Below are 42787 nucleotides of genomic sequence, written 5' to 3'. Positions count from 1 at the left end.
GGTATCGTTCTTCTCGGCTGAGGTGCTTGTACATTGGGCAATTTCGATTTGGCGGTTAAAGCGGCCATGATGCTCTCGCATCCTCAGCCACCTATAACCAGTTCATCTTTGTTGCACTTCGTCCTTGAATCCGCCAATCTATTACGAGCCGTGGCACCGCGATTTGCTCGACCCTGCATTTGTGCCGTTGGACAACGCGGGGGCGAAGTCGGAGTTGCTGGAGTTTTCTGTGTTCGAGCGTTTGCAAGCGCACGAGGCCACGCAAGATGCGCAGTTGTGGGGGGCGTTGTCCTGGCGGTTTGGCGAGAAAACGGGGATGAAGGGGGCCGAGTTGTTGGCCGCGATCGCCGACAAGCCCGGGCAGGACGTGTATTTTTGTAACCCACACATTCACAACGAGGCGATTTATCACAACATGTGGATGCAAGGCGAGACGGCGCATCCGCACTTTGTGGCGTTGACGCGGGCGGTGTTTCGTGCCGCGGGTTTGGATGAGGCCGAGATTGGGGCGTTGCACCCGTCCAGCAGCTATTCGTCGGCCAATTATTTTGTGGCGAGCCCGAAGTTTTGGGCTTTGTATGTGCCGTTTATTCGCCGTGTGTTGAAGGCGGCTGACGACAACCTATCGCCCACGTTGCGCAATGCGTTCCACTCCAGCGCGGCAGACCCTAAGGGTTTGCATGGCGGGGCCACGTATGTGCCGTTCATCGTGGAGCGTTTGTTTGGGTACTTCATGCGCACCGAAGGCAAAGCGCTGAAGGCCCACAAGGTGCCCTTGCTGGCCCGCGAAGTAGAACTGAATGTGCACCAAAAGTTGCTGCGCGACATGAAGGACGTGGCGCACAGCACCAAGTCGGCTTGGCTGGCCGCGTGTTGGGTGAATTACCGCAATTTGTATTTGAGCCAAATGAATTCCGAGGCGTGGTGCGCGCAGTATTTGCGCCTGATCACGCCGACCGATGTGCGTTTTGTCTAAGGGGGCTGACCATGATGGATTTGATTTGCATTGAGTCGTCTGAGTTGGTCAAGCACCGTTGGACGGTGGACGGCCCCGTGATGGTGATGCCTTACACCGACCCCGCTTCGGCGGTGCGTGCGGGTGAGTTCGCTTGCAAACGTGCAGGGGCGAAAGGGCTGGTGTTGGCGGTGCACGATGCCCAGCGCCAAGGTTTTGTGGCCACGGTGAATGCCGCGTGTGCGGTGACGCAAAGCCCGTGGGTGGGCTACATGGCGCAAGACGCGTTTGCAGGGCGCGACTGGATGGGGCAAGCGTTGCAAACGCTGCACCGCGAGTCGGGCGTGTTGTTGGGGTTTAACGATGGCAAGTGGCACGGCGCGTTGGCGTCGTTTGGCTTGGCCCAGCGTGAGTGGGTGACGGGGGTGAGTGGCGGCGGGGTGTTTCACACGGGCTACGCGCGTCATTACGCCGATGTGGAGCTGACTTTGCTGGCGCTGCAAGCGAGTGGCTATGTGTACAACCCAGACAGTGTGTTGATGGAAGTGGATTGGGGCAAAGAGGGCACGCCTGTGAACCGCGCAGACCGCGTGCTGTACCGCGAGCGGGTGGCGCAAGGCTTTGATGGCCGTGTGAGAGAGCCTTTGTTGTTGGGCATGTTTCAATGAACGCGCAAGAGTCGTTGGCGGTGCTGCAATCGGCACAAGAGGCCATGCATGAGGGGCGCTGGGCTGAGTCGGCGCATTTTTTTGGGTTGGCAGCGCAACGTCAAGCGGACAACGCGGGGGCTTGGCACAACTTAGGCTTGAGTTTGCTGGCGCTGGGCAACGCGCCACAGGCGCTGAAAGCGTTGCAGCGGGCGTATGGCTTGAACCCGCGTTTGTGGCAAAGCCGTTTGTTGCAAGGCCGAGCGCACAAGATGCTCGGGCAGGTGCAAGAGGCGGATGCCAGTTTTGCGGCGGTGATGCAGGCCTACCCGACCAACGGTACGGCTCGCCTTGCCCGTGCGGATTTGGCGATGAATGTGTTTGGCACGCCTTTGCAGGCGGTCGAATGGGTCAAGCCCTTGCTGGGCACACCCGAGCACGGCGACGATGCCGAGCTGACCACCTTGATGGCGAGTTTGTATGACCGCGATGAGTCGGCCCAAGAGCTGAACGACCGTGTGATGGACTTTTCTCGCCGCGTGTTGCGCTTGGCGCCGCTGCCGCGTGCGCGTGTGACGCCTCGAGCTGCCAAAACAAGGCCTCGGGTGGGTTTGATCTCGCCGTTGTTTTGCGCGTCGCCGGTTTACTTTTTGACCATTGCGGCTTGGCGCGAAGAGGCCAAAGCGCGCGATGTGGTGGTGTTTAACCGCGGCCACAAAGCCGATTGGGCCACCCAAGCGTTCAAAGACGTGGCCAGCGAGTGGCATGACGTGCAAGAGATGGACGCCACGCGACTCGCCCAAGCCCTGCAAGACGCCGATTTGGATGTGCTGTACGACTTGGGCGGCTGGATGGACCCCGTGGGCCTGAAAGCCCTGTCGATCAAGCCTGCGCGGCACATGTTCAAGTGGGTGGGCGGGCAGAGCATCACGACAGGTCTAGACAGCTTTGACGGCTGGATTGGGGACGAGGCACAGTCGCCCGCGCATTTACAAAGCTTGTACACCGAGCCTTTGCACAACATTCCGGGTGGCTACGCCATTTACACGCCGCCGGACTACATGCCAGCGCCGCAGAGCAAGCGTCGGCTTGAGCCCGTGGTGTTTGCCAACCCCGCCAAGCTGTCAAGGGCGTTCTTGCGGCATTTGCAAACCATCCAAGGCAAGAAGGTGTTGGTGCATCAGCAGTTCCAACACGCGCAAGCACGCGACCATGTGTTGTCTTATTTAGATGCGTCGGAGGTGGAGTTTGTGATGCCACGCAGCCACCACGAGGCGCTGGAGGTGGTGGGCCAACACGCCGAAATGCTCGACACCTTTCCCTACAGCAGCGGTTTGACCGCCCGCGAGGCCAAAGCCATGGGCGTGAAGGTGCGCGCCAAGGTGGGAACTTTGTTTTGTGAGCGGCATTGCGCAGACTTCGAAGGGACTTGACGGGCCCGATAGAATGAAAAAATGCCCAGCAAAAAATCAACCCCCAAAGTCCAATTGCCCGATCGTGACGATGGCAATTCGGTCGTTTTAGAGCGCCGCACCCAACGCACCAAGCCGCCTCAGATGTTTCAGGTGCTGATGCTCAACGACGATTTCACGCCGATGGAGTTTGTGGTGATGGTGCTGCAAGAGTTTTTCAGCAAAGACCGCGAAAGTGCGACCCAAATCATGTTGCAGATCCACTTGGACGGCAAAGGCGTGTGCGGCGTGTACAGCAAGGATGTCGCGGCAACCAAAGTAGAGCAAGTGCTAGATGCCGCCCGCAAGGCGGGTCACCCTTTGCAATGTGTGGCGGAACCTATCGAATAAACACGTTTATTTGCCCATTGAATAAATGGCATTCGTTTCCATATACAGTTGAATCTCAGTTGCAAGCACGAAGGAAAACACATGATCGCCCAGGAACTTGAAGTCAGCTTGCACATGGCCTTTGTCGAGGCCCGCCAGCAGCGGCACGAATTTATCACGGTAGAGCATTTGCTCTTGGCGTTGCTCGATAACCCGAGCGCTGCAGAGGTGCTGCGCGCCTGCTCTGCCAACATCGATGATTTGCGCAAGTCGCTCTCCAACTTCATCGCTGACAACACCCCTCAGGTGTCGGGCACCGAAGAGGTGGACACACAGCCGACCTTGGGTTTTCAGCGCGTGATTCAGCGCGCCATCATGCATGTGCAGTCCACCGGCAATGGTAAAAAAGAAGTGACCGGCGCGAATGTGCTGGTGGCTATCTTTGGCGAGAAAGACTCGCACGCCGTGTATTACCTCCACCAACAAGGCGTGACCCGCTTGGACGTGGTGAACTTCATTGCCCACGGCATCAAAAAGAGCGATCCACCTGAAGCCGTGAAGGGCGCAGAGCCTAGCCCTGCGGAGCAAGAAGAGGGTGGCGGATCTGAAAAGAACGAAAAAGCCTCGCCATTGGAGCAGTTCACCCAAAACCTGAACCAAATGGCCAAGGACGGCAAGATTGACCCGCTGATTGGCCGCGAGTACGAGGTGGAGCGCACGATCCAAATCTTGTGCCGTCGCCGCAAAAACAACCCGCTGTTGGTGGGTGAGGCCGGCGTGGGTAAAACGGCGATTGCCGAGGGCTTGGCTTGGCGCATCACGCAAAAAGATGTGCCCGAGATCTTGGCCGAGGCCGTGGTCTATTCGCTCGACATGGGCGCTTTGTTGGCCGGCACCAAATACCGTGGCGATTTTGAGCAACGCTTGAAAGGCGTCATCAAGTCGTTGCAAGGTAAACCCAACGCAATTTTGTTCATTGACGAAATTCACACGTTGATTGGTGCGGGCGCAGCGTCGGGCGGCACATTGGATGCGTCTAACTTGCTGAAGCCTGCGTTGTCTAGCGGTCAGCTCAAGTGCATTGGCGCCACCACCTTCACCGAATACCGTGGCATCTTTGAAAAAGACGCGGCGCTGAGCCGTCGTTTCCAAAAGGTGGATGTGGTCGAACCGACGGTTCAAGAGACCGTCGACATCCTCAAAGGCCTGAAGTCGCGCTTTGAAGAGCATCACAACGTGAAGTACGCCGTGGCGGCGCTGCAAGCTGCGGCTGAACTGAGCGCCAAGTACATCAACGACCGCCATTTGCCTGACAAGGCGATTGACGTGATCGACGAAGCGGGCGCTGCGCAGCGCATTTTGGTGCCGTCTAAGCGCAAGAAAACCATTGGCAAAACCGAGATTGAAGAGATCGTGGCCAAGATTGCCCGCATCCCGCCCGCCAACGTGTCCAACGACGACCGCAGCAAGCTGCAAACGTTGGAGCGCGATTTGAAGAGCGTGGTGTTCGGTCAAGACAAAGCGCTTGAAGTGCTGGCTTCTTCGGTGAAGATGGCCCGCTCGGGCTTGGGCAAGGGCGACAAGCCGATTGGTGCGTTCTTGTTCAGCGGCCCCACAGGCGTGGGCAAGACCGAAGCGGCCAAGCAATTGGCCTACATCATGGGCATTGACCTGATTCGCTTTGACATGTCGGAGTACATGGAGCGCCATGCCGTGAGCCGCCTGATTGGCGCGCCTCCCGGCTATGTGGGCTTTGACCAAGGTGGTTTGCTGACCGAGGCCGTGACCAAGAAGCCGCATTGCGTGCTGTTGCTCGACGAAATCGAAAAAGCGCACCCCGACATCTTCAACGTGCTCTTGCAGGTGATGGACCACGGCACGCTGACCGACAACAACGGACGCAAGGCAGATTTCCGCAACGTCATTTTGATCATGACGACCAATGCGGGCGCCGAGACCATGAACAAGGCCACCATTGGCTTCACCAACCCGCGCGCGGCGGGCGACGAAATGGGCGACATCAAACGCTTGTTCACGCCTGAGTTTCGCAACCGTTTGGATGCCATCGTGGGCTTCAAGGCCTTGGACGAAAACATCATCATGCGCGTGGTCGACAAGTTCTTGTTGCAACTCGAAGGTCAATTGGCTGAGAAGAAGGTTGAAGTCACCTTCAGCGACGCGCTGCGCAAGCACTTGGCTAAGAAGGGCTTCGATCCGCTCATGGGCGCGCGACCCATGCAACGCCTCATTCAAGACACGATCCGTCGTGCCTTGGCCGACGAGTTGCTGTTCGGCCGCTTGACCGACGGTGGTCGCCTGAGCGTGGACATTGACGACAAAGACGAAGTGCAGCTCGACATTCAACCTTTGCCAAAGAAGGAAAAAGCGTCGAAGGCAGAGCAAGCGGCGTCTGAGGAACCTGCGGCTAGTTAACCAATTAGCCTGGCGCAAAAACGCCGCCTGTGGCAACACAGGCGGCGTTTTTTTATGCGCGTTGTGTGCTCTTAGCGCTTACGCCCGCTCAAAATACTGCCCATCACCCCGCGCACAATTTCTCGGCCCACGGCGGAGCCGATGTTGCGCACGGCAGACTTCACCATCATTTGAGCCAAACCTTGGTGTTGGCCACCGCGTGGACCGGTGGAGCCAAACAGAGCGTCGCCTAAGCCAGACAGCACTTGATCGGTCATCGAAGGCGCAGGGGCTTGGCCTGCGGGCGTGTTCGCCGTAGACGCACCTTGGCTGAGCGCACCCGTACTTGCTGCATTGCCCGTTGTGCTGTTTGTGCTGTTGGCTGGCGCTGCACCTTTAAGGCGCTCGTAAGCCGATTCGCGGTCGATCACTTGCTCGTACACACCGGCCACCAGCGAGTTGGCGAGTAACGCTTGGCGCTGCTCTGGCGTGATGGGGCCGAGTTGGCTGCCGGGCAGCAGCACATAGACTTGCTCGGTTTCGCTTGGGCGACCTTTGGCGTCGAGCAGGCTGACCAAGGCTTCGCCCACGCCCAGCTCGGTGATGGCTTTTTCAATGTCGAGGCCTGCTTTGCCACGCATGGTTTGTGCGGTGGCTTTGACGGCTTTTTGGTCGCGCGGGGTGAAGGCGCGCAGGGCGTGCTGCACGCGGTTGCCCAGTTGGCCCAGCACGGTGTCGGGCACGTCGAGCGGGTTTTGGGTGACAAAGTACACGCCTACGCCTTTAGAGCGAATCAGGCGCACCAGCAACTCAATGCGCTCGATCAGCACTTTGGGCGCTTCGTTGAACAGCAAATGCGCTTCGTCAAAGAAGAAGACCATTTTGGGTTTTTCGGGATCGCCAATTTCGGGCAGTTGCTCGAACAGCTCTGACAGCATCCACAGCAAAAAGGTGCCGTACAGGCGTGGTGCGTTCATCAGTTTGTCTGCGGCCAGCAAGTTGATGACGCCCATGCCTTTGGCATCGGTTTGCATGAAGTCTTGGATGTTGAGCATGGGCTCGCCAAAAAAGGCATCGCCGCCTTGGGCTTCAATCTCTAACAAAGCGCGCTGAATGGCGCCAATGCTGGCCGCGCTGACGTTGCCGTATTGGGTGGTGAAGTCACGGGCGTGTTCGCCCACGTGCTGCAGCATGGCGCGCAGGTCTTTGAGGTCAAGCAGCAGCAAGCCTTGGTCGTCAGCGATTTTGAAGACCATGTTGAGCACGCCCGATTGCGTGTCGTTCAAGTTGAGCATGCGGCCCAAGAGCAGGGGGCCCATGTCGGAGATGGTGGCACGCACGGGGTGGCCCGATTTGCCAAATAGGTCCCACAATGTGGTGGGGCAGGCGAGTGGCGTGGGCATGGGCACGCCGCGCTCTTGCAATGACGCAGCCAATTTGGCCGGAATCGTGCCAGCTTGGCTGATGCCGCTCAAATCGCCTTTGACGTCGGCCATGAACACGGGCACGCCCATTTTGGAGAAGCCTTCTGCCAGCGTTTGCAGGGTGACGGTTTTGCCAGTTCCGGTGGCGCCAGTGATGAGTCCGTGGCGGTTGGCGAGGGCCGGGAGCATGTGGCATTCGGTAGTCTTATGCAGCGCAATCAGCATCGGTTCGGCCATCAAAAGTTCTCCATCACTTGAAAAGTAAAATAACCAGATAAGGTTAATTCAATTCAAGAGGATTTCTGATGGCTGGCCACAGTAAATGGGCAAATATTCAACATCGCAAGGGGCGGCAAGACGACAAACGCGGGCGTATCTGGACGCGTTTGATCCGCGAAATCATGGTGGCCGCCCGTCTAGGCGGTGCTGAGTTGGACATCAATCCGCGTCTGCGTTTGGCGGTTGAAAAGGCCAAAGCGGCCAACATGCCCGCCGACAACATCAAACGCAACATCGACAAAGCCACGGGCAACCTCGAAGGCGTGAGTTACGAAGAAATTCGTTACGAAGGCTACGGCATCGGCGGCGCAGCGATCATTGTCGACACCATGACCGACAACCGCGTGCGTACCGTGGCCGATGTGCGCTTTGCGTTCAGCAAGCACGGCGGCAACATGGGCACCGAAGGGTCGGTGGCGTTTCAGTTCAAGCATTGCGGCCAGATGATTTTTGCGCCGGGCAGCAACGAAGACCAAATCATGGAAATCGCGCTCGAAGCGGGTGCAGACGACGTGATCACTGATGAAGACGGCGCCATCGAGGTGCTGACGCCCCCCACCAGCTTTGAAGCGGTCAAAAACGCTTTGGAAGCTGCAGGCCTCAAGCCTGAAGTGGCCGAGGTGACTTACCGTGCAGACAACACCATCGAGCTCGAAGGTGATGACGCTGTGAAGATGCAAAAACTCCTGGATGCGCTGGAAGACCTTGACGATGTGCAAGAGGTCTATCACAACGCTGCACTATGAATGTCTTAGTTATTGGCGGCGGTGGCCGCGAACACGCGCTGGCGTGGAAAATTGCCCAATCCAACAAGGTGCAAAAAGTGTTTGTGGCCCCCGGCAACGGTGGCACAGCACGCGATAAGCGTTTGCTCAATGTGCCGATCACCGATGTCAAGGCCTTGCGCGAGTTTGCGCAAGCCGAAGGCATTGAGCTGACCGTGGTGGGCCCTGAAACGCCGTTGGCTGCCGGTGTGGTGGACGAGTTTCGCGCCCATGGCCTGCGTATTTTTGGCCCCACCAAGGCCGCTGCGCAGCTGGAAAGCTCGAAAGCGTTCAGCAAGGCGTTCATGAAGCGCCACAACATTCCAACAGCCGAATACGAGACCTTCACCGATGCGCAAGCTGCGCACGATTACGTCAACGCCAAGGGCGCACCCATCGTGGTGAAGGCCGATGGCTTGGCTGCAGGCAAGGGCGTGGTGGTGGCCATGACCGCCGCCGAAGCCCACGAAGCGATTGACTTCATGTTGCTCGATAACAAGCTGGGCGTGAGTCACAACGAAGGTGGCGCGCGCGTGGTGATTGAGGAGTTTTTGCAAGGCGAAGAGGCCAGCTTCATCGTCATGTGCGATGGCAAAACCGTGTTGCCTTTGGCGACCAGCCAAGACCACAAGCGTTTGCTCGATGCGGACGAAGGCCCCAACACCGGCGGCATGGGCGCGTATTCGCCTGCCCCCGTGGTGACGCCCGAGGTGCATGCCCGCGCGATGCGCGAAATTATCTTGCCCACCATCAAGGGCATGGAAAAAGACGGCATTCCGTTCACCGGCTTCTTGTACGCAGGTTTGATGATTGACCCACAAGGCCAAGTCAAGACCTTGGAGTTCAACTGCCGCATGGGCGACCCCGAAACGCAGCCCATCATGATGCGTTTGAAGACCGATTTGGTCGACGTGTTGTTGGCTGCAACCGCCAACAATGCTGAAGAGCGCTTTGACGACTTCGCGTTGGAGTGGGACCGTCGCACCGCCGTGGGCGTGGTGATGGCTGCACATGGCTACCCCATGAGCCCCCGCAAAGGGGATGTCATCGGTGGTTTGCCGCAAGACACTGACGACGCCGTGGTGTTCCACGCAGGCACGCAGATGGTGGATGGTTTGATCACCACGACCGGTGGCCGCGTGTTGTGCGTGACAGCCTTGGGCGGCACCATCAAACTGGCGCAGCAACTGGCTTACGAAACGGCCAAAGGCATTCACTTTGACGGTGTGCAGTACCGCACCGACATTGGCTACCGCGCCATGGCACGTTGATAGGCCTGTGGTGATGCCGATTCAGTTCAAAGGCAGCCGTTTGGCGCGGGCTTTTCTTCGTGTGATTGGCTGGCGCTATGTGTTCAACGGCTTACCAGCTGCGCAAGGCGTGATCGTGGGTTACCCGCACACGAGCAACTGGGATTTCGTGGTCATGATGCCGGTCAAGTGGGCCATTGGCTTGCAAGTCCAGTTCTTTGCCAAAGACAGTTTGTTTCGCATTCCGCTTTTTGGGCGCTGGCTGCGCTGGATTGGTGGCACACCCATTGACCGCTCATCGCCCAAAGGGGTGGTGGGTGAAATGGTAAATGTGCTGAAAGAGCACAAAAGAGACGGGCGTTATCTTTGGTTGGCGCTGTCGCCCGAGGGCACGCGCAAGCTCACACAAGGTTGGCGCAGCGGTTTTTATCAGTTGGCGCTCGGGGCGGATGTGCCCTTGTGTTTGCTGCGCATCGATTACGCCAAGAAAGAGGCGCATTTCGACCAGTACATGCACCTCACGGGGGATGTGGAAGCAGACTATGCGCGCATGGGCAAGGCCTACGAGGGCGTGCGCGGTTTTCATGCGACGCAGGCCGCGCCCATCCAGCCAGTACCCCCCCGATCCACCCCTTAAACACGCGAATTGCATGACCACTTCTGACTCCACCACCCACACCCGCGTTGTCACGGCGGCGCGCGATTACTTGATCGGTTTGCAAAGCCGCATCACGGGGGCCATTGCGGGCAAGGACGGCGGCACGTTCTTGGTTGACGCTTGGGAAAAAGGCCCGGGCGAGCAGTTGCAAGGCAATGGCATCACGCAAATCTTAGAAAACGGGGCGGTGTTTGAGCGGGCCGGTTGTGGCTTTTCGCATGTGCGCGGCCCCAAGTTACCACCTTCGGCCACGCAGCACCGTCCTGAGCTGGCGGGGGCGCCGTTTGAGGCCATGGGCGTGTCGCTGGTGTTTCACCCGCGTAACCCGTATGTGCCCACCGTGCACATGAATGTGCGCATGATTGCAGCCACGCCCGCCAATGGCCAAACTGTGGCTTGGTTTGGCGGTGGCATGGACTTGACGCCCTATTACGGATTTGCCGAAGACGCGGTGCATTTTCACCAAACCTGTCACGACGCGCTGGCGCCGTTTGGCGAAGGCCTGTACCCCCGCTTTAAAACATGGTGCGACGACTATTTCTGCAACAAGCACCGCAACGAGCAGCGTGGCATTGGCGGCATCTTCTTTGACGATTTCTCGGAGCTAGGCTTTGAACGCAGCTTTGACATGTTGCGCAGCGTCGGCGATGCGTTTGTGAATGCTTACATGCCCATCGTGGAACGACGCGAGCACACGCCATACGGTGAGCGCGAGCGTGAGCACCAGCTGTATCGCCGTGGCCGCTATGTCGAGTTCAACTTGGTGTGGGACCGTGGCACGCACTTTGGCTTGCAGTCGGGCGGACGCACCGAATCGATTTTGTTGTCCATGCCGCCGTTGGTGAGTTGGTCGTACCAGCATCAGCCCGAGCCGGGCTCGCCTGAGCACGCGCTGCTGCATGACTTCTTGGTGCCGCGCGATTGGTTGGCGTCTGATGCCTGACGTCGAGGTCCATCGCTTAGGGGTATTTGGCGGGGCGTTTGATCCGCCGCATGTGGCACATCTGGCTTTGGCGCAACATGCAATAGCGCAGTTTGCGCTGGATCGGCTGCTGATCATTCCGACCGGCGATGCGTGGCACAAAACCCGTCCACTCACCGCTGCTCCACACCGATTGGCCATGACCCGTTTGGCCTTTGCGGAGCTGCCGCAAGCGTGGGTGGACCCTCGCGAAATCGACCGTGATGGCCCCACCTACACCATCGACACCCTAGAGGCGTTGCGCCTCGAATACCCCAGCGCTAAGCTGTTTTTGTTCATCGGCGCCGATCAAGCGCGGGCCTTTCAAACTTGGCACCGATGGCAAGATATTTTGAGCATGGCCACCTTGGTGGTGGCGCAACGCCAAGTCGAGGGGGGCAATGAAAAGCACAAGGTCGACGCACAGTGGCACAATGCGGTATCCCCCGACGTACAAATCTTGGACATGCCGAGCTTGCCCATCAATGCCACCGAGATTCGGTCGCACTTGGCGCAAGGCTCGCAAACTCAAGCTGCACCTCTGCATGAGTGGTTGTCTGCCCCTGTGCAGCACTACATAGATCAACACAGACTTTACCGATTAGACCGATGACCGAAACCGCTGGCAAAAAAGATGTTCAAAAACTGCAACGCACCGTCGTGGATGCTTTGGAGGATGTGAAGGCGCAAGACTTGGCCGTGTTTGACACCGAGCAACTGTCTTCCCTGTTTGAACGTGTGATCATCGCGTCGGGTACGTCGAACCGTCAAACAAAAGCTTTGGCCGCCAGCGTGCGCGACAAGGTGCGCGAAGCTGGCTTTCCCAAGCCACGCATCGAAGGCGAAGACAACGGCGAATGGATCATTGTGGATTGCGGCGCTGTCGTGGCGCACATCATGCAGCCCACCATCCGTGGCTACTACAACCTCGAAGAAATTTGGGGCAGCAAGCCTGTGCGTTTGAAGTTCGGCGCGCCCAAGCCTGCCGCACCTGAACCCAAAGAGCCCGCCCCGAAGAAAGCAGCTGCCAAGAAAACTGCGGGTAAATCGACCAGCAAGTCGACAGACAAGGCTGCACCTAAAACCGCAAGTCGCGGTGCTGCAGCTAAAACTGCAACCAAGCCAGCCGCCAAGAGTGCCGCCCCCAAAGCGGCAGCCGCAAAAACAACAGCAGCGCGTAAACCTGCCGCAAAAACGGCTGACAAACCCGCAGCCAAGCTGCCCGTGAAAACGGTGGGCTTGAAAGGCGCCAAATCTGCGTCGAAAGCGGCAGCGCGTACGGCATCGACCTCGGCTGGTAAGCCTGCAGGCAAGCCCGCCGGCAACCGTGTGGCTGCGAAGAAGACCCCCGCCCGCAAAGCATGAAGCTGTGGGTGGTCGCCGTCGGCCAACGTGTGCCCGACTGGGCGCAGACCGCTTGGGACGATTACGCCAAGCGGTTTCCGTCTGAGCTCAAAGTTGAGCTCAAGGCCGTCAAAACAGAGCCGCGCAGCTCTAAAACACTAGAAACCATCTACGCCGCTGAGCGCGAGCGCATCGAGGCGGCCATTCCGCGTGGATGCCGCATCGTGGCCTTGGACGAGCGCGGTACCAACCTCACCACCGTTGCTTTGGCCGCGAAGCTCAAACATTGGCAGCTCGAGGCGGATGACGTGGCACTGGTGATTGGCGGGCCTGATGGTTTGGACCCCGCGTTCAAACAAGCGGCGCATGAGCGCATTCGTATTTCTGATTTGACCTTGCCACACGCCATGGTGCGCGTGTTGTTGGTGGAGCAGCTCTACCGTGCATGGTCCATCAACGCCAACCATCCTTACCACCGCGAATAATCTTCGCGCGTCGCTCTTTATGTCTGAATCTAAGTTTGTGTATCTCGCGTCGCAGAGCCCACGTCGCCGTCAATTGCTGGAGCAATTGGGGGTGCGCTACGAATTGCTGTTGGCCGACGACACCGAAGATGCAGAGGCACTAGAAGCGGTGCTGCCCAATGAAGCGCCACGTGCCTATGTACAGCGCGTGACCCTGCTCAAGTTAGAAGCTGCGTTGGCTCGCATGAAACGACGTGGGCTGCTCGCAGCGCCCGTGTTGTGCAGCGACACCACCGTGGCTTTGGGTAAAACCATTTTGGGCAAGCCGGATGACGCCAAACATGCGGCACAAATCCTCGGTACGTTGAGCGGTCAAACCCACCGTGTGCTGACCTCGGTTGCCATGGGCACGTTGTCCAAAGCAGGCAAGCCACTCAAAACTGAGCAAGCGCTCAGCGTGTCACAAGTGCGTTTTGCGCCATTGACGCGCACACAAATTCAAAACTACGTGGCCAGCGGTGAGCCCATGGGCAAAGCGGGCGCGTATGCGGTGCAGGGCAGGGCTGCGGCGTACATCGAGCACATCAGCGGCAGCTACTCTGGCATCATGGGTTTGCCGATGTTCGAGACCGCGCAGTTGTTGCGTGAGTTTGGCTTCAAGGTTTAACGGCGAATCAGCGCACACATGTCCATGCAACAAGATATTTTGATCAACTGGTCACCCCAAGAAACCCGCGTCGCGGTGGTCGAAACGGGGGCGGTGCAAGAGTTGCATGTGGAGCGCACCTTAGAGCGCGGCTTGGTGGGCAATGTCTACCTAGGCAAAGTGGCACGCGTGCTGCCAGGCATGCAATCCGCGTTCATCGACATTGGCTTGGAGCGTGCGGCGTTTTTGCACGTGGCCGATTTGATGAGCAGCGTGTCTGCTCGCCATGCCGACACCGAAAAAGGTGAGCCAGCGCCTGTGGTGCCCATCGAGAAACAGGTGTTTGAAGGCCAATCGATTTTGGTGCAAGTCATCAAAGACCCGATTGGTACCAAAGGCGCACGTTTGTCGTCACAAATCAGCATTGCAGGCCGTTTGTTGGTGTTTTTGCCGCAAGACCAACACATTGGCGTGTCGCAAAAAATCCCGCTCGAACAACGTGAAGCCTTGCGTCGTCGCCTGCAAGCACTGGCAGACGCGGGCGCGCCGAATGGGCAAACCGGCGGGTTCATCTTGCGCACCAATGGCGAAGAGGCTGACGATGCAGCCCTGGGTGAAGACATTGCCTATTTGCGTAAAACGTGGGCACGCATCAAAGATGCCGCCACACGGATGCCCCCCAAATCACTGCTGCACCAAGATCTGAGTTTGTTACAGCGTGTTCTGCGTGACTTGGTGGGGGAGGCCACGCAAACCATTCGCATCGACTCTGCCGAGCAATTTGCCAAACTGCAAGCCTTTGGCTTGGAGTTCACGCCTTCATCGGTGCAAAAGCTGCAACTCTACAAAGGCGAGCGGCCTATTTTTGACCTCTTCAATATTGACGAAGAAGTGGGCAAAGCCTTGGGTCGACGCGTCGACCTCAAATCGGGCGGCTACCTCATCGTGGACCAAACCGAGGCGCTGACGACAGTGGACGTGAACACCGGCGGCTTTGTGGGCGCACGCAATTTTGACGAAACCATTTTCAAAACCAACCTCGAAGCTGCAGGCGCGATTGCGCGCCAACTGCGCTTGCGTAACTTGGGTGGCATCGTGATTGCCGACTTCATCGACATGACCCGCGAAGACCACCGCGAGGCTGTGCTGGCGGAGTTTCGCAAGCAACTGGCACGTGACCGCGTGAAAACCATGGTCAGCGGGTTTTCGGCTTTGGGTTTGGTGGAGATGACGCGCAAGCGCACCCGCGAATCACTGGCCCACATGCTGTGCGAAGCCTGCCCCGTGTGCGAGGGCAAAGGCAGCGTCAAAACAGCCCGCACGGTGACCTATGACATCTTGCGCGAGATCTTGCGCGAGGCCCGTCAGTTCAACCCACGCGAGTTCCGTGTGATTGCTTCCCCCGTTGTGATTGACGTGCTGCTGGATGAAGAAAGCCAGCACTTGGCGGGCTTGAGCGACTTCATCGGCAAACCCATTTCGCTGCAGCCTGAGGCGGCAATGGCGCAAGAGCAATATGACATTGTGTTGATGTAACTATGAGTCAAGCGCTTTCTATCGTCGTTTTTACCCGCGACTTGGACCGATATTCGGTCAACATGTTGCAAGAGTTGCAGCGTATGGGGCACGGGGTGCATGTGGTGGTAGAGCCCCCTTCGGGTGTGCATTCGCGCGATTGGTCCCAAGATGTGGCAATCGTGGATCGCGTCAAATTAAAAGGTCGATTCGACAAGGCGGCTGCCAGCCGTTACGCCGACATTGTTGACAGATACAAAGCAGATGTTTGCTTGTGTTACACCAGCCGTGCGTTGTCTGTGGCACTGACTGCACGCAGGCATCACAAATTTAAAACGCCCATTGTGGGTACCCGTGGTGCCATTGGCGGGGTGAGTGCGTTTTATCTGCAAGACTGGTTCACCTACTTATCGCCCGCATTGGATGCTGTTTCTTGCATGTCGCAAGCGATTGCCGACAAGCTGACGCATGAAGCACGCCGGTTTTACCCCAAGCATCCGGGCTTGTTTGAGGTGATTTATCCTGGGTACGGCCAATTGATGGACACCCATGAGGCGCCAACGCCGCGTGGTCGTGCGGTGGATCAACCCGTGAGATTACTTTGCGTGGCCAATGATCGTCCGATCAAAGGTTTGGTTGTGTTGTTGGACGCTTTAGAGAGCCACACACCTTCCTTGAACTGGCAACTCGACATCGTGGGTCAATGTGGCGACCAAATTCGCCAAAAAATCGCACGCTCATCCAAGTTGTCTCAGCAGGTGGTGGCGCATGGGTTTCGCACGGATGTCCCTGACTTTTTCCGAGCTGCACACATCTACATTCAGCCGACGTTGTGGCCCGGCGAGGGCATTGGTAACTCGATGGCGGAGGCCATGTCTTTCGGACTTCCCGTGATTACCAGCAATGTCGGTGGCGGCATTGAGTTGACGGTGCATGACCAAACAGGGGTGCATTTTGAAGTCGGCAATGCCGCATCGTTAGGTGCTGCCGTTGAGCGCTTGATCCATGCGCCAGAGCTCTGCGACCGCATGGGCCTGTCTGCTGCGGCTTCACTCAACACACGTTTTGGACTCACGCATGAAGCGAATGCGTTTTTGACGCTGTTTAGGCGTCTGATCGCCAAGACGTTGCTTAACTGAGCTCTAAATTTGGGCCTGATGTGTGAAGCTGGGCGTACACGCCATTCGACGCCAGCAACGCCTCATGCGTGCCCGTTTCCACCACCTCACCCGCTTGCATCACCACGATCACGTCTGCGTGCTCAATGGTGGACAAACGGTGTGCGATGACCAGCGAGGTGCGGCCTTGCATGAGGGTTTTGAGTGCGTTTTTGACGGCTTGCTCAGATGCGGTGTCGAGCGCGGAGGTGGCTTCGTCCAAAATCAAAATCGGCGCGTCTTTGTACAGGGCTCGGGCAATGGCCAAACGTTGACGCTGTCCACCAGAGAGCTGTGTGGCGTTATGGCCCACTTGCGTATTTTCTTGTTCGGGCAGTGCACGTACCACGTCAGCCAAATTGGCGGCTTCTAGGGCGCGCCACAGGCGTTTGGGGTCGAGAGTTTCTCCCAACGCTATGTTTTGTGCCACGGTGTCGTTGAACATCACCACGTCTTGGCTGACGTAGGCCACTTGGCTGCGCAAGCTGGCGAGGGACCAGTTTTTCACGTTCACACCGTCCAAGCTGATGTGGCCGCTGGTGGGCTCTAAAAAACGTGGCACCAAGTTGGCCAAGCTGGTTTTGCCCGAGCCCGAAGGCCCGACCAAGGCCACGGTTTGGCCAGGCTGAACGGTCAAACTCACGCGGTTCAACGCGGGTTGCATGGCGCTGGGGTACTGCAAGGTGACGTTGTCAAACTTGATTTCACCGCGCACTTGTGTGCTGGTGTGTGTGCCTTGGGTTTCGTCGGCCACTTGCGTCAAGAGGTTGAGGCCGCGTTCTAACGACGTGATGCCACGCGTCAAGCTGGCCACGACCTCGGACAAATGTTTGATGGGCGAAATCAGCATCAGCATGGCGGTGATGAACGCGGCAAAGCTACCCACCGTCACCGCGGGTTGGTCGGCGTTGTGCGTGCCTTGCCAAATGGCCATCGTGATGACGGCAGACAAGGCCAAGGCCGCCAGCATTTGGATCAACGGGGTCATGACAGAGTTGGCCACGACCGACTTGACCGCCAGTTGGCTGAGCTTGTGGTTGGCTTGCCCAAATTTATCGGTTTGACTGTCTTGCGCGTTGTGCAGGCGCACCATGCGGTAGGCCAGTACGTTTTCTTCCACGACGTAGGCGAGGGCGTCGGTGGCGTCTTGACCCGCACGCATCACACGGTCGAGCCGGCGTGAAATGGTTTTGACCACCCACGCGATGGGCGGAAAAATGGCAAACACAATGAGGGTCAGGTGCCAGTTGATATAAAACAAGTAACCCAGCAGGGCGACCAACGTGACCGCATCTTTGGCCAAGGCCAACACGGTTGTGACCAATTGCGATGCCCCCGCATTGACCTCGTAGACGATGGAGTTGGTGAGACCACTGGCGTGTTTGTCTTGAAACAGCTGAGGGTCTGCACGCAACAACTTTTCAAACAGGCGCTGGCGGATGGTTTCGAGCGAGGCATTGGTCATGCGGGCCAAGCAATAGCTGGCCACAAAACCTGCGAAACCACGCACGCCAAACAGCAGCAGCAACACAACGGGGATTTTCCAAAGATCCAAAGCGCCTTGTTGGAAGCCTTTGTCCAACAAGGGTTTCATCAAGGCTGGAATGGCCGGTTCTGTGGCTGAACCAATCAAAATGCCAACAATTGCCAAAACCAAAGTGCCAGGGTGGCCAGCAAACCAAGGCGCTACACGACGCAGTCTTTGCCACAAAGAGTCAGACGTGGCGGTGGTTTCGGGGTGGATCATGGATGATTTGTAATTCAGCGTGGACTCAAGCATTATCGCCACTCGCTCACGCACTAAAATCTTGCGCTAACTTACAGATTGCTGAAAATCTCATGACCCTGAATTGCTTGCGAACCGCTCTTAGCTTTTTGACAGCCTGCGTTTTAGCCGTGCCCGCGTGGGCGCAGTTCCGCGTCGAAGTGTCGGGCGTGGGCATGACGCAAGTGCCCATTGCCTTTGCGCCTCTGCGCGGTGAAGAAGCATCGCCGCAAAAGATCGCGGCGATCGTGCAAGCCGATTTGGAGCGAAGCGGGCAGTTCCGTGGTTTGAGTGCTGACCATGCGTCAGACGAAACCGAACGCCCAGACTTGAGCAGCGTGCGTCAAAAGGGTGCAGATGCCTTGTTGTCTGGCAGCGTGAGTCGCATGAACGATGGTCGCTTTGATGTGCGCATTCGCTTGTGGGACGCTGTGCGTAACCAAGACTTAGGCGCCATGAGTTATGCCGTTCCTCCGGCTGATTTGCGTTTGGCCGCACACCGCATTGCAGACTTTGTGTACGAAAAACTCACGGGTGACCGCGGTGTGTTTTCTACCCGCATTGCCTATGTGACCAAAGCTGGCGGCCGTTACAACTTGTGGGTTGCCGATGCAGATGGCGAAAATGCGCAATCGGCCTTGGCCAGTCCCGAACCCATCATTTCGCCTAGCTGGTCGCCCCAAGGCGGGCAATTGGCCTATGTGTCGTTTGAATCACGCAAGCCCGTGGTGTATGTGCACGATGTGTCAAGTGGCAAGCGCCATGTGGTGGCCAATTTCCGTGGTTCTAACAGCGCACCCACTTGGTCACCCGATGGCCGCACGATGGCTGTGACGCTGAGCCGCGATGGGGGCTCACAACTCTTTTTGATCGATGCCAAAGGCGGTGAGCCTCGCCGTTTGACGCAATCAGCAGGCATCGACACCGAGCCCGTGTTCTCGCCCGATGGCTCCGCCATTTACTTTGTGAGTGACCGTGGCGGCGCCCCCCAGATTTACCGCATGCCTGCCCAAGGTGGCCCAGCTAACCGCGTGACGTTCAACGGCACGTACAACATTTCACCAGCGGTCAGTCCCGATGGGCGTTGGTTGGCTTATGTTTCTCGCATTGGCGGCGCGTTCAAGTTGCATGTGATGGACATCGCCAGCGGCAACGTGAGCGCCATCACCGACACCTCGGCTGACGAGCGCCCCAGCTTCGCGCCCAACAGCCGATTGATCACGTATGCCACACATCAAGATGGCCGTGAAGCCTTGATGACCACCACACTCGACGGCCGTATCAAAGCACGTTTGTCGGGCAAAGGTGGCGATTTGCGTGAGCCGCATTGGGGCCCATTTATCAAAGCCCAACCTTAATTTCTTCCTTTCCTTTTTGAGTTCACACGTTCATGAAAAAATTCCTGTTGCTTCTTTCTTTCATCGCCGTTTTGTCGGGTTGCGCATCGGGCGTCAAGCTCGATGAGGTGCCTGTCGACGAGCGCTCTGGCTCTGCCTCCAATTTGCCAGGCTCGGGTGCCGCAGGTTCTAACCTCGATGGCCGTGGCTTGAATGGTTTGAATGGCATGCGCCCTGGTCCTGCAGGCGTGGACAACGTGATCTTGTTTGATTACGACAGCTACACCGTGCGCGCCGAATACCAATCCACATTGGCTGCACACGCCCGCTATTTGCGTGCAGACAAAACCCTGCGCGCCAACATCGAAGGCCATACCGACGAGCGCGGTGGCCGTGAGTACAACTTGGCGCTGGGCCAAAAGCGCTCAGAGTCTGTGCGTCGTGCCTTGAGCGTGTTGGGCGTGCCTGATAGCCAACTCGAAGCGGTGAGTTACGGCAAAGAAAAGCCAGCCCTGCAAGGCAGCGACGAAGCCGCTTTTGCCAAAAACCGTCGTGCTGAGATCACCTACCGATGAAAACGCCTGTTGCTTTGACTTTGCGTGTGGCTGCCGTGGCTGTGGGCTTGTGGCTCACACCCGTGGCGCATGCCGCGTTGTTCGCTGACGATGAAGCACGTCGCGCCATCATTGATTTGCGCGAGCGCGTGGAGCGTCAAGGCGAAGAAATCAAACAATTCCAACGCAGCTTGCTGGACCAGCAAGAGCAATTTGAGTCGCTTCGCAAAGAAGCGGCGCAACTGCGTGGCGAAAAAGAAGAACTGACACAAGAGCTGCGCAAGCAGCAAAACTTGGCCAAAGACTTGGCGCAAGGTGTGGACGAGCGTTTGCGCAAGTTTGAACCTGTCAAAGTCAAGGTGGATGGTGTGGAGTTTTTGGCAGAGCCTGCCGAGGTGCGTGCCTATGACGACGCTGTGGCGGTGTTTCGCAAAGGCGACTTCACCGCGGCCAGTGCCAGTTTGGGCGACTTCATCCGTCGTTACCCCAAAAGCGGTTACGCCAGCACAGCTTTGTTTTGGTTAGGCAACGCGCAATACGCCAACCGCGACTACAAGGAAGCGATCCGCAACTTCTCCGTGCTTTTGGTCGGCTCACCCAACCACGTGCGCGCCCCCGAAGCCATGCTGTCGGTGGCAAATTGCCAGTTGGAATTGAAAGACATCAAGGCAGCGCGCAAGACATTCGAAGAAGTCATCAAGACCTATCCACAATCCGAGGCCGCCAGCGCTGCCCGCGAACGCCTGAGCAAACTCAAATGAACGATATTCAGACACTCACCCAACAGGTCCTTGCGGCCTTTTTTTTGATGTCATTTGTGTTGGGCGTGATCAGCCAACGCACGCACTTTTGCACCATGGGTGCGGTGTCTGATGTGGTGAATATGGGCGACTGGACGCGTGCGCGCCAATGGATGGCAGCATTGGGCGTGGTCATGATCGGTTTTGCCGCCTTGTCCGGCTCAGGTCAAATCGACCCCACCAAAACTTTGTATGCCGGATCGCGCTTCATTTGGTTGTCGACGTTGGTGGGTGGCTTCATGTTCGGTTATGGCATGGTCATTTCATCAGGTTGTGGCAACAAAACCTTGGTGCGTATCGGGGGCGGCAACCTGAAGTCGGTGGTGGTGTTTGTGGTGATGGGCGTGAGTGCCTTTGCCACGCTCAAAGGCATTACTGCGGTGGTGCGTGTGAACACCGTCGATGCGGTGGCGTTAGACATGCCTAGCGGTGCGCATCTGGGGACGCTGCTGGGCGCTGTGTTGGGCGTCAGCCCTGATGCCGCTGCCGTGTATGCCGGTTTTGTCTTAGGGGCGGTGTTTTTGGCACTGGCTTTGCGTCATAAAGATTTCTGGCGCACAGACAATTTGCTCGCCAGTTTCGGTGTGGGCGCCATTGTGGTGGCCTTGTGGTGGATCAGCGGACATTTTGGTTTTGTTGCAGAGCATCCCGAAACCTTAGAGCCCGTATATGTGGCAACCAATTCGGGGCGCATTGAGGCCCTGACGTTTGTCGCGCCTGTGGCCCACACCTTGGATTGGTTGATGTTTTTCAGCGACAAATCGAAGGTGCTGACTGCGGGTGTTGTGTCGGTGGTGGGCATCATTTGTGGCGCCGCAGCCTCGGCCTTGTTGAGCAAGACTTTTCGCTGGGAAGGCTTTGCCAATCAGCGTGACTTGGCAAACCACTTGATGGGCAGCGTGCTCATGGGCGTGGGGGGCGTGACGGCCATGGGTTGTACGTTTGGCCAAGGCTTGAGTGGCATGTCCACCCTTAGCCTGAACGCATTTGTGGCGGTCGCGGCTATTTTGGTCGGTGCTGTCGTGGCGTTGCGCCAGCAAGCTGCGCGCATGGAAGCCAGCTACTGTGGTTGACCCAGATCTACAGCAGCGCCGCTTTGGTGGTTTAGATCGACTCTATGGCGTCACAGGTGCGCAACGCATTCGCGATGCCCATGTGGTGGTGGTCGGCATTGGTGGCGTTGGTTCTTGGACGGCTGAAGCATTGGCCCGAAGCGGCGTAGGGCGCTTGACGCTGATCGACTTGGACCATGTGGCGGAGTCCAACATCAATCGACAAATTCATGCGCTCGACACCACGGTTGGCATGGCCAAAGTGCAGGCGATGCGTGAGCGCATCACCCACATCAACCCCGATTGCCAACTGACATGCATCGACGATTTTGTTGAGCCTGGGAATTGGCCGAGTCTTTTGGGTCCCGCCATTGACACGGTCGATGCGGTGATTGATGCCTGCGATCAGGTCAAAGCCAAAACGGCCATGGCAGCTTGGGCCATGAAACACAAACGCTTGTTCATCAGTGTGGGCGCGGCCGGTGGTAAGCGTCATGCCCACAAAGTGGACATCGACGATTTGTCACTGACCACACACGATCCGCTGTTGGCGCAACTGCGTTATCGCTTGCGTAAGGAACACGGCGCGGCACGCGAGGGTAAAAAAATAGGGGTGGCATGCGTCTTCAGCCGTGAAGCCGTTGCCCCCCCCGATGCCAGCTGCGCCCTTGAAGGCGATGGCACACTGAACTGTCATGGCTATGGTTCGGTGGTCAGCGTGACCGCGACGTTTGGCCAGTGCGCGGCGGGTTGGATAATTGATGAAATTTCTTCTCGCCCATTGGCAAAACAGCAAAAATAGCGTTATACTTTAGGTCTTCGCAGGGTACACAGTAAATACTGTATGCAAGGCGTGATGGGACCATAGCTCAGTTGGTAGAGCAGCGGACTTTTAATCCGTTTGTCGTGGGTTCGACCCCCGCTGGTCCCACCAAGTATTTAAGGGTTAGCAAAGAAATTTGCTAACCCTTTTTGCTTTTTGCAGCCTGATCATTGCACGGAGCAGGCATCATATCGGCATCAGATATTCCTGCATCTGCGTGCACACATGACAGAACTTTTATTTGTCTTCTATTTTTTGGTGTTGCTGGCCACCTTGCTGCTGAAGAGTCCCATTATCAAAGGGCCTTGGCTGTTTTTATTGCGGGCGTTTTTCCCTAATTGGAAGTTTTTTCATGCCGTGGGACATGTGCCGCACCTGTACGCACGTTCTGCGGTGTCGTCACCCTCTGGCGAATTACAGTGGTCGGATTGGCTGCTGATTTACCCACGCCGCATCAGGCGCTTGCACCATCTGGTGCACAACCCCGATACCAATTTAGGACTGGCGCAACAAAATTTGGTGGATCATTTTTGGGCCGATTTGTATGACTTGCCGGAGGGCGCAGACCCCCGCGATTTGGTGACATTTGCCATGGTGTCCCGCTTGGTCGAACAAGTGCTGCGTGCGCCTGACCCCAACTTCACCCACAGCCAGTTTGAACTGCGCATGGTGCTCGATCAGCGCTCAGGAACTGTAGACACGCAAGTGATGATGACGTCGCCGGTGGTCGCATGCTGATCGCTATTCGCGCCACTGAAATTTTGTTTGCTTGGAGTTTGTTGATTCAAACACTGGAATATTTGCGGATGGGCAAGGCGACGCGCAACGAGGGCTTGTGGTCTTGGTCATTGCAACGTGCCGATATTCCTAATGCGCCTGCGCGTGCGGTGCTCGATGTGTTGTTCAAGCCGCGTGTGCACCAATTTCATTTGCTGCTGCGTTTGCTGGGCGCTGTGGTGTTGGCTCTACAAGGGGCATCGTTGCCGCTGATTGGGTTCTTGTTTTTAGGCAACTTGCTGATCCTCATTCGTTGGCGCGGTGCGTTCAATGGCGGCAGCGACTTCATGACCTTGGTGGTGTTGACGGGGTTGCTGATCTCGCAAGTGCTGGGCGCATTGGGCCTGGTGCCATTGGGATGGTTTGCAGGTTTTTGGTACATCGCCATTCAGTCCATTACGTCGTATTTCATGTCGGGCTCGGTGAAAGTGTTACGGCCTGAGTGGCGCAATGGTTCTGCCATGAGCATCTTTTTAAACGGGGCAATTTATGGGCCGCTGCCCGCCACGCATGTGCTTCGCAACAAATGGCTGGCCATGCTGGGTTCTTGGGCCTTCATGGTTTGGGAAATTTTGTTTCCCTTGAGCCTGATCGACCCACACTTAGCCGTCGTGTTTTGTAGCGTGGCTGCACTCTTTCACTTTTTGGTGTTTTGGTTCTTCGGCTTGAACCGATTTTTCTGGGCATGGCTGTGCTCGTTTCCCGCCATCATTTGGTGCAGCGCGCAATTCAGTGGGCAAATCCACGGGTTTACACACTTGTTGATGGCTCTCTAATCTCGTCGAATCAACTGCGCTTGCCATCAAGACGCATGAACAGCAGAAAAAAGACATTTATGAAAAAACTCATCCTCAGTCTCTTCGTGAGTTGTTGTCTCGCTCCAGTTTTGGCGCAAACACCAGACTGGCCTCACAAACCCATTCGATTGATCGTGCCGTTTCCGGCCGGTGGCCCCACCGATCTTGTCGGACGAGAAGCCGCGAATATCCTGCGAGAAGAATTCAAACAACCTGTCATTGTTGAAAACAGGCCTGGTGGCAATGGCGCCTTGGGTCATGGTGTTTTGGCCAAAGCACCGGCAGATGGCTACACAATTGGCTTGCTGGTCATCACTGTGGCCATTGCACCGCACTTGGGTAACGCGCCTTTTGACACGTTCAAAGACTTTGCGCCGATCAGCAACATGGTCTCCATGACCCCCATCGTGGTTGCCAACAACAACGCGCCCTTCAACACGCTCGCCGAGCTCACCCACTACGCCAAAGCCAACCCCGAAAAGTTGGCATATGGCACACCGGGCGTGGCCACCGTTCCGCATCTAGCCGCCGAGCTGTTTCAGATGCAGTCGGGCACCAAACTCAACCATGTGCCTTACAAAGGCGCGACGCAGCAAATTCAAGATCTGATTGGCGGCTCAACATTGCTAGACTTTCAAAGCTCATTGGTTGTGGCGATGCCGCAAATCAAAGCAGACCGCATCAAAGCGCTCGCGGTGTTGTCTGACAAACGCTCGCCACAATTGCCCAACGTCCCGACAGCGAAAGAGTCGGGCTATCCGGGGTTGGTGGTGTCGCCATGGTTTGGTTTGGGTGCCCCGGCGGGCACACCCGCTGACATTGTTCAGAAAATACAAGTCGCCATCGCCAAGGGGCTGAACACCAAAGAGGTGCAAGACCGCTTTGCGGCGATCGGGGCGTCGGTGCACCCCAACAAATCGCCAGCCGATTTTTCGGATTACATCAAGACCGAGTACGAGCGATGGGGCAAGGTCATCAAGGCCGCCAACGTGAAAGCAGAATGAAGTTTGTCAGGCCCGTGGCTTAAGCCATGGCGGCTTCAATCGCGTCCATCGCCTCAGTCAGCTCTAGCCAACGCAGCTCTAACTGAGCCAGTTCATCTTCTACCGCTTTGAGGCGTTTGCCTGCTTCAGCGATGTCGGCGGGGGGCAAGGGCGTGGCAAGTTTGTCGTGCAGAGCGGTCTTCTCTGACTCCAGCGTGGCCATGGTTTTTTCCACGCCATCCAACTCTTTTTTCAACGGGCGTTTTTTCTCGTTGATGTCTTTGCGCAGTTGCGCGTCTTCTTTGCGTTGGTCGCGAGAGGCGATAGGTGCAGCTGCCTTCGCCGCAGGCGAATTCGTGTTCACCACGGGCGGAGCAGCTTGCACGACAGGTGTTGCCACTTCAGCCACAGGCGCAACAACAGCAGGCTTGAGCACCGCCGCATTGGCAGCCGCCACAGCCTCAGCACGCAAGCGTTTGCCTTCGTCGAGCAGGTAGCGTTGGTAGTCGTCCAAGTCGCCGTCAAAGGGCTCGACGCCACCGCGTGACACCATCCAGAACTCGTCACACACGGCACGCAACAACGCACGGTCGTGGCTGACCAGCATCACGGTACCTTCAAATTCGTTCAGTGCCATGCTCAGCGCTTCGCGGGTGGCCAAGTCCAAGTGGTTGGTGGGCTCGTCCATCAGCAAGAGGTTGGGGCGTTGCCACACCAACATGCACAGCACGAGTCGGGCTTTTTCGCCACCGCTCATGCTGCCCACGGCTTGTTTGACCATGTCGCCGCCAAAGTTGAACTGGCCCAAGAAGCTGCGCAAGTCTTGCTCGCGGGTGGCTTGGCCGGCCAGTTTGCCGTCGTTGGTGAGCTTTTTCGCCAACGCAATCATGTGGTCGAGCGGGTTGTCTGCGGGGTGCAACACGTCGAGTTCTTGCTGCGCAAAGTAGCCGATGTTCAGGCCTTTGCCTTCGGTCACTTCGCCGCCCAAAGCGCCCAAGTCACGCGCAATGGTTTTCACCAGCGTGGATTTACCTTGGCCGTTGGCACCCAAGATGCCGATGCGCTGGCCCGCCAGCACCGATCGGCTGACGTTGTGCACGATGACCGTGGGTGGTGTGCCCGCAGGCGCGTCAGCAGGGGCAGTGTAGCCCACGCTCACGCCTTGCATGCTCAACATGGGGTTGGGCAAGTTGGCGGGTTCTTTGAATTCGAAGCTGAAGTCGGCCTCGGCCAACAAAGGCGCAATTTTTTCCATGCGGTCCAAAGCCTTGACGCGGCTTTGCGCTTGCTTGGCTTTGCTGGCCTTGGCCTTGAAGCGCGCAATGAACTTTTGCAAATGCGCAATCTTGTCTTGCTGTTTGGCAAACGCGTTTTGTTGGAGCTCCATTTGCTCGGCGCGCATGTCTTCAAACTTGCTGTAGTTGCCGCCGTAGCGCACCAATTTGCCCGCGTCGATGTGCAGGGTGACGTTGGTCACCGCATCCAAAAATTCGCGGTCATGGCTGATGACGACCATCGTGCCTTCGTAGCGCTTGAGCCAAGCTTCGAGCCACACCAAAGCGTCCAAGTCCAAGTGGTTGGTGGGCTCATCGAGCAGCAGCAAGTCAGACGGGCACATCAGCGCACGCGCCAATTGCAAGCGCATGCGCCAACCGCCTGAGAAGCTGTTCACAGGGTTGTCGAGCTCGGTCGTTTTAAAGCCCAGCCCGAGGATGAGCGCTTGTGCGCGGGATTGCGCATCGTGCTCGCCTGCGTCGTACAAGGCCATGTAGGCGTTGCCCAAACGCTCTCCGTCGTCGGTGGTTTCTGCGGCTTTGACTTCGGCGCGTGCATCGTTCAAGACGGTGTCACCTTCAATCACGAACTCGGTCGCGCTTTGCTCGGTCTCTGGCATGTCTTGGGACACTTGGCCCATACGCCATTGCGTGGGAATGTAAAACTCGCCTGTGTCTTCTTGCAAGTTGCCGTTGAGCAACGCGAACAGCGAAGATTTTCCTGCGCCGTTGCGGCCCACCAAGCCTACTTTTTCACCGGGGTTGAGGGTGACGGTGGCGCCTTCGAGCAACACCTTGGCACAGCGGCGCAAGGTGACATTTTTAATCGTGATCATTGAGTATTTGCGCCTTCAGCAATTGCTTGGCGTGTGAGGAGTAAGACCTGGTCGTCACCAGCACTGGTCGATAGCCACACGACATCTAAATGGGGAAAGGCTGCTTCAAAGTAATCGCGTTCGTGGCCAATTTCTAAAACCAGAACCGCGTGTTCGCTCATGTGTGCTGGGGCGTCGCGCAGCATTTGGCGAATAAAGTCCATGCCGTCATCACCACCAGCCAAAGCGAGCGCGGGCTCAGCCTTGAACTCGGCAGGCAACTCAGACATGCTTTGTGCGTTCACATAAGGTGGGTTGCACAAGATGAGGTCAAAGACGCCATCGGCTTTGGCTAAACCATCCGATTCGGCAAGCGTCATGCGGCCTTCAAGGCCGTGGCGTTCGATGTTGATCTGGGCCACAGCCAAAGCGTCTTTGGACAAGTCCAAGCCCTGTACCGTGATGTCAGGGAAGGCGAGTGCCGCCAAGATGCCGAGGCTGCCATTGCCGGTGCAGAGGTCGAGCACGCGCGTGGTGTTGGGGTCGAGCCAAGGGTCGATGCTGCCTTCGGCCAACACTTCGGCAATGAGCGAGCGCGGCACGATGGCGCGTTCGTCGATGTAGAACGACACACCTTGCAACCACGCCTCTTGCGTGAGGTAAGCCGCAGGCTTGCGGCTGGCAATGCGGTGCTCAATGAAAGCATGCACGCTGGCCACTTGGGTGGCGGGCAATTCGAGGTTGTGCACGTCGTCCGACACATCGGTGTCAAGTGGCAAACCCAGCTTCCACAGCACCAGCCAGGCAGCTTCGTCGGCGGCGTTGGTGGTGCCGTGGCCAAAGCTCAAATTGCCTGCGGTGTGGGCAGCATCAAGCTGCTGCGCGCTCTGTGCGATGAGCGCGCTAAGTGTCATGGATGGGTTCATTGTGCGGACGTGTTGGCCTGTGAGGCCAAGCCGTGCAGCTGTTCCAGCACACGGCGGTAAATGTTTTTCAGGGGATCCAAATCAGCCACGGCCACAAATTCGTTGATCTTGTGGATGGTGGCATTGGGTGGGCCAAGTTCAATGACTTGCGGGCAGACTTGTGCGATGAAGCGCCCGTCGCTGGTGCCACCCGTGGTGGACAGTTCGGTGTCAAGGCCGGTTTCGTCGTAAATGGCGCGTTGCACGGCTCCGACCAAGTCACCAGGCGTGGTGAGGAAGGGCAGTCCGCCAACGGTCCACTTGAGGTCGAAGTCCAAGCTGTGTTTTTGCAGTACGGCTGTGAGGCGCTGTTGCAGTTGCTCAGGCGTGGATTCGGTGCAAAAGCGGAAATTAAAGTCCACCACGCATTCGCCGGGAATCACGTTGCTCGCACCCGTGCCTGCGTGGATGTTGCTCACTTGCCAGCTGGTGGGTGGGAAGAAATCGTTGCCTCGGTCCCATTCAATCGCCACCAACTCTGCCAATGCAGGGCTGAGCAAATGGATGGGGTTTTTGGCGAGTTGCGGGTAGGCAATGTGGCCTTGGACGCCTTTGACATTGAGCTTGCCGCTCATCGTGCCGCGTCGGCCGTTTTTGATCATGTCGCCGGTGCGTTCCACCGAGGTGGGCTCGCCCACGATGCACCAGTCGAGTTTTTCGCCACGTGCTGTCAGGGCTTCGCAAACCTTCGCCGTGCCATCTAACGCCGGGCCTTCTTCATCGCTGGTGAGCAAGAAGGCGATGTTGATGTTGGCATCCGCTTGGGCGGCAGCAAACTCTTCACAAGCCACCACCATAGCCGCCAGTGACGCTTTCATGTCGCTGGCACCGCGACCAAACAATTTGCCGTCACGGTGGGTGGGGGTGAAGGGGTCGCTGGTCCATTGGTCAATGGGGCCGGTGGGCACCACGTCGGTATGGCCTGCAAACACCAGTGTTTTGGCGTTTGCCTGCTTGCTGCGCAGAACAGCCCACAGGTTGCTCACGCGAAAGGTGTCTGGCCCGCTGTCGATGCGCTCGCACTCAAAACCCAAAGGCGCAAGCCTTGTGGTGATGATGTCCAAACAGCCCGCGTCCTCGGGGGTGACCGAAGGGCGCGAAATGAGTTGCTCGGTGAGCTGGAGGGTGCGAGACATCGAAAGGGCCTGATAGACAGATAAGGCGTGAAATTAATCGCGCAACAAGTCGTTGATGCTGGTCTTCGAGCGTGTTTGTGCGTCCACGCGTTTGACGATGATCGCAGCGTACATGCTGTAAGGTGCACCATTCGCAGCGACTTTAGGGATGTTGCCGCTGACCACGACGGAACCGCTAGGCACGCGACCGTAGCTGATTTCGCCAGTGGCACGGTCGAACAACGGTGTGCTTTGGCCGATGTACACGCCCATGCCCAACACCGAGTTTTCTTCGACGATGACGCCTTCGACCACTTCAGAACGTGCGCCAATGAAGCAGTTGTCTTCAATGATGGTGGGGTTGGCTTGCAAAGGCTCCAACACGCCGCCCAAGCCCACGCCACCAGACAGGTGCACGTTTTTGCCCACTTGTGCGCATGAACCCACGGTGGCCCATGTGTCAACCATGGTGCCTGAATCAACATAAGCGCCGATGTTCACGTAAGAGGGCATCAAAATCGCGCCAGAGGCGATAAAGCTGCCACGACGTGCCACAGCAGGCGGCACCACGCGCACGCCAGTTGCTTTGAGTTCTTCTTCTGTCATCTGGCCAAACTTGGTGTCGACTTTGTCGTAGAAGGCCAAGTCGCCTGATTTCATGATGCGGTTGTCTTTCAAACGGAACGACAACAGCACTGCTTTTTTGATCCATTGGTGAACTGTCCATTGGCCCACGGCTTCACGGGTCGCCACGCGCAAGCGGCCCGCATCTAATTCAGAAATCACATGGTCGACTGCGTCGCTCACTTCGTGCGAAACGTTTGCGCCATTGATGTTGGCACGGTTGTCCCAAGCGTTGTCGATGATGTGTTGCAGTTGGTGTTGAGCCATGGTTGTCTTCTCTTCTTCGTTGAAATGAAATGAAATTTAGGAAAGGGCGTTTTTGACAAATGCCACGATACGTTGCGCTGCTTCGACGCACTCAGCAGTTTCAGCCACCAAGGCCATGCGAATTCGACCAGCCCCGGGGTTAAAGCCTGCGCCGCCGTCCACGCCAGCGCCTTCACGCGCCAAGTAGCTACCGGGCAAAACTGTCACATTGTATTGAGCCAATAGTTCGCGCGCGAAGGCGACATCGTCGCCACCCGGGACCGCCGCCCAGAGGTAAAAACCAGCGTCTGGCAAGCGTACATCCATGACTTCTGCCAACAGAGGGGTAACAGCCGCAAACTTTTGGCGGTATTGCTCACGATTGGCCACCACATGGGCCTCGTCGTCCCACGCGGCGATGCTGGCGGCTTGCACCATGCCGCTCATGGCCGAGCCGTGGTAGGTGCGGTAGAGCAAAAATTGTTTCAAGATGTTGGCATCGCCCGCCACAAAACCACTGCGCATACCCGGTACATTGCTGCGCTTGGACAGGCTGGTGAACGCCACCAAGTTTTTAAAGTCGGACCGGCCCAGCTTGGCGGCGGCTTCTAAGCCCCCCAAAGGGGCTTCTTCGCGGAAATAAATCTCGCTGTAGCACTCGTCGCTGGCAATGACGAAGCCGTATTGATCGCTCAAAGCAAAGAGTTTTTCCCAATCGGCCATGGGCATCACCGCGCCCGTGGGGTTGCCGGGTGAGCACACGAACAGCAATTGGGTCTTGGCCCACACGTCGGCTGGCACCTTGTCCCAATTGACGTTGAAATTCAAGGCAGGGTCGCTGGGCGCGTAATAGGGCTTCGCCCCCGCCAACAGCGCGGCACCTTCGTAGATTTGATAAAACGGGTTGGGGCAGACCACCACGGCCTCAAGGCGGTTCCCGTTCTTGTCCAGCTTGGTCGGGTCAATCACTGTTTGCGCGAAGGCAAACAAAGCCTCGCGAGAGCCGTTCACGGGCAACACTTGGGTGGCCGCGTCGATCGTTAAACCATAGCGGCGTTGCACCCAAGCCGCACAAGACGCGCGCAGAGCGGGCAAACCTGCGGTGGCGGGGTAGGCCGCCAGCGCATCGGTAGCGTGGCTCAATGCGTCGAGCACCAAGCGTGGCGTGGCGTGACGCGGCTCACCAATACCTAGGCTGATGGGCGCAAAGGCTGGGTTGGGGGTGATGGGGGCAAAAAGTTGCTTCAGCCGCTCGAAAGGATAGGGCTGTAGACTTAAAAGCAAGGGGTTCATGGCTGCTATTATCCCCGCGCTAGACGCACGTCTTGCCCCATTGATTTGAACACTTTAATTATTTGCCATGCTCCTCGATCTAAACCGCGCCAAAGAGTTTGCCTTTGACCCAGAACAGCTCCGCGAGTTGATGATGACGTTTGAACAAAGCTTGGGCCAAGAAATGGCCATCATTGATGCGGCTTTGGTCGCGCAAGAGGCGTTGAAAGTGGAGCATGCCTTGCACGCCCTCAAGGGCTTCATGCCTTTGTTCACGGGCGAATCTTTGGCGCAAGGTATGACCGATTTGTACCAAACGAGCCGCCAGGAAGCGCTGGATCGCGTCCGCGGCCAGTACCTCGCTTTGAAGCCTGATTTGTTGGCCTTGCAAGCAGAGGTGCGTACTTGGCTCGCCGCTTTATGATCGACCCTCTGCAACAAGAGGTTTTTCGGTGCGTCTGAATTCAATTAAGTTATCGGGTTTCAAGTCCTTCGCTGAACCGACCAATTTTCTGCTGCCTGGCCAATTGGTCGGGGTGGTGGGCCCCAATGGCTGCGGTAAATCGAACATCATGGATGCGGTGCGCTGGGTGCTGGGCGAAAGCAAAGCCAGTGAGTTGCGTGGCGAGTCCATGCAAGACGTCATTTTCAATGGCACCACCACCCGCAAAGCGGCCAGCCGCTCGAGCGTGGAATTGGTGTTTGACAACGCCGACCACCGTGCTGGCGGCCAATGGAGCCAGTTTCCCGAGATTGCGGTCAAGCGTGTGCTGACCCGTGACGGCGGCTCGAGCTACTTCATCAACAACCAACCCGTGCGTCGTCGTGACGTGCAAGACGTGTTTTTGGGCACGGGCTTGGGACCACGCGCCTACGCCATCATTGGTCAGGGCACGATCAGCCGCATCATTGAATCGCGCCCTGAAGAGCTGCGTTTGTTCTTGGAAGAGGCCGCTGGCGTTTCTAAATACAAAGAGCGTCGTCGCGAAACCGAAAACCGCTTGAGCGACACCCGCGAGAACTTGACCCGCGTCGAAGACATCTTGCGCGAGTTGAACGCGAACCTCGAAAAGCTCGAAAAACAGGCCGAAGTGGCCCAGCGTTATCACGCCCTGCAAGGTGATGTCACGCTCAAGCAGCACCAGCTGTGGTTCTTGCGCCGCGCCGAAGCCGAGGCGGACCAATTGGGCTTGAAAACCCAAGCTGACAAGGCCGTGAACGACCTGGAGTCGCGCATTGCCGATTTGCGCCACATCGAAGCCGACCTTGAAACCGTTCGCCAAGCCCACTACGCGGCGAGCGATCAGGTGAACCAAGCCCAAGGGGCGTTGTACGAAGCCAGCGCCGAAGTGGGGCGCTTGGAAGCAGAAATTCGTTTTGTGGTGGAAGGCCGCCAGCGCGCCGAAGCCCGTTTGGTGCAAATCAAAGAGCAAACGACGCACTGGGCTGCACAGTCCGAAACAGCGCATCAAGAAATTGAAAACTTGGCCGCCGCCGCCATGGACGGTGAAGAGCGCGCTGTCATGCTCGCCGCCCAAGTTGAAGAGCAGGCCATGCAGCTGCCCGATTTGGAAGAAGCTGTGCGCACCGCCCAACAGCGCAGCAACGAACAGCGCGCCGCCGTGGCGCAGGTGCAGCAGCAAATTCAGGTGCTGGCCGCGGACCAACGCAACATTGAAGAGCAAAGCCGCCAACTCAACAGCCGCCACGAGCGCTTGAGTGCCGACCGCAACGCCTTGGCCTCGCCCGATGAGGTGCGTTTGGTGAACCTGCAAGAACAGTTGCAAGACGCCCAAGCCACCGCCGAAATTACGGCGGCTCAACTTGAAGAGTTGCAAGCCCATGTGCCGCAGCTCGACGAAGCCCGCCGCACCGCACAGCAAGCCGTCAACACGGAGCAAGCCAAACAGGCCGATATTTCCGCCCGTTTGGAGGCCCTGAAGGCTTTGCAAGAAAAAGTGCAAACCGACGACAAACTCAAACCTTGGCTGGCCAAGCATGGGTTGGACGGTTTGCAAGCGTTGTGGAGCCGCATTCACATCGATGCAGGCTGGGAAAACGCCTTAGAAGCTGCGTTGCGCGAGCGCATGGCTTCTTTGGAAGTCAGTCGCTTGGACATCGTGCGTGCGTTCCAAACCGATGCACCGCCCGCCAAATTGGCGTTTTACACACCGCCCATCGCCTCAGTGCCTGGCAGCGCCAGTGCGTTGCCGCGCTTGTCTGACTTGCTGCGTTTGAACGACGCAGGCCTTCAAGCGTTGCTGACGGACTGGCTGAGTGGCTGTTTCACTGCCCCGAATCTGGACGAGGCATTGGCCAAACGCGCCAGTTTGCAGCCCGGCCAAGTGATCTATGTGCCCAGTGGCCATGCCATCAGCGCCCACAGCGTCACGTTTTACGCGCAAGACAGCGCCCAATCGGGCCTGCTGGCCCGTGCGCAAGAGATCGAAAACCTCGACAAAAGCACGAAAGCACAGGCCTTCATCAGCGACGAAGCACGCCACAACTTGGTGCGTGCCGAGGCTGCTTACAGCGAGTCGTCGCAGCGCTTGGTCAGCATCCGCGCCGAGGCCACGGCGGCCCAAGCGCGTGCCCACAAATTGCAGGTCGAAACCTTGCGCCTCACGCAATTGGCCGAGCAAACCCGCGCCCGCAGCGCTCAGTTGAGCGGCGATTTGGCCGAGGTGGAAGCCCAATTGGCCGACTTGCAAGAGCGCCGCGTGAACGCCGAAGGTCGTTTTGAAGAGCTGGACATGCAATTGGCCGACAGCCAAGAGCGTCACGCCCAGCTCGACGATGCCGTCATCAACGCCGAGCGCCGCCTGAACGACAGCCGCGAACAACAACGCAGCTTAGAGCGTCAAGCCCAAGAAGCGCAGTTCTCGCAACGCAGCTTGGCAACCCGCGAGGCCGAGCTCAAGCGCATCATCGACACCGCCACGCAGCAAGCCGCCTCGGTGGCCGCCGAAGAAGCGCGTGTGCAAGAAGACCTCACCCGCTTGACCGATGCGGCCGCACAAGCCGGCCTGCAAAACGCCTTGAACGTGAAGATGGAGCGCGAAGCCGCCTTGGGCGCCAAGCGCAGCGAATACGACGACCTCACCACCAAGCTGCGGGCCAGCGATGAGCGCCGTTTGCAGTTGGAGCGTGAGTTGGAGCCTTTGCGCCAACGCATCACCGACTTCCAGTTGAAAGAACAAGCCGCGCGTTTGGGTTTAGAGCAATACAGCCAGCTGCTGGCCGATGCCCAAGCCGATCTCGAGGCTGTGGGTGCGTCCATCCAAGCCAACAACGTGCGTTTGAGCGGTCTGCAAGGCGAGATTGACCGCTTGAACCGCGACATCACCGCCTTGGGCGCCGTCAACTTGGCCGCCTTGGACGAGTTGGCCATAGCCAGCGAGCGCAAGGTGTTCTTGGACTCGCAAACCAAAGACTTGACCGACGCCATGAACACGCTGGAAGACGCCATTCGCAAAATCGATGGCGAAACCCGCGAGCTGCTGGGTGGCACGTTCAAGATCGTCAACGAGCACTTTGGCCGCATGTTCCCCGAGTTGTTCGGGGGCGGTAATGCCCGTTTGGTGATGACCGGTGAAGAAATTTTGGACTCTGGCGTGCAGGTGATGGCCCAGCCTCCCGGCAAGAAAAACCAAACCATTCATTTGCTGTCCGGCGGTGAAAAAGCGTTGACCGCGATTGCGTTGGTGTTTGCCATCTTCCAACTCAACCCAGCGCCGTTTTGTTTGCTGGACGAGGTGGATGCGCCGTTGGATGACGCCAACACCGAGCGTTATGCCAAACTGGTGTCGAGCATGTCCAAAGAGACACAATTCCTCTTTATTTCACACAACAAAATTGCCATGGAAATGGCAGAACAACTCATCGGCGTGACCATGCAGGAACAAGGCGTTTCTCGCATCGTGGCCGTTGACATGGAGTCGGCCGTGTCTATGGTCGAACCCGTTTGAACCTTTAAGCATCAGCATGAGCACACTTCAAATTGGTTTAGCAATCGCAGGCGGCGTGGTGCTGGCTGGCGTGGTCGCGCACAGCACCTGGACCTCGCGTAAAAACAAACCACGCCAAGCCCAGCCACAGCCGCAAGACCCTGTTGACAGCAACACAGCGGCCACGACGGCCCCTGCCAACGACCGCGCGCAAGAGCCCTCGTTTGACGCACCTGCCGCCAACACTTACCCATCGCCGGTCTATGAGCGCGCGTCGGACACGCACGCCAGCGCATTCACCGAACCCACCTTGGATCCCGTCAGTGACATGGCCCGCACCATGATGCAAGAGGCCACCTTGCACGCCCTGCGCGTGCCTGACGAAGCCGAATTGGCCCGCACAGCCAAGGTCCAAGCCAACACGGCGTCATTGGCATCGCCTGCCGCGCAACAAAACCGCCCCAATCTAGAGCCCATGATCGACAAAGTCATGGATGGCGGCGCAGCCCCTGCGATGCTGCAGCCCGAAAAACGCCCCAATCTGGATGGGCTGATCGACCTGATTGCAGCCATTGACATCGACCACCCTGTGTCAGGCGAAGCCGCCATGGCCGCGTTGCCCGCCACCCGACGTGTGGGCAGCAAGTTGTTCAGCGTCGAGGGCTTGAACGCCGAAACCGGTGTCTGGGAAGTCCCCTGCAGTGGCCAGCGCTACAGCACCTTCCAAACCGGTGTGCAATTGGCCAACCGCACGGGCGCGTTGAACGAAATTGAGTTTTCAGAATTCGTCTTGAAAACACAAGCCTTTGCCGATGGTATCAATGGCGCCCCTGAGTTTCCAGACATGCTCGAGGTGGTGGCGCGCGCCCGCGAACTCGATGGGTTTGCCAGCGCCCATGACGCGCAACTGAGCTTCACCTTGAAAGCCGTCAAAGCCGCATGGAGCCCAGGCTATGTGCAACAAAACGCCGCGCGTTTGGGGTTTGTACCCGGCGTCATTCCCGGGCGCATGGTGGTGCCTGCCGCCACCGCGGGCTTGCCGCCCATTTTGGGGCTGGTGTTTGACACCCAAGCCGCCATGTCGGAAGACCCCGCGCAATCGGCGATTCGCGAAATCACTTTGTCGCTGGACGTGCCTCAGGTCGACCGCGCCGAAGAGCCCTTTGCCCGCATGATCCAAACTGCCCTCGAACTCGCCCGCGAGATGGACGGCGCCGTCACCGATGACAACGGCCAGCCCCTGTCCGAACCCGCGGTGGGCGCGATTGCCCGTGACTTGATGGCGCTCTACAACACCTTGGATGCGCGTGATTTGTCGGCTGGCTCGCCGCAAGCGCGCCGTTTGTTCAGCTAATTGGGTTGTTCAGCATGACGACCGCTGACTTGTTTGGCAGCGACTTTGCTGCCGACCCGAATCCCCCGAAGCCAAACCCTGCCACCGACTTGGCCGCCAAAGCGGCCACGTTGCGTGCGCAGCTGCATCACCACGGCCACCTGTACTACGTGTTGGACGCGCCCACGCTGCCCGACGCCGAATACGACCGCTTATTCCGCGAACTGCAAGCGCTTGAAGCCGCGCACCCCGAACTGATCACCGCCGATTCACCCACGCAGCGCGTGGGTGGCAAAACGTTGGATGTGTTTGCCAGCGTGCGCCATGTCGTGCCCATGTTGAGCATTCGCACCGAAACAGATACCGAGGCCACCGGGGCTGAAAACTTCGACACCCGCATTCGCAAAGAGTTGGCCCTGACCGATGCGGACCCGCTGGTCGAGTACGTGGCCGAGTTGAAGTTTGACGGTTTGGCCATGAGCCTGCGCTACGAAAACGGCGTGCTGGTGCAAGCGGCCACGCGTGGCGATGGCGAAATGGGGGAAGACGTCACACAAAACATTCGCACCATTGGCCAAATTCCGCTGCGCTTGCCCGACAGCGCGCCCAAGGTGCTTGAAGTGCGTGGCGAGGTCTACATGGCCCGAGGCGACTTTGAGGCCCTGAACGAGCGCCAACGTGCCCGCATAGCGGCAGGCGAAAAGGGCGAAAAAACCTTTGTGAATCCACGCAATGCGGCCGCAGGTGCGGTGCGTCAGCTGGACCCCAACATCGCCGCGCAACGACCTTTGAGCTTCTTTGCCTACGGCTTGGGCGACATCACGCCCGAGGCCGATGGCGGCCCCACCTTTGCCACGCATTACGCGTTGCTGATGACACTCAAAGCTTGGGGCTTTCCTGTGGCCGAGCAAACCGCTTGCGTGCAAGGTGCCGCAGGTTTGGTCGGTTTTCATCAGCGCATGGGCCAAGCCCGTGATGCGCTGCCCTACGACATTGACGGGGTGGTCTACAAAGTGAACCGCCTCGATTGGCAGCGTCAATTGGGCTTCGTCACCCGCGAACCGCGCTGGGCTGTGGCGCACAAATACCCCGCGCAAGAAGAACTCACCACCGTTCTCGCCATTGAGGTGCAAGTCGGGCGCACGGGCAAACTCACGCCCGTGGCCAAGCTCGCGCCTGTGTTTGTGGGCGGCGTGACCGTCACCAACGCCACCCTGCACAACGAAGACGAAGCCCGCCGCAAAGATGTGCGGGTCGGCGACACCGTGGTGGTGCGCCGCGCGGGCGATGTGATTCCCGAAGTGGTGTCTGTCATTGCCGAAAAGCGTTTGCATGAAGCGCAAATCTTCACCATGCCGCATGTGTGCCCCGTCTGCGGCAGCGCGGCCGTGCGCGAAGAGGGCGAAGCCGATTACCGCTGTACGGGAGGCTTGTTTTGCAGCGCACAGCGCAAAGAGGCCATCCTGCACTTTGCCCATCGCCGCGCGGTGGAGATTGAAGACTTGGGGGACAAACTGGTCGAGCAGTTGGTCGACGCCGGTGTGATTCACACCTTGCCCGACATTTACCGCTTGGACTTCAACGCCTTGGTGTCGCTGGACCGCATGGCCGAAAAGTCAGCCAACAACGTGTTGCTGAGTATCGAAAAATCGAAACACACCACCTTGCCGCGCTTTGTCTTCGGGCTCGGCATTCGCCATGTGGGTGAGGCCACCGCCAAAGCCTTGGCACGGCACTTTGGCAACATCGACGCCATCATGGACGCCACGCTGGACCAGCTGTTGCAAGTGGCCGATGTCGGACCCATCGTGGCGCAAAGCATCCGCACTTTCTTTGATCAACCCCACAACCGAGAGGTGGTGGCGCAACTGCGAGCCTACGGTGTGCATTGGGAAGAGGGCGCGCCCACCGCGGGTGCCAGCTTGCCCTTGGCAGGCCAAACTTTTGTGCTGACCGGCACCTTGCCCACCCTCAGCCGAGACGAGGCCAAAGACATGCTCGAAGCCTTGGGTGCCAAAGTGGCGGGCAGCGTGAGTAAGAAAACCCACTGCGTGGTCGCAGGCGCTGAGGCGGGCAGTAAGCTCGAAAAAGCGCAAGCCTTGGGCGTACCGGTGTTGGACGAAGCGGGCTTGTTGGCCTTGGTCGCCTCTCACGCAGGCAGAGCGGCTGACGCCGTGCCAGCGCCCGAATAAAGGACACACACATGGCCGTTCGTGACATCTTAAAAATGGGCGACCCGCGTTTGCTGCGCGTGGCGCAACCCGTGACCGCCTTCAACACGCCAGCGCTGCATGCCTTGCTGCAAGACCTCGACGACACCATGATCGCGGCCAACGGCGCGGGCTTGGCGGCGCCGCAAATGGGTGTGGATTTGCAAGTGGTGGTGTTTGGCTCAGGCGAGGTCAACCCACGTTACCCCGATGCGCCTGTGGTGCCGTACACCGTGCTGATCAACCCCTTGCTGACGCCCTTGGGTGACGAGGAAGAAGAGGGCTGGGAAGGCTGTTTGTCCGTGCCGGGCCTAAGAGCTGTGGTACCTCGTTTTAAACGTTTGCGCTACCAAGGTTTTGACCCATTGGGCAACCCGATTGATCGCACGGTGGAAGGCTTTCATGCTCGGGTGGTGCAGCACGAATGCGACCACCTCATTGGCGTGCTTTATCCCATGCGGGTGCGCGATTTTTCGCGTTTTGGGTACACAGATGTGTTGTTCCCAGGGCTCGATGACACGGACGATTGACCGCTAAGCGCATAAAAAACGGGGCTTTCTAAGCCCCGTTCTTGTTTACGCCTGCAACGCGGCCAACAGCTCTGTTTCAATCTCTAGCTGTGCTTTGTTTTGTTGAAGCACAGCGCCGTCGATCAAGAACGTGTCTTCCACGCGCTCGCCCAAGGTGCTGATTTTGGCCAGCAACAAGTTCACTTTGTGGTTTGCCAAAACCCTCGCAACGCTGTAGAGCAAACCCACACGGTCGCTGGCCGAAATGCTGAGCACCCACTTTTGCGCGCGCTCATCCGGTTGCAACGACACACGCGGCGCGATGGGGAAGCTTTTCACGCGGCGCGACACGCGGCCACGGCCCACGGCTGGCAAAGGCTTGGCAAGCTCCAAGGTTTCGGTCAACCCCGTTTCCACCATGTTGATGAGGTCGCGGTAGTGCTCTTGCGTCAAAGAGGTCACGACTTGGAAGGTGTCGAGCGCGTAGCCGTTGGTGGCAGTGTGCACTTTGGCATCCAAGATGTTGAAGCCCGCTTGGTCGAAGTAGCCGCAAATTCGGGCAAACAAATCGGCTTGGTCGGGCGAATACACCATCACCTGCAAGCCTTCGCCGACAGGCGATAAGCGGGCGCGCACGGTCACGCCCATGGTTCGATCTTCTTTTTTGGCCGTGAACAAACCACGCGACAACTGGCGCGTGTGCCATGCAATGTCGGTGGCGTCGTGGCGCATGAAGTAGCCCACATCCAAGGTACTCCACAAATCTTTGTGGGCCTCAAAAGGCAATGCGTAGAGCGCCAACATGGTGAGTGCCTCACGTTTGCGCGCTTCGACCTCGGCATCGGCATCGGGGGCGCGGCCGCCCAAAGCACGCAAGGTGTAGCGGTACAGGTCTTCGAGTAACTTGCCTTTCCACGCATTCCACACTTTGGGGCTGGTGCCGCGAATGTCGGCCACGGTCAACAGATACAACGCGGTCAAGTTGCGCTCGTTGCCTACGCGCTGGGCAAAGGCTTGGATGATGTCGGTGTCGCTCAAATCTTGTTTTTGTGCGATGTGGCTCATGCTCAAGTGCTCGCCCACCAAGAACTCGATCAGCTGTGCGTCGGCTTTGTCGATGCTGTGGTCGCGGCAGAACTTACGCACTTCACCCCGTCCGAGTTGCGAATGGTCGCCGCCACGGCCTTTGGCGATGTCGTGGAACAAAGCAGCGGCAAACAAAATCCAAGGCTTGTCCCAGCCCGCCGCCAATTGCGAGCAAAACGGGTATTCGTGGGCGTGTTCGGCCATGAAGAAGCGGCGCACATTGCGCAGCACCATCAAGATGTGTTGGTCGACGGTGTAGACGTGAAACAGGTCATGCTGCATTTGCCCCACGATGCGTCGGAAGGCCCACAAATACCGGCCCAGCACGGAGGTTTGGTTCATCAAACGCATGGCGTGCGTCATGCCACTGGGCGCTTGCAAGATGCGCATGAACATGGCGCGGTTGATCGGGTCGGCGCGGAATTTGCCATCCATCACGCTGCGTGCGTTGTACAGCGCGCGCAAGGTGCGGGCCGACAAACCGTTGATGCCCACTGTCGACTCGTACAACCAGAAGGTTTCCAAAATAGCGTGGGGTTCGCACTGATACAGGTCGTCGCTGGTGACTTCGAGCATGCCGGCCTTGTCGGCAAAGCGTTCGTTGATCAGGCGCGGTTCGTGGCCAGAGGGGTGAATGCGCTCTTCAATGTTGAGCAACAAGATTTGATTCAGCTGCGTCACCGCTTTGGCCGCCCAGTAATAGCGCTTCATCAGCGCTTCACTGGCCACACGGGCGTTCAAACTGCCGTCTTCTTCCAGACCCAGCCCCAAGCTTTTCGCCACGGCGTGTTGCAGGTCAAACACCAAGCGGTCTTCACGACGCTTCGCGGCCAAATGCAAGCGGGTGCGGATGAGGGCCAATGTGTCTTCGTTGCGTTTGAGTTGACGGGCCTCAAAAGGCGTGGCCAAGCCTTTGCGCGCCAATTCGTCCCAACTGTTGCCTAAGCCTGCCGCTTTGGCCACCCACAAAATGACTTGCAAATCGCGCAAGCCACCGGGTGACTCTTTGGCGTTGGGTTCGAGCGAATAGGGCGTGTTTTCAAACTTGGTGTGGCGCTGACGCAGCTCCAAGGTCTTGGCCACAAAGAAAGCCTGTGGGTCCATGGCTTGCTCAAAACGGGTTTGAAACGTCTTGAACAAGTCGGCGCTGCCCACAATCAAACGCGCTTCCAGCAAGGACGTTTGCACCGTGATGTCCGCCGACGACTCGTGGATGCACTCGTCCACGTTGCGCACGCTGGAGCCGATTTCCAAGCCTGTGTCCCAGCAACTGCCGATGAACGCTTCGATCTTGGTTTTGAGCCCCTCGTCCTGCTCGGGCGACACGCCTTCGGGCAACAGCAGCAGCACATCCACATCCGAGTAGGGATACAACTCACCACGGCCATAGCCGCCTACGGCAGCCAGGCAGAGCGAGTTGTCGAAACCTGCGTTGAGCCAGAGTTTGCGCAGTGTGTCGTCGGTCAAGCTGCAGAGCTTGTGCAGCAAACCACGGACGCTGCGGGTGGCGGTGGAGCGGTTGGACGCGTCGAGCAGCAAAGCAGCCTTGTCCTTCCTGTAAAGGTTAGCCAAGGCGTTCATAGCGTTTTTTTAGCAGCAGGTGGTGGTGACGAATTCGGGCAGGGCGGGGCTGCCGTCGGAGAGGGTCAACACCTCGTAGCCAGTTTCGGTGACGAGGATGGTGTGTTCCCATTGGGCCGACAAGGAGTGGTCGCGCGTGACGATGGTCCAGCCATCGCCCAGCTCTTTGATGTCTTTTTTGCCTGCGTTGATCATGGGCTCGATGGTGAAGGTCATGCCGGCTTGCAGCGTTTCGCCAGTGCCCGCTTTGCCGTAGTGAAGCACTTGCGGTTCTTCGTGGAAGACTTGGCCGATCCCGTGGCCACAAAATTCGCGCACCACCGAGAAGCCGTGGCCTTCTGCAAAACGCTGAATCGCAAAGCCAATGTCGCCCAAACGCGCACCGGGCTTGACCCTGACAATGCCGTGCCACATGGCTTCGTAGGTCAATTTGGATAAACGCTTGGCCGCAATGGACACATCGCCCACCGAGAACATGCGGCTGGTGTCGCCGTGCCAGCCGTCTTTGATGACGGTGATGTCGATGTTGACCGTGTCACCTTTTTTCAGTGGCTTGTCATTGGGAATGCCGTGGCACACCTGATGGTTGATCGAGGTGCAAATCGACTTGGGGTAGGGGTTGTCACCGCTGGGGTTGTAGTTCAGCGGCGCGGGGATGGCCTGCT

Annotated in this window: 37 protein-coding genes and 1 tRNA gene (1 of these 38 running past the window's edge); 29 read left to right on the top strand and 9 right to left on the bottom strand. The window is 58.0% G+C overall.

The genetic code is table 11. The features are described 5' to 3' along the window. Positions 1-124 precede the first annotated feature (124 nt). The 5 genes from RMS95_RS10915 to clpA all read left to right on the top strand — a co-directional run bounded on the left by RMS95_RS10915 (position 125) and on the right by clpA (position 5816). A complete protein-coding gene (locus RMS95_RS10915) occupies positions 125-976 on the top strand; it encodes a hypothetical protein (RefSeq protein ID WP_310646100.1) in 852 nt (283 codons plus the stop codon). 11 nt (positions 977-987) lie between these two features. Then, a complete protein-coding gene (locus RMS95_RS10910) occupies positions 988-1623 on the top strand; it encodes a hypothetical protein (protein WP_310646099.1) in 636 nt (211 codons plus the stop codon). Further along, positions 1620-3035 (top strand): tetratricopeptide repeat protein, encoded by a 1416-nt coding sequence (locus tag RMS95_RS10905; RefSeq protein ID WP_310646097.1) that lies wholly within the window; start codon positions 1620-1622, stop codon positions 3033-3035. Before RMS95_RS10910 ends, RMS95_RS10905 begins: the two co-directional genes overlap by 4 nt. A 21-nt stretch (positions 3036-3056) precedes the next feature. Continuing rightward, complete coding sequence (gene clpS, locus RMS95_RS10900) at positions 3057-3404, top strand: ATP-dependent Clp protease adapter ClpS (RefSeq protein ID WP_310646095.1); 348 nt, start codon at positions 3057-3059, stop codon at positions 3402-3404. Between the two features lie 81 nt (positions 3405-3485). Continuing rightward, positions 3486-5816 (top strand): ATP-dependent Clp protease ATP-binding subunit ClpA, encoded by a 2331-nt coding sequence (gene clpA / locus RMS95_RS10895; protein WP_310646093.1) that lies wholly within the window; start codon positions 3486-3488, stop codon positions 5814-5816. A 71-nt stretch (positions 5817-5887) separates the two neighbouring features. Here the strand turns inward: clpA and RMS95_RS10890 are convergent, their stop codons facing one another. Beyond that, on the bottom strand, positions 5888-7456 hold the full coding sequence (locus tag RMS95_RS10890; RefSeq protein WP_310646091.1) for a helicase HerA-like domain-containing protein: 1569 nt from the start codon (positions 7454-7456) through the stop codon (positions 5888-5890). A 68-nt stretch (positions 7457-7524) separates the two neighbouring features. Here RMS95_RS10890 and RMS95_RS10885 point away from each other — a divergent pair, with 68 nt between their 5' ends. The 10 genes from RMS95_RS10885 to RMS95_RS10840 are packed head-to-tail and all read left to right on the top strand — an operon-like array spanning position 7525 to position 16239. Next, positions 7525-8244, top strand: coding sequence for a YebC/PmpR family DNA-binding transcriptional regulator (locus RMS95_RS10885; protein ID WP_310646089.1), 720 nt, complete (start codon positions 7525-7527; stop codon positions 8242-8244). Next, complete coding sequence (gene purD, locus RMS95_RS10880) at positions 8241-9533, top strand: phosphoribosylamine--glycine ligase (protein ID WP_310646087.1); 1293 nt, start codon at positions 8241-8243, stop codon at positions 9531-9533. Before RMS95_RS10885 ends, purD begins: the two co-directional genes overlap by 4 nt. A gap of 13 nt (positions 9534-9546) precedes the next feature. Beyond that, positions 9547-10149: a 1-acyl-sn-glycerol-3-phosphate acyltransferase gene (locus RMS95_RS10875; RefSeq protein WP_310646085.1), complete on the top strand. Its 603-nt coding sequence runs from the start codon at positions 9547-9549 to the stop codon at positions 10147-10149. A 13-nt stretch (positions 10150-10162) separates the two neighbouring features. Beyond that, on the top strand, positions 10163-11113 hold the full coding sequence (gene hemF, locus RMS95_RS10870; RefSeq protein WP_310646083.1) for an oxygen-dependent coproporphyrinogen oxidase: 951 nt from the start codon (positions 10163-10165) through the stop codon (positions 11111-11113). Continuing rightward, positions 11106-11744, top strand: coding sequence for a nicotinate (nicotinamide) nucleotide adenylyltransferase (nadD, locus tag RMS95_RS10865; protein ID WP_310646081.1), 639 nt, complete (start codon positions 11106-11108; stop codon positions 11742-11744). Before hemF ends, nadD begins: the two co-directional genes overlap by 8 nt. Next, entirely contained in the window at positions 11741-12496 is a 756-nt protein-coding gene (rsfS, locus tag RMS95_RS10860) for a ribosome silencing factor (RefSeq protein WP_310646079.1), read from the top strand. Before nadD ends, rsfS begins: the two co-directional genes overlap by 4 nt. Next, complete coding sequence (gene rlmH, locus RMS95_RS10855) at positions 12493-12960, top strand: 23S rRNA (pseudouridine(1915)-N(3))-methyltransferase RlmH (RefSeq protein ID WP_104800159.1); 468 nt, start codon at positions 12493-12495, stop codon at positions 12958-12960. Before rsfS ends, rlmH begins: the two co-directional genes overlap by 4 nt. A 19-nt stretch (positions 12961-12979) precedes the next feature. Beyond that, positions 12980-13606 carry a Maf family protein gene (locus tag RMS95_RS10850; protein ID WP_310646076.1) on the top strand — a complete coding sequence of 209 codons (627 nt, stop codon included), beginning with the start codon at positions 12980-12982 and terminating at the stop codon, positions 13604-13606. Positions 13607-13630: 24 nt separating this feature from the next. Continuing rightward, positions 13631-15121, top strand: a complete 1491-nt coding sequence (gene rng, locus RMS95_RS10845; protein ID WP_310646104.1) for a ribonuclease G — start codon at positions 13631-13633, stop codon at positions 15119-15121. Positions 15122-15123: 2 nt separating this feature from the next. Next, positions 15124-16239, top strand: coding sequence for a glycosyltransferase family 4 protein (locus tag RMS95_RS10840; RefSeq protein WP_310646075.1), 1116 nt, complete (start codon positions 15124-15126; stop codon positions 16237-16239). Here the strand turns inward: RMS95_RS10840 and msbA are convergent. Beyond that, positions 16232-18004 (bottom strand): lipid A export permease/ATP-binding protein MsbA, encoded by a 1773-nt coding sequence (msbA, locus tag RMS95_RS10835; RefSeq protein WP_310646073.1) that lies wholly within the window; start codon positions 18002-18004, stop codon positions 16232-16234. The two genes, RMS95_RS10840 and msbA, sit on opposite strands and share 8 nt — an antisense overlap. A gap of 92 nt (positions 18005-18096) precedes the next feature. Here msbA and tolB point away from each other — a divergent pair, with 92 nt between their 5' ends. From tolB to RMS95_RS10790, 9 genes are all read left to right on the top strand, one after another. Continuing rightward, complete coding sequence (gene tolB / locus RMS95_RS10830; protein ID WP_310646071.1) at positions 18097-19380, top strand: Tol-Pal system beta propeller repeat protein TolB; 1284 nt, start codon at positions 18097-18099, stop codon at positions 19378-19380. Positions 19381-19412: 32 nt separating this feature from the next. Next, positions 19413-19934 carry a peptidoglycan-associated lipoprotein Pal gene (gene pal / locus RMS95_RS10825; RefSeq protein WP_310646069.1) on the top strand — a complete coding sequence of 174 codons (522 nt, stop codon included), beginning with the start codon at positions 19413-19415 and terminating at the stop codon, positions 19932-19934. Then, positions 19931-20674 carry a tol-pal system protein YbgF gene (gene ybgF, locus RMS95_RS10820; RefSeq protein ID WP_310646067.1) on the top strand — a complete coding sequence of 248 codons (744 nt, stop codon included), beginning with the start codon at positions 19931-19933 and terminating at the stop codon, positions 20672-20674. Before pal ends, ybgF begins: the two co-directional genes overlap by 4 nt. Then, positions 20671-21786: a YeeE/YedE family protein gene (locus RMS95_RS10815; protein WP_310646065.1), complete on the top strand. Its 1116-nt coding sequence runs from the start codon at positions 20671-20673 to the stop codon at positions 21784-21786. The genes ybgF and RMS95_RS10815 overlap by 4 nt, the downstream gene beginning before the upstream one ends. After that, positions 21779-22567: a tRNA threonylcarbamoyladenosine dehydratase gene (locus RMS95_RS10810; RefSeq protein ID WP_310646063.1), complete on the top strand. Its 789-nt coding sequence runs from the start codon at positions 21779-21781 to the stop codon at positions 22565-22567. Before RMS95_RS10815 ends, RMS95_RS10810 begins: the two co-directional genes overlap by 8 nt. Before the next feature lie 56 nt (positions 22568-22623). Further along, positions 22624-22699 (top strand) — tRNA-Lys (locus RMS95_RS10805). A gap of 114 nt (positions 22700-22813) precedes the next feature. After that, on the top strand, positions 22814-23326 hold the full coding sequence (locus RMS95_RS10800; RefSeq protein ID WP_310646061.1) for a hypothetical protein: 513 nt from the start codon (positions 22814-22816) through the stop codon (positions 23324-23326). Beyond that, positions 23320-24141 (top strand): hypothetical protein, encoded by an 822-nt coding sequence (locus RMS95_RS10795; protein ID WP_310646060.1) that lies wholly within the window; start codon positions 23320-23322, stop codon positions 24139-24141. The genes RMS95_RS10800 and RMS95_RS10795 overlap by 7 nt, the downstream gene beginning before the upstream one ends. A 59-nt stretch (positions 24142-24200) precedes the next feature. After that, on the top strand, positions 24201-25166 hold the full coding sequence (locus tag RMS95_RS10790; RefSeq protein ID WP_310646059.1) for a tripartite tricarboxylate transporter substrate binding protein: 966 nt from the start codon (positions 24201-24203) through the stop codon (positions 25164-25166). Positions 25167-25185: 19 nt separating this feature from the next. Here the strand turns inward: RMS95_RS10790 and RMS95_RS10785 are convergent, their stop codons facing one another. Genes RMS95_RS10785 through dapC form a run of 5 tightly spaced genes read right to left on the bottom strand, consistent with a single transcriptional unit; the run spans position 25186 to position 31477 of the window. Beyond that, positions 25186-27255 (bottom strand): ATP-binding cassette domain-containing protein, encoded by a 2070-nt coding sequence (locus tag RMS95_RS10785; protein WP_310646057.1) that lies wholly within the window; start codon positions 27253-27255, stop codon positions 25186-25188. Next, on the bottom strand, positions 27252-28148 hold the full coding sequence (prmB, locus tag RMS95_RS10780; RefSeq protein ID WP_310646056.1) for a 50S ribosomal protein L3 N(5)-glutamine methyltransferase: 897 nt from the start codon (positions 28146-28148) through the stop codon (positions 27252-27254). The genes RMS95_RS10785 and prmB overlap by 4 nt, the downstream gene beginning before the upstream one ends. Positions 28149-28156: 8 nt before the next feature. Continuing rightward, on the bottom strand, positions 28157-29335 hold the full coding sequence (gene dapE, locus RMS95_RS10775; RefSeq protein ID WP_310646055.1) for a succinyl-diaminopimelate desuccinylase: 1179 nt from the start codon (positions 29333-29335) through the stop codon (positions 28157-28159). Between the two features lie 33 nt (positions 29336-29368). Further along, entirely contained in the window at positions 29369-30205 is an 837-nt protein-coding gene (gene dapD, locus RMS95_RS10770) for a 2,3,4,5-tetrahydropyridine-2,6-dicarboxylate N-succinyltransferase (RefSeq protein WP_310646053.1), read from the bottom strand. 36 nt (positions 30206-30241) lie between these two features. Next, a complete protein-coding gene (dapC, locus tag RMS95_RS10765) occupies positions 30242-31477 on the bottom strand; it encodes a succinyldiaminopimelate transaminase (protein ID WP_310646051.1) in 1236 nt (411 codons plus the stop codon). Positions 31478-31544: 67 nt separating this feature from the next. On the opposite strand from dapC, the gene RMS95_RS10760 reads away from it, so the two are divergent. Genes RMS95_RS10760 through def form a run of 5 tightly spaced genes read left to right on the top strand, consistent with a single transcriptional unit; the run spans position 31545 to position 39476 of the window. Beyond that, entirely contained in the window at positions 31545-31880 is a 336-nt protein-coding gene (locus RMS95_RS10760; RefSeq protein ID WP_310646049.1) for a hypothetical protein, read from the top strand. A gap of 28 nt (positions 31881-31908) precedes the next feature. Beyond that, complete coding sequence (gene smc, locus RMS95_RS10755; RefSeq protein WP_310646047.1) at positions 31909-35424, top strand: chromosome segregation protein SMC; 3516 nt, start codon at positions 31909-31911, stop codon at positions 35422-35424. Between the two features lie 16 nt (positions 35425-35440). Then, complete coding sequence (locus RMS95_RS10750; protein ID WP_310646046.1) at positions 35441-36757, top strand: cell division protein ZipA C-terminal FtsZ-binding domain-containing protein; 1317 nt, start codon at positions 35441-35443, stop codon at positions 36755-36757. A 14-nt stretch (positions 36758-36771) separates the two neighbouring features. Further along, a complete protein-coding gene (gene ligA / locus RMS95_RS10745) occupies positions 36772-38928 on the top strand; it encodes an NAD-dependent DNA ligase LigA (RefSeq protein WP_310646044.1) in 2157 nt (718 codons plus the stop codon). An 11-nt stretch (positions 38929-38939) separates the two neighbouring features. After that, a complete protein-coding gene (gene def, locus RMS95_RS10740; protein ID WP_310646042.1) occupies positions 38940-39476 on the top strand; it encodes a peptide deformylase in 537 nt (178 codons plus the stop codon). A 45-nt stretch (positions 39477-39521) separates the two neighbouring features. Here the strand turns inward: def and RMS95_RS10735 are convergent, their stop codons facing one another. Beyond that, positions 39522-42122: a [protein-PII] uridylyltransferase gene (locus RMS95_RS10735; RefSeq protein WP_310646040.1), complete on the bottom strand. Its 2601-nt coding sequence runs from the start codon at positions 42120-42122 to the stop codon at positions 39522-39524. A gap of 9 nt (positions 42123-42131) precedes the next feature. Then, positions 42132-42787, bottom strand: partial view of a type I methionyl aminopeptidase gene (gene map / locus RMS95_RS10730; RefSeq protein ID WP_310646038.1) — the 3' portion only. The gene runs 157 nt beyond the window's last position; the window shows 656 of its 813 coding nt (coding positions 158-813); its start codon lies beyond the right edge, outside the window; the stop codon is at positions 42132-42134.

Origin of the sequence: Limnohabitans sp. (genome assembly GCF_031539175.1) — a bacterium.
Lineage (GTDB): Bacteria > Pseudomonadota > Gammaproteobacteria > Burkholderiales > Burkholderiaceae_C > Limnohabitans.
Note: the sequence above shows the minus strand (reverse complement) of the source record. Positions and strands in the feature narration are given on the sequence as shown.

Bases quoted from the DNA above. Each gene is read 5' to 3' on its own strand.
- rlmH (WP_104800159.1), top strand. From the start codon at position 12,493: ATGAAGCTGTGGGTGGTCGCCGTCGGCCAACGTGTGCCCGACTGGGCG.
- ybgF (WP_310646067.1), top strand. From the start codon at position 19,931: ATGAAAACGCCTGTTGCTTTGACTTTGCGTGTGGCTGCCGTGGCTGTG.
- rng (WP_310646104.1), top strand. From the start codon at position 13,631: ATGCAACAAGATATTTTGATCAACTGGTCACCCCAAGAAACCCGCGTC.
- clpS (WP_310646095.1), top strand. From the start codon at position 3,057: ATGCCCAGCAAAAAATCAACCCCCAAAGTCCAATTGCCCGATCGTGAC.
- def (WP_310646042.1), top strand. From the start codon at position 38,940: ATGGCCGTTCGTGACATCTTAAAAATGGGCGACCCGCGTTTGCTGCGC.
- RMS95_RS10905 (WP_310646097.1), top strand. From the start codon at position 1,620: ATGAACGCGCAAGAGTCGTTGGCGGTGCTGCAATCGGCACAAGAGGCC.
- RMS95_RS10875 (WP_310646085.1), top strand. From the start codon at position 9,547: ATGCCGATTCAGTTCAAAGGCAGCCGTTTGGCGCGGGCTTTTCTTCGT.
- dapD (WP_310646053.1), bottom strand. From the start codon at position 30,205: ATGGCTCAACACCAACTGCAACACATCATCGACAACGCTTGGGACAAC.
- RMS95_RS10815 (WP_310646065.1), top strand. From the start codon at position 20,671: ATGAACGATATTCAGACACTCACCCAACAGGTCCTTGCGGCCTTTTTT.
- dapE (WP_310646055.1), bottom strand. From the start codon at position 29,335: ATGTCTCGCACCCTCCAGCTCACCGAGCAACTCATTTCGCGCCCTTCG.
- RMS95_RS10760 (WP_310646049.1), top strand. From the start codon at position 31,545: ATGCTCCTCGATCTAAACCGCGCCAAAGAGTTTGCCTTTGACCCAGAA.
- clpA (WP_310646093.1), top strand. From the start codon at position 3,486: ATGATCGCCCAGGAACTTGAAGTCAGCTTGCACATGGCCTTTGTCGAG.
- RMS95_RS10840 (WP_310646075.1), top strand. From the start codon at position 15,124: ATGAGTCAAGCGCTTTCTATCGTCGTTTTTACCCGCGACTTGGACCGA.
- purD (WP_310646087.1), top strand. From the start codon at position 8,241: ATGAATGTCTTAGTTATTGGCGGCGGTGGCCGCGAACACGCGCTGGCG.
- prmB (WP_310646056.1), bottom strand. From the start codon at position 28,148: ATGACACTTAGCGCGCTCATCGCACAGAGCGCGCAGCAGCTTGATGCT.
- RMS95_RS10790 (WP_310646059.1), top strand. From the start codon at position 24,201: ATGAAAAAACTCATCCTCAGTCTCTTCGTGAGTTGTTGTCTCGCTCCA.
- RMS95_RS10885 (WP_310646089.1), top strand. From the start codon at position 7,525: ATGGCTGGCCACAGTAAATGGGCAAATATTCAACATCGCAAGGGGCGG.
- RMS95_RS10850 (WP_310646076.1), top strand. From the start codon at position 12,980: ATGTCTGAATCTAAGTTTGTGTATCTCGCGTCGCAGAGCCCACGTCGC.
- RMS95_RS10795 (WP_310646060.1), top strand. From the start codon at position 23,320: ATGCTGATCGCTATTCGCGCCACTGAAATTTTGTTTGCTTGGAGTTTG.
- rsfS (WP_310646079.1), top strand. From the start codon at position 11,741: ATGACCGAAACCGCTGGCAAAAAAGATGTTCAAAAACTGCAACGCACC.
- nadD (WP_310646081.1), top strand. From the start codon at position 11,106: ATGCCTGACGTCGAGGTCCATCGCTTAGGGGTATTTGGCGGGGCGTTT.
- ligA (WP_310646044.1), top strand. From the start codon at position 36,772: ATGACGACCGCTGACTTGTTTGGCAGCGACTTTGCTGCCGACCCGAAT.
- tolB (WP_310646071.1), top strand. From the start codon at position 18,097: ATGACCCTGAATTGCTTGCGAACCGCTCTTAGCTTTTTGACAGCCTGC.
- RMS95_RS10910 (WP_310646099.1), top strand. From the start codon at position 988: ATGATGGATTTGATTTGCATTGAGTCGTCTGAGTTGGTCAAGCACCGT.
- pal (WP_310646069.1), top strand. From the start codon at position 19,413: ATGAAAAAATTCCTGTTGCTTCTTTCTTTCATCGCCGTTTTGTCGGGT.
- msbA (WP_310646073.1), bottom strand. From the start codon at position 18,004: ATGATCCACCCCGAAACCACCGCCACGTCTGACTCTTTGTGGCAAAGA.
- dapC (WP_310646051.1), bottom strand. From the start codon at position 31,477: ATGAACCCCTTGCTTTTAAGTCTACAGCCCTATCCTTTCGAGCGGCTG.
- RMS95_RS10750 (WP_310646046.1), top strand. From the start codon at position 35,441: ATGAGCACACTTCAAATTGGTTTAGCAATCGCAGGCGGCGTGGTGCTG.
- RMS95_RS10800 (WP_310646061.1), top strand. From the start codon at position 22,814: ATGACAGAACTTTTATTTGTCTTCTATTTTTTGGTGTTGCTGGCCACC.
- hemF (WP_310646083.1), top strand. From the start codon at position 10,163: ATGACCACTTCTGACTCCACCACCCACACCCGCGTTGTCACGGCGGCG.
- RMS95_RS10785 (WP_310646057.1), bottom strand. From the start codon at position 27,255: ATGATCACGATTAAAAATGTCACCTTGCGCCGCTGTGCCAAGGTGTTG.
- RMS95_RS10890 (WP_310646091.1), bottom strand. From the start codon at position 7,456: ATGGCCGAACCGATGCTGATTGCGCTGCATAAGACTACCGAATGCCAC.
- RMS95_RS10735 (WP_310646040.1), bottom strand. From the start codon at position 42,122: ATGAACGCCTTGGCTAACCTTTACAGGAAGGACAAGGCTGCTTTGCTG.